This window comes from Gordonia sp. N1V (assembly GCF_029269935.1).
Classification (GTDB): domain Bacteria; phylum Actinomycetota; class Actinomycetes; order Mycobacteriales; family Mycobacteriaceae; genus Gordonia; species Gordonia polyisoprenivorans.
The window spans coordinates 1-57,671 of sequence record NZ_JARJDD010000021.1; the positions used below are offsets into that span (position 1 = coordinate 1).

50 protein-coding genes, 1 tRNA gene, 1 pseudogene and 1 riboswitch (1 of these 53 running past the window's edge) are annotated in these 57,671 nt (G+C 67.5%); of the genes and pseudogenes, 36 read left to right on the top strand and 16 right to left on the bottom strand.

Going from position 1 to position 57,671, the window contains the following annotated elements:
* On the top strand, window positions 1–632 hold a 632-nt coding region (locus tag P3L18_RS22000), incomplete at its 5' end, for an HNH endonuclease signature motif containing protein (RefSeq protein ID WP_276115225.1).
* Between the two features lie 116 nt (window positions 633–748).
* Here P3L18_RS22000 and P3L18_RS22005 read toward each other — a convergent pair.
* The 3 genes from P3L18_RS22005 to P3L18_RS22015 all read right to left on the bottom strand — a co-directional run bounded on the left by P3L18_RS22005 (window position 749) and on the right by P3L18_RS22015 (window position 5,946).
* Window positions 749–2,383 carry a PucR family transcriptional regulator gene (locus tag P3L18_RS22005; protein WP_276115226.1) on the bottom strand — a complete coding sequence of 545 codons (1,635 nt, stop codon included), beginning with the start codon at window positions 2,381–2,383 and terminating at the stop codon, window positions 749–751.
* Window positions 2,384–2,500: 117 nt separating this feature from the next.
* Entirely contained in the window at window positions 2,501–4,672 is a 2,172-nt protein-coding gene (locus P3L18_RS22010; protein ID WP_006368289.1) for a glutamine synthetase III, read from the bottom strand.
* Between the two features lie 137 nt (window positions 4,673–4,809).
* Entirely contained in the window at window positions 4,810–5,946 is a 1,137-nt protein-coding gene (locus tag P3L18_RS22015; RefSeq protein ID WP_006368290.1) for an FUSC family protein, read from the bottom strand.
* A gap of 50 nt (window positions 5,947–5,996) precedes the next feature.
* Here P3L18_RS22015 and P3L18_RS22020 point away from each other — a divergent pair, with 50 nt between their 5' ends.
* Together P3L18_RS22020 and P3L18_RS22025 are read left to right on the top strand one after the other, a co-directional pair.
* The gene (locus P3L18_RS22020) at window positions 5,997–6,524 is read left to right on the top strand and encodes a MarR family transcriptional regulator (protein ID WP_006368291.1); all 528 of its coding nucleotides are present in this window, start codon (window positions 5,997–5,999) and stop codon (window positions 6,522–6,524) included.
* An 89-nt stretch (window positions 6,525–6,613) separates the two neighbouring features.
* Window positions 6,614–8,209: a GMC oxidoreductase gene (locus tag P3L18_RS22025; protein ID WP_276115227.1), complete on the top strand. Its 1,596-nt coding sequence runs from the start codon at window positions 6,614–6,616 to the stop codon at window positions 8,207–8,209.
* On the opposite strand, the gene P3L18_RS22030 is transcribed toward P3L18_RS22025, so the two are convergent.
* On the bottom strand, window positions 8,198–8,776 hold the full coding sequence (locus tag P3L18_RS22030; protein WP_276115228.1) for a TetR family transcriptional regulator: 579 nt from the start codon (window positions 8,774–8,776) through the stop codon (window positions 8,198–8,200). The two genes, P3L18_RS22025 and P3L18_RS22030, sit on opposite strands and share 12 nt — an antisense overlap.
* Window positions 8,777–8,933: 157 nt before the next feature.
* Here P3L18_RS22030 and P3L18_RS22035 point away from each other — a divergent pair, with 157 nt between their 5' ends.
* The 3 genes from P3L18_RS22035 (at window position 8,934) to P3L18_RS22045 (ending at window position 11,776) form a co-directional block, all read left to right on the top strand.
* Window positions 8,934–9,371 carry an SRPBCC family protein gene (locus P3L18_RS22035; RefSeq protein WP_006368294.1) on the top strand — a complete coding sequence of 146 codons (438 nt, stop codon included), beginning with the start codon at window positions 8,934–8,936 and terminating at the stop codon, window positions 9,369–9,371.
* Window positions 9,372–9,380: 9 nt separating this feature from the next.
* Window positions 9,381–10,214 carry an SDR family NAD(P)-dependent oxidoreductase gene (locus P3L18_RS22040; protein WP_026919908.1) on the top strand — a complete coding sequence of 278 codons (834 nt, stop codon included), beginning with the start codon at window positions 9,381–9,383 and terminating at the stop codon, window positions 10,212–10,214.
* 155 nt (window positions 10,215–10,369) lie between these two features.
* Window positions 10,370–11,776 (top strand): NAD(P)/FAD-dependent oxidoreductase, encoded by a 1,407-nt coding sequence (locus tag P3L18_RS22045; RefSeq protein WP_079929147.1) that lies wholly within the window; start codon window positions 10,370–10,372, stop codon window positions 11,774–11,776.
* Window positions 11,777–11,809: 33 nt separating this feature from the next.
* Here the strand turns inward: P3L18_RS22045 and P3L18_RS22050 are convergent, their stop codons facing one another.
* Window positions 11,810–12,769: an ABC transporter substrate-binding protein gene (locus P3L18_RS22050; RefSeq protein ID WP_276115229.1), complete on the bottom strand. Its 960-nt coding sequence runs from the start codon at window positions 12,767–12,769 to the stop codon at window positions 11,810–11,812.
* Between the two features lie 207 nt (window positions 12,770–12,976).
* A riboswitch (SAM riboswitch) is annotated at window positions 12,977–13,061 on the top strand.
* Window positions 13,062–13,068: 7 nt separating this feature from the next.
* Here P3L18_RS22050 and P3L18_RS22055 point away from each other — a divergent pair.
* From P3L18_RS22055 to P3L18_RS22085, 7 genes are read left to right on the top strand one after another with little or no spacing between them, the layout of a single operon-like run.
* Entirely contained in the window at window positions 13,069–14,232 is a 1,164-nt protein-coding gene (locus tag P3L18_RS22055) for an LLM class flavin-dependent oxidoreductase (protein ID WP_276115230.1), read from the top strand.
* A complete protein-coding gene (locus P3L18_RS22060; RefSeq protein ID WP_276115231.1) occupies window positions 14,232–15,860 on the top strand; it encodes an ABC transporter substrate-binding protein in 1,629 nt (542 codons plus the stop codon). Before P3L18_RS22055 ends, P3L18_RS22060 begins: the two co-directional genes overlap by 1 nt.
* A 6-nt stretch (window positions 15,861–15,866) precedes the next feature.
* On the top strand, window positions 15,867–16,856 hold the full coding sequence (locus P3L18_RS22065; protein ID WP_006368300.1) for an ABC transporter permease: 990 nt from the start codon (window positions 15,867–15,869) through the stop codon (window positions 16,854–16,856).
* The gene (locus P3L18_RS22070; protein ID WP_079931601.1) at window positions 16,849–17,733 is read left to right on the top strand and encodes an ABC transporter permease; all 885 of its coding nucleotides are present in this window, start codon (window positions 16,849–16,851) and stop codon (window positions 17,731–17,733) included. The genes P3L18_RS22065 and P3L18_RS22070 overlap by 8 nt, the downstream gene beginning before the upstream one ends.
* Window positions 17,730–19,331 (top strand): ABC transporter ATP-binding protein, encoded by a 1,602-nt coding sequence (locus P3L18_RS22075; RefSeq protein ID WP_079931602.1) that lies wholly within the window; start codon window positions 17,730–17,732, stop codon window positions 19,329–19,331. The genes P3L18_RS22070 and P3L18_RS22075 overlap by 4 nt, the downstream gene beginning before the upstream one ends.
* Window positions 19,324–20,517, top strand: a complete 1,194-nt coding sequence (locus P3L18_RS22080; RefSeq protein ID WP_079931603.1) for an LLM class flavin-dependent oxidoreductase — start codon at window positions 19,324–19,326, stop codon at window positions 20,515–20,517. The genes P3L18_RS22075 and P3L18_RS22080 overlap by 8 nt, the downstream gene beginning before the upstream one ends.
* Before the next feature lie 12 nt (window positions 20,518–20,529).
* Window positions 20,530–21,900 (top strand): NtaA/DmoA family FMN-dependent monooxygenase, encoded by a 1,371-nt coding sequence (locus P3L18_RS22085; protein ID WP_276115232.1) that lies wholly within the window; start codon window positions 20,530–20,532, stop codon window positions 21,898–21,900.
* Between the two features lie 6 nt (window positions 21,901–21,906).
* Here the strand turns inward: P3L18_RS22085 and P3L18_RS22090 are convergent, their stop codons facing one another.
* From P3L18_RS22090 to P3L18_RS22100, 3 genes and pseudogenes are all read right to left on the bottom strand, one after another.
* Window positions 21,907–22,632, bottom strand: a complete 726-nt coding sequence (locus P3L18_RS22090) for a M24 family metallopeptidase (RefSeq protein WP_276115233.1) — start codon at window positions 22,630–22,632, stop codon at window positions 21,907–21,909.
* A gap of 498 nt (window positions 22,633–23,130) precedes the next feature.
* Window positions 23,131–24,405: pseudogene (locus P3L18_RS22095) on the bottom strand (DUF222 domain-containing protein).
* A gap of 215 nt (window positions 24,406–24,620) precedes the next feature.
* Entirely contained in the window at window positions 24,621–26,318 is a 1,698-nt protein-coding gene (locus tag P3L18_RS22100; protein WP_276115234.1) for a GMC family oxidoreductase, read from the bottom strand.
* Between the two features lie 263 nt (window positions 26,319–26,581).
* Between P3L18_RS22100 and P3L18_RS22105 the strand changes: the two genes are divergently transcribed.
* The 4 genes from P3L18_RS22105 (at window position 26,582) to cobF (ending at window position 29,712) form a co-directional block, all read left to right on the top strand.
* Window positions 26,582–27,733, top strand: a complete 1,152-nt coding sequence (locus P3L18_RS22105) for a HoxN/HupN/NixA family nickel/cobalt transporter (protein ID WP_276115235.1) — start codon at window positions 26,582–26,584, stop codon at window positions 27,731–27,733.
* Window positions 27,734–27,833: 100 nt separating this feature from the next.
* Window positions 27,834–27,906, top strand: a tRNA-Arg gene (locus P3L18_RS22110).
* A 199-nt stretch (window positions 27,907–28,105) separates the two neighbouring features.
* Window positions 28,106–28,924 (top strand): SDR family oxidoreductase, encoded by an 819-nt coding sequence (locus tag P3L18_RS22115; RefSeq protein ID WP_265076907.1) that lies wholly within the window; start codon window positions 28,106–28,108, stop codon window positions 28,922–28,924.
* A gap of 5 nt (window positions 28,925–28,929) precedes the next feature.
* Window positions 28,930–29,712, top strand: coding sequence for a precorrin-6A synthase (deacetylating) (gene cobF / locus P3L18_RS22120; protein ID WP_276115236.1), 783 nt, complete (start codon window positions 28,930–28,932; stop codon window positions 29,710–29,712).
* A gap of 1 nt (window position 29,713) precedes the next feature.
* On the opposite strand, the gene P3L18_RS22125 is transcribed toward cobF, so the two are convergent.
* Window positions 29,714–30,457 carry a 3'(2'),5'-bisphosphate nucleotidase CysQ gene (locus tag P3L18_RS22125; protein WP_276115237.1) on the bottom strand — a complete coding sequence of 248 codons (744 nt, stop codon included), beginning with the start codon at window positions 30,455–30,457 and terminating at the stop codon, window positions 29,714–29,716.
* A gap of 25 nt (window positions 30,458–30,482) precedes the next feature.
* Here P3L18_RS22125 and P3L18_RS22130 point away from each other — a divergent pair, with 25 nt between their 5' ends.
* The 3 genes from P3L18_RS22130 to P3L18_RS22140 are packed head-to-tail and all read left to right on the top strand — an operon-like array spanning window position 30,483 to window position 32,964.
* Window positions 30,483–31,382 (top strand): DNA-formamidopyrimidine glycosylase family protein, encoded by a 900-nt coding sequence (locus P3L18_RS22130; protein WP_079931613.1) that lies wholly within the window; start codon window positions 30,483–30,485, stop codon window positions 31,380–31,382.
* Window positions 31,379–32,194: an SAM-dependent methyltransferase gene (locus P3L18_RS22135; protein WP_276115238.1), complete on the top strand. Its 816-nt coding sequence runs from the start codon at window positions 31,379–31,381 to the stop codon at window positions 32,192–32,194. The genes P3L18_RS22130 and P3L18_RS22135 overlap by 4 nt, the downstream gene beginning before the upstream one ends.
* Window positions 32,195–32,220: 26 nt before the next feature.
* A complete protein-coding gene (locus P3L18_RS22140) occupies window positions 32,221–32,964 on the top strand; it encodes an SDR family oxidoreductase (protein ID WP_276115239.1) in 744 nt (247 codons plus the stop codon).
* 7 nt (window positions 32,965–32,971) lie between these two features.
* On the opposite strand, the gene P3L18_RS22145 is transcribed toward P3L18_RS22140, so the two are convergent.
* Window positions 32,972–33,625 carry a hypothetical protein gene (locus tag P3L18_RS22145; protein WP_276115240.1) on the bottom strand — a complete coding sequence of 218 codons (654 nt, stop codon included), beginning with the start codon at window positions 33,623–33,625 and terminating at the stop codon, window positions 32,972–32,974.
* A 105-nt stretch (window positions 33,626–33,730) separates the two neighbouring features.
* On the opposite strand from P3L18_RS22145, the gene P3L18_RS22150 reads away from it, so the two are divergent.
* Window positions 33,731–34,264, top strand: coding sequence for a hypothetical protein (locus tag P3L18_RS22150; protein ID WP_014361163.1), 534 nt, complete (start codon window positions 33,731–33,733; stop codon window positions 34,262–34,264).
* 22 nt (window positions 34,265–34,286) lie between these two features.
* Here the strand turns inward: P3L18_RS22150 and pgi are convergent, their stop codons facing one another.
* Window positions 34,287–35,960 (bottom strand): glucose-6-phosphate isomerase, encoded by a 1,674-nt coding sequence (gene pgi, locus P3L18_RS22155; RefSeq protein ID WP_006368317.1) that lies wholly within the window; start codon window positions 35,958–35,960, stop codon window positions 34,287–34,289.
* 66 nt (window positions 35,961–36,026) lie between these two features.
* Window positions 36,027–36,395: a chorismate mutase gene (locus P3L18_RS22160; protein WP_006368318.1), complete on the bottom strand. Its 369-nt coding sequence runs from the start codon at window positions 36,393–36,395 to the stop codon at window positions 36,027–36,029.
* A 47-nt stretch (window positions 36,396–36,442) separates the two neighbouring features.
* On the opposite strand from P3L18_RS22160, the gene P3L18_RS22165 reads away from it, so the two are divergent.
* Window positions 36,443–38,506: a hypothetical protein gene (locus tag P3L18_RS22165; RefSeq protein ID WP_276115241.1), complete on the top strand. Its 2,064-nt coding sequence runs from the start codon at window positions 36,443–36,445 to the stop codon at window positions 38,504–38,506.
* A 22-nt stretch (window positions 38,507–38,528) separates the two neighbouring features.
* Here P3L18_RS22165 and P3L18_RS22170 read toward each other — a convergent pair whose 3' ends face one another.
* Window positions 38,529–40,133: a hypothetical protein gene (locus P3L18_RS22170; protein ID WP_276115242.1), complete on the bottom strand. Its 1,605-nt coding sequence runs from the start codon at window positions 40,131–40,133 to the stop codon at window positions 38,529–38,531.
* Between the two features lie 313 nt (window positions 40,134–40,446).
* Between P3L18_RS22170 and P3L18_RS22175 the strand changes: the two genes are divergently transcribed.
* Window positions 40,447–42,954 (top strand): UvrD-helicase domain-containing protein, encoded by a 2,508-nt coding sequence (locus tag P3L18_RS22175; RefSeq protein ID WP_276115243.1) that lies wholly within the window; start codon window positions 40,447–40,449, stop codon window positions 42,952–42,954.
* Window positions 42,955–42,978: 24 nt separating this feature from the next.
* Here the strand turns inward: P3L18_RS22175 and P3L18_RS22180 are convergent, their stop codons facing one another.
* On the bottom strand, window positions 42,979–44,178 hold the full coding sequence (locus P3L18_RS22180; protein WP_276115244.1) for a M23 family metallopeptidase: 1,200 nt from the start codon (window positions 44,176–44,178) through the stop codon (window positions 42,979–42,981).
* A gap of 406 nt (window positions 44,179–44,584) precedes the next feature.
* Between P3L18_RS22180 and sucC the strand changes: the two genes are divergently transcribed.
* A complete protein-coding gene (gene sucC / locus P3L18_RS22185; RefSeq protein WP_006368323.1) occupies window positions 44,585–45,748 on the top strand; it encodes an ADP-forming succinate--CoA ligase subunit beta in 1,164 nt (387 codons plus the stop codon).
* 14 nt (window positions 45,749–45,762) lie between these two features.
* Window positions 45,763–46,665, top strand: a complete 903-nt coding sequence (sucD, locus tag P3L18_RS22190; RefSeq protein WP_006368324.1) for a succinate--CoA ligase subunit alpha — start codon at window positions 45,763–45,765, stop codon at window positions 46,663–46,665.
* Between the two features lie 97 nt (window positions 46,666–46,762).
* Here sucD and P3L18_RS22195 read toward each other — a convergent pair whose 3' ends face one another.
* Window positions 46,763–47,722, bottom strand: a complete 960-nt coding sequence (locus tag P3L18_RS22195) for a 1-phosphofructokinase family hexose kinase (protein ID WP_276115245.1) — start codon at window positions 47,720–47,722, stop codon at window positions 46,763–46,765.
* Between the two features lie 140 nt (window positions 47,723–47,862).
* Here P3L18_RS22195 and P3L18_RS22200 point away from each other — a divergent pair, with 140 nt between their 5' ends.
* The gene (locus tag P3L18_RS22200; RefSeq protein ID WP_276115246.1) at window positions 47,863–48,744 is read left to right on the top strand and encodes a universal stress protein; all 882 of its coding nucleotides are present in this window, start codon (window positions 47,863–47,865) and stop codon (window positions 48,742–48,744) included.
* 66 nt (window positions 48,745–48,810) lie between these two features.
* Here P3L18_RS22200 and P3L18_RS22205 read toward each other — a convergent pair whose 3' ends face one another.
* Window positions 48,811–49,272: an SRPBCC family protein gene (locus P3L18_RS22205; protein WP_079931624.1), complete on the bottom strand. Its 462-nt coding sequence runs from the start codon at window positions 49,270–49,272 to the stop codon at window positions 48,811–48,813.
* 148 nt (window positions 49,273–49,420) lie between these two features.
* Here P3L18_RS22205 and P3L18_RS22210 point away from each other — a divergent pair, with 148 nt between their 5' ends.
* The 10 genes from P3L18_RS22210 to P3L18_RS22255 form a co-directional block, all read left to right on the top strand.
* A complete protein-coding gene (locus P3L18_RS22210; protein WP_276115247.1) occupies window positions 49,421–50,305 on the top strand; it encodes a hypothetical protein in 885 nt (294 codons plus the stop codon).
* 4 nt (window positions 50,306–50,309) lie between these two features.
* Window positions 50,310–50,786, top strand: a complete 477-nt coding sequence (locus tag P3L18_RS22215) for an RDD family protein (RefSeq protein ID WP_276115248.1) — start codon at window positions 50,310–50,312, stop codon at window positions 50,784–50,786.
* Entirely contained in the window at window positions 50,783–52,702 is a 1,920-nt protein-coding gene (locus P3L18_RS22220) for a carboxyl transferase domain-containing protein (protein WP_276115249.1), read from the top strand. Before P3L18_RS22215 ends, P3L18_RS22220 begins: the two co-directional genes overlap by 4 nt.
* A 97-nt stretch (window positions 52,703–52,799) precedes the next feature.
* On the top strand, window positions 52,800–53,234 hold the full coding sequence (locus P3L18_RS22225) for a hypothetical protein (RefSeq protein ID WP_211544016.1): 435 nt from the start codon (window positions 52,800–52,802) through the stop codon (window positions 53,232–53,234).
* A gap of 204 nt (window positions 53,235–53,438) precedes the next feature.
* Window positions 53,439–54,308, top strand: a complete 870-nt coding sequence (locus P3L18_RS22230) for a MetQ/NlpA family ABC transporter substrate-binding protein (protein WP_014361152.1) — start codon at window positions 53,439–53,441, stop codon at window positions 54,306–54,308.
* Window positions 54,298–55,359: a methionine ABC transporter ATP-binding protein gene (locus P3L18_RS22235; RefSeq protein WP_172398956.1), complete on the top strand. Its 1,062-nt coding sequence runs from the start codon at window positions 54,298–54,300 to the stop codon at window positions 55,357–55,359. The genes P3L18_RS22230 and P3L18_RS22235 overlap by 11 nt, the downstream gene beginning before the upstream one ends.
* Complete coding sequence (locus tag P3L18_RS22240; RefSeq protein WP_006368334.1) at window positions 55,356–56,051, top strand: ABC transporter permease subunit; 696 nt, start codon at window positions 55,356–55,358, stop codon at window positions 56,049–56,051. Before P3L18_RS22235 ends, P3L18_RS22240 begins: the two co-directional genes overlap by 4 nt.
* A gap of 58 nt (window positions 56,052–56,109) precedes the next feature.
* Window positions 56,110–56,730 carry a nitroreductase family protein gene (locus P3L18_RS22245; RefSeq protein WP_276115250.1) on the top strand — a complete coding sequence of 207 codons (621 nt, stop codon included), beginning with the start codon at window positions 56,110–56,112 and terminating at the stop codon, window positions 56,728–56,730.
* Window positions 56,731–56,796: 66 nt separating this feature from the next.
* Window positions 56,797–57,456, top strand: a complete 660-nt coding sequence (locus P3L18_RS22250) for a TetR/AcrR family transcriptional regulator (protein WP_079931631.1) — start codon at window positions 56,797–56,799, stop codon at window positions 57,454–57,456.
* Between the two features lie 138 nt (window positions 57,457–57,594).
* A protein-coding gene (locus P3L18_RS22255; RefSeq protein WP_276115251.1) for a DUF5336 domain-containing protein crosses the window boundary here: on the top strand, window positions 57,595–57,671 show its beginning. The gene runs 571 nt beyond the window's last position; only the first 77 of its 648 coding nucleotides appear in the window; its start codon is at window positions 57,595–57,597; its stop codon lies off the right edge, out of view.

The following is a 57,671-nucleotide window of genomic DNA, read 5'->3' on the forward strand; positions in this document are numbered from 1 at the left end:
TGGAGCCGGTTGTCGAACCCGAGGTCCCCGATCCGATGGATGAGCCGACGCCGGATGAGGTGCCGGTGGCGTTCGGGCGGGCCCTGGTCGTGCCCGGTGCACCTGTATTGACGGTCCTGAAAGATCCCGACGGGATTCTCGTGCCCCGGTTGCAGGGATACGGGCCGATCGACCGCGACTACGCCGCCACCCTCGCGGAGATAGCGAAAACCATCCATTACCCCGAATCCGTACGTGCTGCGGGACCACTCCTCCCGCAGATCTCCGACCGGCCCCAAGCCCCACCGGCGGATCCGACGGGACACGGCGGCCACACCGCGCCACCCCCTGGGGCATTGACGTATGCACCCAGCGCTGCGTTGCGCGCTGAGGTGCTGGCCAACGACGCCTGGTGCCGGTATCCGTACTGCGGGATGCCGTCACACCTGTGCGACCTCGACCATTGGCGGCCGTTCAACCATGCCGATCCCGAGGCCGGTGGGTGGACGGTGCTCGGCGATCTGATCCCGCTGTGTCGGGCCGATCACCAACGCAAGCATCTTGCGGAGTGGGTACCGACGCTCTTTCTGGATCGGAGGGTGGAGTGGCGGAACCGACGGAGCGGGCAGGTGATTGTTACCTATCCGCGGTGACGGGGTTCCACTGTGGGATGGAACCAGCTGTGGCGCACCGGGTCTCGAGGCTCCTCGCTGGCGCTCGTCGCACCTCGACCACCAGGAACAGGGCGCCTCGACCACCACGAAAAGCACTACCGGGCGCGAAGTGACAGCGCCACCACCAGTCGGGTGGCGGGGTCGTCGAGGTCCATGTCGGTGAGGTCGCGAATGCGACGGATGCGGTAGCGCAACGTATTCGGGTGGATGTGGAGTGCCTCGGATGCGGCGCGGACGTCGCCGAAATGATCGAGATAGGCGCGCAGTGACGCGGTGAGGTCGCCGCCGGATTCGGTGTCGCGGTCGGCGAGTTCGACGACGCGCCTGTCGATCAGGTCGGGGTTGGCCGAGAGCAGGGCGACGATCTCGCCGAGCAGCACCCCGGTCTGGGACGCCGACACCGTCGTCACCGGGTCGATGAGATCGGACTCCCGTTGTGCCGCATCGAGAACCCGATCGGCAAGTCGGCGTAGTTCGGGGACCTCGGACAGTCCTGCTGCCGGTCCGGCGACGACGGCGCGCACCGATGTCTGAAATTGCCGGTCGGCGGCCTCGACCGCCGAATGAGCCCACGCCAGGACCGAGTCTACGCCGGGGCCGTTTGCCTCCGACCCGTCGCCCGGCAGCACCACGTAGGCACGTGCCCCGAGGGTGGTGGTCACCGACAGCGGCCGCAAAGCGCTGGCGTGCAATGTCAATGCCGACACGACACCCGCCGGAATGCCCGAACCCGCGACCTCGCCGACGCTCGGACCGCGACCGGCGAAGCCGACAACGATCACCGGTGCGTCGGAGGCGATGCCGAGTTGCGCCCCCAGATATCCCGCGTCGATGCTCTCGCCATGTGCGCCGAGGAGCCGCCGAACGATCTCGTCGTGACCGGTCCCCGCCGCCCGGCGTCGCGAAATCACCCGTGCCGCAACGGCAGCGGCCCCTCGAAGGATGGTCTCGGCGTCGGTGGCGAACTCCGAGTCGCCCTGCTGTAGCCAGACGACTCCCAGGAAGTCCGGACCGGAGCGGATCGGTGCAGCCATCCGCGGCCGTAGACCCAGGTCGGCGCGCGCGGCCACCCGCACGACCCCGTGCGAGGTGCGCAGGGCGTCCATCACCCCCCACTGGCGCAGCCACGCCAACATCTCCGGTGGGCCCTCGCGACCGAGAATCGACAATCGCCGTAGCTCGTCGGCCTCGTCACCGGCGCGACTGTAGGCCAACACGTGTGAACGTTGATCCTCGATGCTGACCAGGCCGTGGGTGCGTCGGGCCACCTCGGCGGCGAGTTCGAACAGGTCGCCGCTGGTGCCCGACGCCCACGCCCCGGACGCCAATGCATCGGGGTCGCCGACACCTGCTGCGGTGTCGAGGACGCGGATCAACAACTGGTAGATCCGCTCCCACCGTGCGTGCGGGTCGACGTCGATGACCGCGATCCCCGCTGCGGCGAGCGCCTCGGTCACTCCCGAACCGGGGGATTTGAGCATCACCGCAATCGGCGGAGCGGCAGCGATCGTCGGAAGCCAGTGCACCACATCGGCTTCCGACGTACCGACCATCAGGAAGACGTCGGCACCGCGCGCGGCGGCGCCCAACGGCAGGCGCAGGTCGTCGGGGTCGAGCAACGCCACCGACCCGACGGTCACGTCGAGGCCCCGTGGTGCCTCCACCAGCGTCACGAGCGTCGCGTCGAGGGCGAGCACCAGCCGCCCCAGCCCGATCCGCGCCTCGTCCATACCCTCGAATCTACGGCCCCGGCCGATGAATACACACGTGCCCGCCGGGGAAGAATCCCGGCGGGCACGTGCGGGGCTGCAGAGTGGATCAGTACGAGGTGGATCGGTACGGGGCGATCACAGGATCGTGAGCATCTCGTTGTAGGTGGGCAGCGGCCACAGATCGTCGGCGACGATGGTCTCGAGCTTGTCCGACGCGGTCCGGACTTCGGCCATCGCCGGGATGAGCGAGGCGAGCGCGTATTCCGACTCCGCCTCGACGGTGTCGCCGTGGAATCCGGCGATGGCCTCCTCGAGGGCGTCCATCTTCTTGTTGAGCGCCTTGACCGAGGTGGTCATCGTCAACAATGCCGGGGTCTCCATGTCGATGCCCGCGGCCTTCAGGCTCGCCGCGGTGGACGCGAGCTCGCCCATGTACCGGGTCGCGGCCGGCAGGATCATCGTCTTGGCGATCTCGAGGGTTTCCTTCGCCTCGACCAGCAGCGCAAGCGCGTACTGCTCGAGTACGACCTCCTTGCGGGCCTTGAGTTCCCGCTCGGACAGGATGCCGTACTTGGCCATCAACTCCTTGATCTCCGGCTCGTCGAGCTGGGCCATCGCGTCGACCGTGGTGCGCAGATTCAGCAGACCACGAGACGCCGCCTCCTCCTGCCAGGCATCGGAGTAGCCGTCGCCGTTGAACACGACCTTGCCGTGATCGGTGACGATCGCCTCGAGCAACTTCTGCACTGCCGCATCGAAGTCGGTGCCCGCGGCGGTCTCCGTCTCCAGGAAGGTGCACACGTAGTCCAGCGAGTCGGCCAGCATCGCGTTGATGGCCACCATCGGGTCGGCGATCGACTGGTTGGAGCCGGGGGCCCGGAACTCGAAACGGTTGCCGGTGAAGGCAAACGGGCTGGTGCGGTTGCGGTCGCCGGCGTCGGCCTTGAGCGGGGGCAGGGTGTCGACGCCGAGTTCGAGGACGCCGGTCTGCTTGCTCTCCTTGGCGCCGCCCTTGGCGATCTGGTCGAAGACGTCGGCCAACTGCTCGCCGAGGAAGATCGAGATGATCGCGGGCGGGGCCTCGTTGGCGCCGAGGCGGTGGTCGTTGGACGCCGAGGCCACCGACGCGCGCAGCAGGCCACCGTACTTGTGCACACCGCGGATGATGGCCGCGCAGAACACCAGGAACTGCTCGTTCTCGTGCGGGGTGTCGCCCGGATTGAGCAGGTTGCCCTGATTGCTGTTACCCAGCGAGAAGTTGACGTGCTTGCCCGAACCGTTGACGCCGGCGAAGGGCTTCTCGTGGATCAGACAGACCATGCCGTAGCGTTCGGCGACCTTCTTCATCGTCGTCATCATCAGCTGCTGATGATCATGGGCGAGATTGGACTTCTCGAACACCGGCGCCAACTCGAACTGGCCGGGAGCGACCTCGTTGTGCCGCGTCTTGGCCGGGATGCCCTGCTTGAACAACTCGCGGTCGAGCTCGATCATGAACGCCAGCACACGATCCGGGATGGACCCGAAGTAGTGGTCGTCGAACTCCTGGCCCTTGGACGGCTTGGCGCCGAACAGGGTGCGGTTGGCGGTCATCAGGTCGGGTCGGGCGAAATAGAAATGACGGTCGATCAGGAAGTACTCCTGCTCGGCTCCGGCATAGGAGACGACGGTGTCGACGTCTTTGTGTCCGAACAACTTCAACAGTCGCATGGCCTGCTTGCTCATGGCCTGCTGGCTGCGCAGCAGCGGTGTCTTCTTGTCCAGGGCCTCACCGGTCCACGAGATGAAGATCGTGGGAATGCACAGCGTGTTGCCGTTGGGGTTCTCGAGGATGTAGGCGGGGCTGGTGACATCCCACCCGGTGTAGCCGCGGGCCTCGAAGGTGCCGCGCAGACCTCCGTTGGGGAACGACGATGCATCCGGCTCGCCCTGCAGCAGCGTCTTGCCCTGGAATTCGGCGAGCGAACCGTCGGAGCCGTCGGGCTCGAGGAACGAGTCGTGCTTCTCGGCGGTGAACCCGGTGAGCGGGTAGAAGACGTGGGCGTAGTGCGAGGCACCCTTCTCGATCGCCCAGTCCTTCATCGCCGAGGCGACGTAGTCGGCGAGAGTCGGGTCCAGCGGCGCGCCCTTGTCGATGGTGGCCGACACGGCCTTGAACACGTGCTTGGGGAGACGCGATTTCATCACCGACAGGGTGAAGACGTTGCGGCCGAAGGTGTCGGCCAACGGCTCGGGGAAGCCGTCGGTCTCCATCTCGTAGGTGGTCACGGCCTCGATGGCCTGACGGCGCGACATGCTGCCACTCATGGGGTACTCCTGGGTTGGGTGCCCCGGATCGTCGACTGGGTGTCGTGGTCGGGCCGGGGCGTTGTGCGAGCGATACGAAGCTATGAGTGACAGGTACCCGCATCGTTGCGCCAATGTGACGTACGTGAAAACTCGGTTCAGTTTCCTGTTGTGTGCAGGTCACGTGAGGTGATGGCGAGTGCGGCAACGACGATGCCCACCACGATGCCGATGCCGGTGTCGAGCACTCGGTCCACCGCCATCTCGGGTGACAGGCCGGCGCCCAACCCGGTGAGCAGCAGTGCCATCGGGGTCACCGCCAGTGAACAAATCGCGTAGTTGACGGTGGAGAAGATCTCCGCGCACGTCTGCAGGACCACGATGGCCGCCACCGCGCCCCAATAGCCGAGCGGCAGCGCGAGCAATGCCGCGGCGATCGCCGCACCGCCGATGTTGCCGAGCAACCGGGCCACCCCGCGACTGACCGTGTGGTGATAGCTCACCCCCTGCATGGCGGCCATCGCTCCCATCGCGGCCCACATCGGGTGCGCGAGCCCCGCCGCCGCGGCGACTCCCGCGGCCGCCGCCGCGGCCACCGTGATGCGGGCCGCCGAGATCAGCAGATGGCGTCGGGTGTGCGAGGAGTGACCTCCGGACAGTTGCGTCCACAGGGATTCCCGCGCAGCCGATCCGGGGATCTCGGTGCGGCCCCGGCCGGTCGACATCGCGATCAGCCAGGGCGCCAACGCGGCGAGCAGGCCGATCACCGAGCCCAGGGCGGTGGCCGCGACAGCCCGGCCGACGTCGGAGAGATCGCCCGCGAAGCCGGCCGCTCCGGTCGCCGCGAAGACGAAGATGATGCCTCCCGGGCCGACGATGTGCAGCGCCGACACCAGATAGGCGGCGGCACCGGCGAGGGCCGAGATGACGCCGATCTCGACCACCAACGATCCGGAGAATGCGCCGAGCGCGGCACCGATACCGACGGCCGTGGTGATCGCGACGGCAAGCACTCCCAGCCGGCCCGCACGTACCGGATAGGGGTCGGGCCGGCAGAACGCCGAAATCAGTGTGCCGAGAGCGGCCAGTCCGGCGATGTCCCGATGACCGGTCAGTCCGCCGATCACCAGGACCACGCCGACGGCCATGCCCACCCGCAGTGGTGCGGCGTAGCCGATCCGGCTGGTGTCCACCGACAACGCCTCCCGCCACGCCCGCACGCTCACCGCGTGGCGCAGTGCGGCCCGACGGGAGGGGCGAGCGGGCAGGGCGAGGTAGGGAGAGGCCGTGGACATGAAATTACTTTATCACTATTTTACTAGTAAAATATGTGATCGCGACTACGATGAGCCGCGTGACCGACGCCGCCGACGCAGCCCGGGATGCGGGCCCCCGCGACCTGGTCGACCGGATCATCGACGAGTGGGCGCAGGCCTTTCCCGATATCGACGTCGCCCCCATCGGCGTACTCGGTCGGGTTCAGCGCATCGCTGCGATCTCCAATGCCCAACTCGACCGCAATCTCGAGGAGCACGGAATCGGTCGATCGGAGTTCGACGTCCTCGGTGCGCTGGTGCGCGCCCGGCGGCCGCTGCGAGCCAGTGAGGTCGTCTCGACGACGACACTCAGTGGTGCATCGATCACCAAGATCAGTGAAAGTCTTTCTCGGCGAGGGCTCTTGGAGCGCAAGAAGTCCGAGCGGGACGGTCGGGTCGTGCTGCTGCGGCCCACCGACGCCGGCCGCAGGCTTGTCGATGCCGAGTTGCCACGCCGCCTGCGTGACGACGAGGACGCACTGGCGGCATTGACCGACCGGGAACGGGCGACGCTCGCGGCGTTGCTGCGCAAGATCTCGCTCGTCGTCGGCGGCTGACCGCCGCTTACACGCAAGTTCTTGACACAATCTGGAAACACTGTCTAGTTTTCTCGCAACACTCGACGTTGCTGTCCGACAGGGGTTTCATGCGCACATTCTCTCGCCGTCAGGTGCTCGCCGGTGCCGCCGGCGCCGGGGTCACCGGGGTGATCGCCTCCACCGCCGGGGTCGGCCGCGGCTTCGCGACGCCGGGCCGAGCCGTTCCGACCACACGCGAGGAACACCGCGTCGTGGTGATCGGCTCCGGATTCGGTGGGGGAGTCACGGCCTTACGGCTGACCCGTGCCGGGGTGCCGGTGGTGCTCCTCGAACGCGGACGACGCTGGCCGACCGGACCGAATTCGACGACCTTCCCGAGTGCCACCCATCCCGACAAGCGCATCCTCTGGCACCAGTCGACACCACAGGTCTTCGGTCGTCCGCTGTCGGTGGAACCCTATGTGGGCCTGTTCGAATCGATTGCCGGACAGAACATGACACCCATGGTCGCCGCCGGCTGGGGTGGGGGCTCACTGGTCTATCAGGGCATGACCCTGCAACCGTCGGAAGAAGTGTTCGGCGCGCATTTCCCCGCCGGTCTCGACTGGCCGTCGATGAACGGCACCTACTATCCGCGGGTCGCACGCATGCTCGGCGCGCAGGTCGCCCCCGACGCGTTGATCCGCACCCCCAACTACCGGGTCGTCCGCGAGTTCGCCGCCCATGTGCGGCGCGCCGGACTGCCGGTGCAGAAGATCCCGATGCCGATCGACTGGAACTATGCCCTGGCCGAGGTGGCCGGGAAGATGCGCCCGTCCTACACCAACGGCGACGGCGCGATCGGCGTCAACAACGGCGGCAAACACAGCGTCGACGTCACCTACCTGGCGCAGGCGGAACAGACCGGACTTCTCGATGCCCGAATCCTGCACGACGTCACCGAGATTCACCGCGAACCGACCGGCCGCTGGCGCGTGACGGCGAACCGGACCGATGAGACCGGCCGGGTCCTCGAGACCGTGATCCTGTCCACCCCGACGTTGTTCCTCGCCGCCGGCTCGATGAACACCAGCCGAATGCTGGTGCGCGCCGGGGCAACCGGAGCGATCACCGATCTCCCGGACGCCGTCGGCACCGGCTGGGGCACCAACGCCGACCGGATCTACATCTGGAATGCCCCCACCGCCGATTTCGTTGCGGCGCAAGGGGTTCCGGTTGTGTACGGCAGCCTCAACTGGTCCGACCCGCAGCACGCGTTCACCGTCATCCAGGCGTCCATCCCGCCGATCCCGGTCAACACCCACTCCACGATGATGGTCGCCTACGGCGTCAGCGCCGGGCGCGGACACTTCATCTACGACGCCGCCACCGACCAAGCGGTCCTGCAATGGCCGCACGAAGGGGACTCGATACTCCAAAACCGTTACATCACCCCGGCGGTGAACCGCATCGCCGGACCGGACTCCACCCTGATCGACACCAACGCAGTGCTCCCGTCGACCTGGCATCCGCTCGGCGGCGCGTCCATGGGCACCGTGTGCGACCTGGAAGGTCGGGTGCACGGCCAACGCGGACTCTACGTCGTCGACGGTGCACTGATGCCCGGCACCTGCGCCGCCTGCAACCCGTCGATGACCATCGCCGCGGTCGCCGAACGCGCGCTGGACCGCATCGTCGCCACCGACGTCGGCTCACTCATCTGAGGGTGTCGACGCCGCCGCGGTGGGCATGGCCTCGAGGGCGGGCCGGAGCCAGCGGTCGAGGAAACCGCGCAATTCGGCGTCGGTGCGGGCGGCGTCGTCGACGACCACCAGCGACAGGCTCAGCAGGGCCGTCATGTCGACGATGTCGTCGACGTGCGGTGCGTACTGCGGCGACGCCACGATGATCGGGTGCAGGATCTGCGTGGCGACCTCGCGGGTCCTCGACATCGCGCCGTCATCGAAGAACGGATGGCTTTCCTGCGAGGTCATGAGCATCGACAGAGCCGGATCGGCCGCGGCCATCGAACGGCCGGCGACGATGAATTCGACGAGGTAGTCGGTCAGATCGGTGATGCCCTCGAGCCGCGCGTGGATGGCGCCCATCGCGGTGATCGCGAGCTCGCCGAGCGCCTGGGAGACGAGATCCTCGCGGGAACCGAAGATCGAATACACCGTCTGCCTCGACACGCCCGCCGACGCGGCGACGGCCGCGATACTCGCCCCGGCAAAACCCTCAGTGGCGATCAGGCTGAGCGTCGCGTCGATGATCTTCCCTCTCGAACGCATGCCCTCGATTATGACGCCGCGTCCGCACCCGCCCTGCCGCGCCACGCTGGGCCGGTGGGTTGTGTGCCGGGCCTGCGCACCGACCGCCTACTGTGGGCTGCACGACCTGCCGCCACCGGCGGGTCTCGGCTCACGTCGACAGGGGAGGTTCAGACCAATGAGTGTGGTGCGCCATTCGTCCACGATCGAGGTGGCACGCGACCGCGTGTTCACCTACATCAACGACTACGAGAACGTTCCGGAGTACATGTTCGGGATTCATCAGTTCACTCCGCGGACAGACCTGACCAGCGGCAAGGGCTCGGTCTTCGACGTCGCGATCAAGGCGGGACCGAAGACTCTCAAGTCCACGGTCGAGACCGTCGAGTGGGTCGAGAACGAACTCATCGTGCTCAGGGCCATCGAGGGCTTCCAGGCCAACACCACCTGGCGCTTCGCCGACCTGGATGCGGGCGGTACCAAGGTCGACGCCGAATTCGAGTACATCCTGCCCGGCGGTTTGGCCGGAAAAGCGCTGGGCGCGATCATGGATCCGTTCGCGGCCCAGGCGATCAAGCACACCGACGCCAAGCTGCGCTCGGCGCTCGCGGAGTAGTCGCGCGTGGTGAATGTGGCCGCGACGTTGTTCGACCTGGCGCAGCGGCGATCGCTGTTGCCGGGCCCGGTGGAGAACGCGGTGACCGGACCCGGTCGTGATGTCTCCGGCCTGACGGTGCTGGTGACCGGTGCCTCGGCAGGTATCGGGCGCGAAGCGGTGCGTGCGCTCGCCGCGCGCGGCGCCCATCTCATCGCCGTCGCCCGCCGCTCCGACGAGCTGCGGTCATTGGCGTCGGAGACCGGATGCGACCACATCGTCGCCGACCTGTCCGCCGAGGCCGGCGTGGCAGCGCTTCTCGACGAACTCGGTGATGGGCGGATCGATGTCCTGGTGAACAACGCGGGACGATCGATCCGCCGGTCGATCCTCGACTCCACCGATCGGCTGCACGACTATCAGCGGACGATGTCACTGAACTACTTTGCCGCGGTCCAACTCTCGCTGGGTCTGCTGCCCGGGATGGTCGAGCGCGGATCCGGCCAGATCGTGAACATCTGCACGTGGGGCCTGATGGCGGGAACGTTCCCACGCTTCTCCGCCTACGCCGCGTCCAAGAACGCCCTCGGGATCTTCGGACGCAGCCTCAACGCCGAACGTCCACACCCCGGCGTCTGCGCCACCAACGTCTACTACCCACTGGTGCGGACCGAGATGATCGCTCCCACAGCGGAATACGACGACGTACATGCGCTCGACGTGGCCGAGGCAGCGAACTGGATCGTCCGCGCGATCACCCACCAGCCCGAGGAGGTCGCACCCGCGGCCCTGCGTGCGGTGCTGCCCGTCCTCGACTACCTCTCACCGGCGGTCGCCGACCGCGCCATGCGCTCCCTGACCTGAGCGCACCGGGACCGAGCACGTAACAAAGCCCTCGCGCCGGGCGTGATCGTGCGCTAACCTCGGCAGTGCGACTGGCGCAGCCGGAATCGACCGGCAAGGAGCACGTTCGGAGACATCGTCCGCCTGGGTGTCGATCCCCGACGAAGGAACGTGCCATGGCCCGATCACAACCCATCACTGCCGCACATCCCAGCGATGCCGCACACCCCGCGCAGACCGGCCGCCACCACGTGGTGATCATCGGCTCGGGTTTCGGCGGGCTCGCCGCGGCTCGCCGGCTCGCCCACGCCGATGTCGACGTCACGGTCATCGCCCGCACCACCCACCACCTGTTCCAGCCGCTGCTGTATCAGGTGGCCACCGGGCTCATCTCGCAAGGCCAGATCGCCCCACCGATGCGGGTGATCCTGCGCAATCAGCGCAACGCGCGGGTCGTCCTCGGCGACGTGGAGAGCATCGACCTCCAGCAGCACAGGGTCACCTCGCGTCTGCTCGACCGCGAACTCACCACCGGTTACGACAGCCTCATCGTCGCCGCGGGTGCCGGCCAATCCTATTTCGGCAACGACCATTTCGCGGAGTTCGCACCCGGTCTCAAGACCATCGACGACGCCCTCGAACTCCGCGGACGTATCCTCGGCGCCTTCGAACAGGCCGAGTTGTCCACCGATCCCGACGAGCGTGCCCGCCTGCTGACGTTCGTGGTGGTCGGCGCAGGTGCGACCGGGGTGGAGATGGCCGGGCAGATCGCGGAGATGGCGGCCAAGACGCTGCGCGGCGCCTTCGACTCCATCGATCCGACGCAGGCGCGGGTCATCCTCCTCGACGCGGCGCCGTCGGTACTTCCGCCGTTCGGGCGCAAGCTCGGAGGACGGGCTGAAAAGCGTTTGCGCTCACTGGGAGTCGATGTCCAACTGGGGTCGATGGTCGTCGACATGGATTACGACGGGCTGGTGGTCAAAGACCCCGACGGCACCACCCGACGCATCGAGAGCCAGTGCAAGGTGTGGTCGGCGGGTGTCGCGGCCAGCCCACTCGGCCGCCATCTCGCCGAGCAGAGTGGGGCCGAGACCGACCGCGCCGGACGGGTCCGGGTGCAGCCAGATCTCAGTCTGCCCGGCCACGCCGAGGTGTTCGTCGTCGGCGACATGATGGCACTCGACGGGGTGCCGGGCCAGGCCCCGGCGGCGAACCAGTCCGCGCGGTACGCCGCCGACACCATCATCGCTCGGCTCAACGGCAGTCTGCGGGCTCGAAAGCCGTTCTCCTACTGGGACAAGGGGTCGATGGCGACGGTCTCGCGGTACTCGGCGGTCGCCAGCGTGCCGATCCCCGGGACGTCGCGGCACATCGAGTTCTCCGGTTATCTCGCCTGGCTCGGATGGCTGTTCCTGCACCTGATCTACCTCGTCGGATTCCGCAACCGCTTCACCACGCTGATCGATTGGCTCTTCGCGTTCACCTCGCGCAGCCGCAACCAACTCGCGGTCACCGAGCAGCAGGTGTTCGCGCGCACCGTGATCGACCGGCTCGAGGAGATCGAGGAACGCGGCGCCGCCTGAGGCGCCGCCTGAGGCGCCGCCGGGGGCGAGCGCCTACAGTTTCGCCAACGCCGGCGTCAGCTTGTCGATCGCCCACGGCACCGAGTAGATCGTGGGTCCGCCGAACGCCGACGCGGTGTCGTTGGTGAGGAACACCGTCGTGCCGCGGCGCACCGCGGGCAGCGAATCCCAGCCGGGTATCGCATCGAACGCCTCGGGCCCGCCGACCAGCGGCCAGAAGATCAGTAGGTCCGAAGCGAAGATGTCGATACGTTCGGCCGACACGATCGTGCGTGCGCCACCGGGCGCGAGCCCTTTGACCGCCGGGTCGAGAACCAGGCCGAGTTCGGCGAGCAGTTTCGCGGAGGGGTCGGTGTCGCTGGTCACCACACCGAACTGATTCTGCGGGGTCAACTGTCCGAAGGTGAACGACTTGCCCTGGCTCGCCGGGTATTTCGCCTTGGTGGCCGCGATCTGCTGCTCGACCTCGGCGACGGCCTCATCGGCCTGCTGTTGCTTGCCGAAGATCCGGCCGGCTGTCGTCATCACGTCCTGCCAGCTGTCGGTGACGGTGTCGGTGGCCATCACCGGGATCGTCGGGGCGATCCGCGTCAGACGGTCGTAGGCCGCGCGATCGGGCAGGTATCCGGCGAGGATCACCTGCGGGGCGAACCGCGCGATCGCGGCGACGTCGGGGGTACCGGCCTCCACGTCATAGGTGACGATCGTCGACGAGTGCTCCGGCGTCCAGGCGAAGCGATTGTTCGGGCCCGAATACCCCTGCGCGAGGAACTCCGCCGTGATCGGGACTCCGAGGCGGATCAGCGAATCCGACCACGCGCCGCCGAAGGTCACGACCTTGGTCGGATCGCTCGGAATCGTCGTCGATCCGTACTGGTGCTCGACGGTCACGGTCTCCCCCGCGGACCCGGCCGGGTCGTCAGGGGAGGAGCACCCGACAAGGGCGACGAACACCAGGGTCAACAGGCCGGCGAGAACTCCACGAACGCGCATCTCGTTAGGCTAGGCTAAATCGCCTGTATCGGACAAGACTGACGCGGGCGTTACGGCGTCACCGCCCGGCACCGATGCCGTCCGGGCGTCCGGGTTAATCCCACGGTGACCGAAAGTCTGTGCCGCGTAGACGCCCGGGCGCCGTCGACGTACTCGAGCAGCTCCTGACTTTCTTGCCGTGTGCCGCGCCGTCGACCTACCGTGAATCGACCATCTGGAGCGACCGAGAGACCCGGCTCGTCGACGTCGCAGCAACCCCAGAGGAGGGTGCTAACGCCGGGATCGATGGGAGTCGGCTCGTGCCATTTCATGACCATGCCCCGTTGTCGGTGCTCGATCTCGCGCCGATCAGCGAGGGCTCCAATCCTGCTGCCGCACTGGCCAACACGATCGACCTCGCGCAGCACGCCGAGCAGTGGGGCTATCGCCGCTACTGGGTCGCCGAACATCACTTCGTCGCGGTGGCCGGCTCGAATCCGGCTGTCCTGATCGGTCAGATCGCCGGCGCCACCACCACCATCCGGGTCGGGTCGGCGGCGGTTCAGGTCGGCCAGACGACCGCGGTCTCGGTCGTCGAGTCCTTCGGTCTGCTCGACGCCTTCCATCCCGGCCGTATCGACCTGGGTCTCGGACGCTCCGGTCAGCGGCGCGCGGAAGCGGTCACGGCGACACCCACGCCTTCGACACCCACGCCGTCGACACCTGCGGCGACCCTGCCGCGGCTTCCCGGCCCGAGTCGTGTCGTCGACGGTGTGGTGCTCCCCGAACCGTTCGATGTGTCGGCGCTGCTGGCGAATTCGCGTCTGGCGCGCAGCTTCGAGGTGCTCACCCAGCCCGGTGCGCAGACCCCCGATTTCGCCGAGCAGGTCGCCGACATCGCCGCATTGCTCGAGGGCACCTATCGCAGCCCGTCCGGTCTCCAACTGCATGCGGTGCCCGGTGAGGGCGCCGACGTCGAGCTCTGGATCTTCGGTAGCAGCAAGGGTCAGAGCGCTCAGGTGGCCGGCGCGCGCGGACTGCCCTTCGTCGCCAACTACCACGTGAGCCCCGGCACGACGCTCGAAGCGGTGCAGGCCTATCGCGCCGCCTTCCGGCCGTCGGCGGTGCTTGCCGAACCGTACGTGGTGGTCTCGGCCGATGTGGTGGTCGCCGAGGACGACGACACCGCACGCCATCTCGCCTCCACCTACGGGCACTGGGTGTACAGCATCCGCAGCGGCCACGGCGCCGTCGAGTACCCGGATCCGGCCACCGCGCCACCACTGGACGACGAGCAGCGCGCACTGGTCGCCGACCGCCTCGAGACCCAGTTCGTGGGCAGCCCCGACACCGTCGTCGAGCGTCTCGCCGCGCTCGGAAAGCTGACCGACGCAGACGAACTCGTCATCACCTCGGTCACCCACGATCACGGTGACCGGCTGCGCTCGCACGAACTCCTCGCCAAGAAATGGGGCCTCATCTGATGCGTGGCATCACCACCACCGTCGCCCGTACCGCGACGGCAACCGTTGCCGCGCTGGCCGTCTTCGGTCTCGCCGCATGCGGCGGGGGCTCCTCGCAGTCCGACGACGCCGGCCCGCCGGTGTCCGGCGGCACGCTGCGCTACGGCCTCTCCGACGCGCCCACCTGCTCCGACCCCGCCCAGAGCGCCACCAACCAGACGATCTACGTGACCCGTCAGATCGTCGACTCACTGACCGACCAGGTACCCGGAAGCGGCGACCTGAAACCGTGGCTGGCGCAGAGCTGGGAGGTCAGCCCCGACGCCAAGACCTTCACCTTCCACCTCAAGCCCGACGTCACCTTCAGCAACGGCACCCCGCTGACCGCCGACTCGGTCAAGAAGAACTTCGACGCCATCGTCACCACCCTCGGCGGCGCCAAGGCGCCCTTGGCCGCAACCTATCTCAGCGGCTACACCGGCACCACCGTCGTCGACCCGTTGACCGCACGGGTCGAGTTCTCCGCACCGAACGCGCAGTTTCTGCAGGCGACCTCCACCCCGCAGCTCGGCATCCAGGCCGACGCGACCGTCGCCGCCACACCCGAACAGCGGTGCCAGGGCACCAACATCGGCTCCGGGCCGTTCGTCTATTCCGCATGGCAACAAGGCCGTTCGGCCGCCCTGCGCAAACGCACCGGATATCAATGGGGCTCGGCGGTGTTCACCCATACCGGCGACGCCTACCTCGACGGGATCGACTTCACCGTCGTCCCCGAGTCGGGTGTGCGCACCGGTTCACTGGGCTCCGGTCAGCTCGACGCCATCAGCGATGCCCTCCCCAACGACAAGGCACAGATCTCCTCGGCCGGTGGCAAGGTACTCACCGCGGTGAACCCCGGCGTGCCATTCGGCCTGCAGCCCAACGTCTCCCGTGGAGTGCTCGCCGACGAGCAGGTCCGCACCGCACTGCTCCCGGCGATCAACCGCACCGAACTCGTCGACACCGTGCTCGACAAGGACTTCCACCCGGCGACCGGGGTGCTGGCCGCCAACACTCCGGGTTTCCACGCCGAGACGGCGGCGCTGACCTTTGACGCCGCCAAGTCCCGGCAGCTACTCGACGCCGCGGGCTGGCGGCCCGGCCCGGATGGCATTCGCGTCAAAGACGGCCGGCGCCTGTCGTTCTCGGTGCTCTACAGTCCGGTGTTCGCCGGCAACCAGGCGATCCTCGAACTCGTCCAGCAGCAGCTGAAGAACGTCGGCGCCGACATGGCGCTCGACGTGGTGCCGGCGGCCGAGGCCACCGTCCGACAGAACGCCGGCGACTACGACGCGATCTACTACAACGTGACCCGTGCCGACGGGGATATCCTGCGCACCCAGTTCGGATTGACCACCCGAAACCTGAACCGGCGCGGTCCGATTCCCGCGTTGGATACGGCACTGGCGCAGCAGCAGAGCACCACCGACACCGCCGCTCGCAACGCGGACCTGGCCACCGCCCAGACCCAGATCATCGAGCACGGACTGTTCCTGCCCACCATCGAACTCTCCCAGGCCATCGGTACCGCGGGCACCGCGCACCAGGTGTCCTTCGACGCCTCGGCACGCCTGCAGTTCCACGACACCTGGCTCTCGGGTCGGTGACCGGCGATGATCCGCTATCTCGCGATCCGCATCGCCTCGGCCATCGGGGTGCTGTGGGCGGCATTCACCGTCGCCTTCATCATCCTGATCCTGCTGCCCTCGGATCCGGTGTCGATCGCAACCTCGGATGCCTCGATCCCCGCCGACCCGGCCGCCGTCGCCGCCCTCAAGGCCCGCTACGGGCTGGATCGTTCGGTGTGGCAACAGTATTGGTCGGCGCTGACCGGCGCGCTGCACGGTGACTTCGGGCTGTCCATCTCCCAGGGGCGTCCGGTCACCGACGTGATCGCCGACGCCCTGCCCGGCACCGTGGCGCTCACGCTCACGGCAGTGGCACTCGCCGCGGTCGGTGGGGTCGGACTCGCGGTGCTGGCGACGTGGACCCGCTCGACGCTGCTGCGTCGGGGGCTGTTGTCCATCCCGCCGCTGGTGGTGGCCCTGCCCACGTTCTGGGTGGGACTGGTCCTGTTGCAGGTCTTCGCCTTTCGTCTGCCGTGGTTCCCGGCATTCGGGGACACCCGGCCCGGGTCCATCGTGCTGCCCGCGGTGACGCTGGCCATTCCGTACGCCGGGGTACTCGGGCAGGTGCTCGTGACCAGCATGACCGCAACCGATGCGGCGCCGTTCGTGCAGACGGCCACCGCCAAGGGGGCGAGCCGCGGGCGCGTCATCACCCGACACATCCTGCGGGTCTCGTCGCTGCCGGCGCTGACGGTGGCCGGCGTCGTCGTCGGCAACCTCCTCGGCGGGGCGGTCGTGGTGGAGACGGTGTTCTCCCGACCGGGTGTCGGCAAGCTCGCCCAATCCGCCGTTCTCGCACAGGATATCCCGGTCGTGCTTGCGCTGGTGACCCTCTCGGCGCTGGTCTTCGTCACCATCAACCTGCTCGTCGACGTCGTCTATCCGTTCCTCGACCCCCGCATCCTCAGCGGTGCGCGCCGACGGGAGCCGACGGCGCGCGACAACGACTCCCGGACGGAGCTGATCAATGTCTGACTCATCCGACACCGGTGTGTCGGTGCCGTCCTGGTCGTGGAGTCCGACGGCGGCGCGGCCCGCGGCGGTGTGGGCGTGGCTGCGGTCAAATGCCGCGGTGACCCTCGCGGTGATCGTCCTGGCACTTGCCGTCGGATTCGCCGTGGCCCCAGGCCTGTTCACCGGACGGGACCCGCTGCTGGCCGTGCCCTCGGAGAAACTCTCACCACCGGGTGCGTCGCACTGGTTCGGCACCGACAACCTCGGCCGCGACGTCTACGCGCGATTCGTCCACGGGGCGGGTCTGTCGCTGACGGCGACCATCGGTGCCGTCGGGGTCGCGTTGCTCGTGGGGGCGATCCTCGGGTTGTTCGCCGGTACCGCAGGGGCCGTCGCCGACGGGGTGATCATGCGGGCCATCGACGTGATGCTCGCCGTCCCACAACTGTTGCTGGCCCTGGCCATCGTCGCGGCCCTGGGTTTCGGCACCACCAAGGTCGCGATCGCGGTGGCGGTGGTGCTGGTCGCGAGCTTTGCGCGGGTCATGCGGGCCGAGGTGCTGCGGGTCCGCCACGCCCCGTTCGTCGAGGCGTCACGTGCCTTCGGGGTCCCGGCCCCGGTCGTGCTCGTGCGGCACGTGTTGCGCAACTCCTACGCCCCGGTGCTCGCCCTGGCGGCCGCCGAATTCGGGATGGCGATCCTGCTGATCTCGTCGCTGTCGTTCCTCGGCTTCGGCGCCACCCCGCCGACTCCCGAATGGGGATCCCTGATCGCCGACGGCCGTGACTATCTGGCCACCGCCTGGTGGATGACCACACTGCCGGGATTGGCGATCGTGGCCGTCGTGCTCGCGGCGCACACCGTCGGCCACCGCATCTCGGCGGGAGATCACCGATGAGCCCGGTATCCGATCTCCCTGTCCTCGACGTGACCGATCTGCGCGTGGCGTACCGAACCAACGGCATCGAGACCGAGGCGGTCCGCGGAGTCGATCTCACGGTGGCGCGGGGCGAGACCGTTGCCGTGGTCGGGGAGTCCGGATCCGGGAAATCATCGGTGGCGCACGCGATCATCGGACTCCTACCGCGCACGGCGCACTCCACCGGCCGCGTGCACCTCGGAGATCTGCGGATCGACGAGCTCGGCTCCCGCGCCATGAACCGGATTCGGGGCGCACGGATCGGCCTGGTTCCGCAAGACCCGGGCACCGCACTCAATCCCGTGCAACGCGTGGGTGATCAGGTCGCCGAAGTCCTGCGCATCCACGGTCGCGCCGCCCGCAAGACGGCCCGCATCCACGCGCTCGAGCACCTCGCCGACGCCGGCATCGACGATCCGGAGGTGCGCTACCACCAACTACCGCACCAACTCTCGGGCGGACAGCGGCAGCGTGTGCTGATCGCGATGGCGATGGCGTGCGAACCCGAGTTGATCATCGCCGACGAACCCACGAGCGCCCTCGACGTCACCGTGCAGCGCCGCATCCTCGATCACCTTGCCGCCCGCGCCGCCGATAGCGGCACCTCGATCCTGTTGATCACCCATGACATCGGGGTGGCCGCCGACCGTGCCGATCGGCTCGTCGTCATGTCCGGCGGGCAGATCGTCGAAAGTGGTTGGACAGCACAGATTCTCACCGAGCCGCGTCATGCCTACACCCGGCGATTGATCGCTGATGCACCCGCACTCACCTCGGGCACCCTAGCCGCACCCCGCGACGACGACGCACCGGTCATCGCACGCGCCGACCACATCTCGAGGTCGTTCCGGGTCGGTCGTGGCAACGGGTTGACCGCCGTCGACGACGTGTCGCTGGCGGTGCGCGCCGGGCAAACCCTGGCGGTGGTGGGGGAGAGCGGGTCGGGCAAGACGACCACCGCCCGCATCCTGGCCGGGCTGGAGACCCACGATTCCGGCGTCGTCGAGGCCGGTGACCGTCGCGGGGATGTCGGCTTCGTCTATCAGAACCCCTTCTCGTCGATGAACCCGAAACTGACTGTCGAACAGATCATCTCCGAACCGCTGCGTGGGGTCCCCCGAGCACAGCGCCGACGTCGCGTGGACGAGCTCCTCGCGGCGGTCGCGCTCGAACCGGGTCATGCGCGCCGACTGCCCACCGCGCTGTCGGGTGGGCAGCGCCAGCGGGTGGCGATCGCGCGTGCCCTGGCCACCACCCCGAAGCTACTCATCCTGGACGAGCCGGTCTCCGCCCTCGACGTCACCATCCAGGCGCAGGTCCTGCGACTGCTCGCCGATCTCCAACGCCACCACGGCATCGCCTATCTGTTCATCTCGCACGACCTGGCCGTCGTCCGGCAGATCAGCCACCGGGTGGCGGTCATGCGCGCCGGCCGGATCGTCGAGGAGGGGCCGGTCGAGGACGTCTTCGACGACCCGCGCCACGACTACACCCGCGCGCTCCTCGACGCAATCCCCGGAGCGGGCCGTACCGCCGGTTCCTCCACCAACCTTCCCAAGGAGTCCGCTCATGCCTGATCAGATCCGCCTGGCCGTCGCGTTGTCCGATGCCGGCTGGCACCCCGGCGCGTGGCGTGAGCCCGGTGCGCGCCCCACCGAACTGCTCACCGGCCGCTACTGGGCAGATCTGGTGCGCGAAGCCGAATCCGGCGCCCTCGACCTCGTCACCCTCGACGACGGTCTCGGACTGCAGCGCGACGATCCGCTACGCCCCGACGACCGGACCGATCGGGTTCGTGGACGGCTCGATGCGGTCCTCGTCGCCAACCGGGTGGCGCCCACCACACGTGCGATCGGCCTGATCCCGGCGGCGATCACGACCCATACCGAACCGTTCCACACCGCCAAGGCGATCGCCACACTCGACTACGTCGCACACGGACGTGCCGGGGTGCAGCTGCGAGTGGACGGATCGGCCGCCGATGCGCAGTTGTTCGGCCGTCGTACGCTGCCCGACCTGGTGCCTGCCGACCCCGACCCGGTGATCCTCGACGCGCTGTTCACCGAGGCCGCCGACTACGCCGAAGTACTGCGCCGATTGTGGGATTCGTGGGAGGACGACGCCGAGATACGCGACGCCGCCACCGGGCGCTTCATCGACCGCGACAAACTGCACTACATCGACTTCGAGGGCGAATACTTCAGTGTGCGTGGACCGTCGATCACCCCGCGTCCCCCACAGGGGCAACCGCCCATCGCCGCACTCGGACACAACAGTTCGGCCTACGACCTGATCGGCCGCGTCGCCGACCTCGGATTCATCACCGCGCGCGATGCGGCCACCGCTACCGCGGCCGTCGCCGAGATCGACGCCGCCCGGGTGTCGGCGGGGCGTGCCGATCCGGTGCGGGTGTTCGACGATCTACTCGTCATCCTCGGCGACACCGACGCCGAGGCCACGGCCCGAGCGGCACGACTCGACGAGCTCGCGGGCGCCGAATTACACAGTGATGCACCGATCTTCGTCGGTACCGCCGCCGGTCTCGCCGACCTCATCGAGGAGCTTGTCCCCGCCGCCGACCCGGGGCACGCGCTCGCCGGGGTGCGGTTGCGCCCCGCGGTGCTGCCCGACGACCTGTTCGCGATCACCGGCCAACTGGTCCCGGAGTTGCGTCGCCGCAAACGTTTTCGCACGGAGTACACCGCAACCACCCTCCGCGGGCACCTCGGACTCACCCGCCCCGCCAACCGCTACGCAGCCTGATCGGAGACCGCCATGACCGCACCCCGCAAGGAAATCCATCTCGCCGCGCACTTTCCCGGCGTCAACAACACCACGGTGTGGAGAGACCCCGCCTCGGGCAGTCACATCGAATTCGAGTCCTTCGAACATTTCGCCCGAACCGCCGAACGCGGCAAATTCGACTTCTTGTTTCTCGCCGAGGGGTTGCGGCTACGGGAGCAGAACGGCCTCATCTACGACCTCGACGTCGTCGGGCGGCCGGACACGTTCTCGATTCTCGCAGCACTCGGCGCCGTCACCGATCGGCTCGGCCTGACCGGCACCATCAACTCCACCTTCAACGAACCCTACGAGGTGGCACGGCAATTCGCGAGCCTCGATCACCTCACCGACGGACGTGCCGCCTGGAACGTGGTCACCTCGTGGGACGAGTTCACCGGGGAGAACTTCCGACGTGGCGGATATTTGCCGAGCTCCCAACGCTATTCGCGGGCCAAGGAGTTCCTCGACACCGCGATCGAGCTGTGGGAGTCCTGGCGTGGCGACGAGATCGTCGCCGACAAGGCATCCGGCCGGTTCCTGCAGGACGGCGCGGTCGGCGAATTCGCGCACCGCGGTGAGCAATTCGACATCGAGGGACGATTCTCGGTGCCACGCAGCCCGCAGGGTCGGCCGGTGATCTTCCAGGCCGGTGACTCCGAGGAGGGCCGTGAGTTCGCCGCTGCGAAGGCGGATGCGATCTTCTCCCGGCACAGTGCCTACGAGGAGGGACGCGAGTTCTACCGTGACGTCAAGTCCCGGCTGGCCAGGTACGGGCGTCGCCGTGAGCAGCTGCTGATCCTGCCGGCGGCCACATTCGTGTTGGGCGACACCGACGCCGAGGCGGCTGACCTCGCTCACGAGGTGCGTCTCGCACAGGTCAGCGGTGCCACCGCGCTGCGCTTCCTGGAGCAGGTGTGGAACCGGGATCTCTCCGACGTCGACCCCGACGGTCCGCTGCCGCAGTTCGATCCGGTCGTCGGCGAGCACACCATCGCCCGCGGACGGGCCAGCGTGCGGTCATACCGTGATCCGCTGCAGACCGCGCGCGAATGGCGCGAACGTGCCGAGGCCAACAACTGGTCGATCCGCGAACTCATCATCGAGGTGACCGGCCGGCAGGCCTTCGTCGGCAGCGCGCAGACCATCGCCGAGCGCCTGGATCACGCCGTGCAGAACGATGTCAGCGATGGCTTCATCCTCGTTCCGCACATCACGCCCGGCGGGCTCGACCGGTTCGTCGACGAAGTGGTGCCCATCCTGCAGGAGCGCGGGAGTTTTCGTGCCGACTACACCGGTACGACGCTGCGCGACCATCTCGGGATCGACCGCGTCGCGCAGGGGTCGGGGCGCGCCGCGTCCTGAAGGAACTCAGGGGAGGTCGAGCAGTTCCTCGCAGAAGCCGCCGAAGCGGCGATCCGGGGTCAGGAGGTGCACCTCGAGAATCCAGTGGCATTGCCGGCCGGCGCGGTCGGTGCGACGCATCGGCCCCTCGGAACCGGGGGCGATGTAGCTCTCGATCTCGGCGGCATCGATGTTCTCGTGCGGGAACTCGCCGACGAGATGCCCGGCGATGTCGCCGCCGAACTCCCAGCCTGCCTCGCGGGACAGTTCGACCACGCGGTCATAAAGCTGCGCTCCGGTGATGTCGGGGTGGGTGCGGAAGTGTTCGCGTCCGGCCTCCCACACCTGGCTCAGCGATGCGCGCAGCGCGTGTTTGGTCGGGTCATCGCCGAGGACGAACGTGCGGCCGAAGTCGGCCTCCCACTCCTCGAAGATCGGACCGAAGTCCAGGAAGAGGATTTCGTCGTCGGCGAGGATTCGGTCCGGCGGATTGGCACGGTAGGTCTGCAGGGTGTTCTCGCCGGCGCGGACGATCCGTTTGTGCCAGTGCCGGGTCACGCCGAACATGTCGGCGGCGAGGTCGCGGATCTCATTGGACAGTTCTCGTTCGCCCACACCCGGTCGGATCATCCCGCGATCGGTGATCTCGGCGAACAGTTGCTCAGCCTTGGCCTGGGCGTCGAGAAGCCGACGAACCCTGGCGTCCTCATCCGGGGAGTCGCCGAGTTCGGGGGAGGTGTCGACTGTCGTCACCCGTCCATGCTCGCACACCCAGGCAACTCTTGGTCGTGAGCTACTCATTCCCGTTCCGCTGCCCATTGCCCCGATGGTCTCGGCACGCGGGTCGCACCTCGACCAGCGATCTATGATGCTCCGCCCTTCCCGCCCGACGGCCGTCTCATCCTGGTGGTCGAGGTGCCGAGGAGCGATAGCGACGAGCCTCGAGACACCTTGTGCCGAAAGCATTCCGGTCCTCGGTGGTCCGAATACAGCGCCGGCGCAGTCGGTCTCGAGGCTCGCCGCACGCGGCTCGCACCTCGACCAGCGGGGGGACCGTTCCCATCCTGGTGGTCGAGGTGCTGAGGAGCGCCAGCGACGAGCCTCGAGACCCCTTGTGCCGAAAGGATTCCGGGCCACGGACGGCACGACACCTCGACCATCGGGTGGGGATTATCTCTATGGAGTTCTCAAACAACAGATGCGGTCCCGGCCGGGCCGGGTGCGGGGAATCAGGTTGTGGGGCAGCGTAGGTCAGGCTGCTACGTCGTCGAGTCGCATGGTCCGTCGGTGATAGGCCGGCACCGGCCGGCGTTTCGGATCGATGCTGGCGGGTGGAACCAGCCACGGGTGCCGGTCGAATCCCATGATGATGTCCCATCCGTGGTGGTGGACGTCGTCGTGGCAGCTGGTGCACAGCAGGCAGCCGTTGTCGAGGTCGGTGGGACCACCATCGGCCCAGTGGTGCACATGGTGTGCTTGGCAGCGTCCGGCGTGTGTTCCGCATTTGATGCATCCACGATCCCGGACGAGTAGTGCTTTGCGTTGTCCTGGGGTGAACAGCCGTTCTTTGAGTCCGACGTCGAGGGGTACGCCGTCGGGGTTGAGGATGATTCTGGTGATGGTGGTGTCACACGACAACAGCTTGGCGGTGGCTTCGGTGATGGCACCCATGTTCTGCAAGTTCCCACCGACCGCGGGGTTGTCCGCTGACCAGGTCCACAGCAGGCCGTTGGTGGGTTTGGCTGAGAACGTGGTGTCGGCCAAACCTTGTGCCGCCAACTCCACGATCGTTTCGAATGCGGCCGCACAGATCTGTTCGGGTGTTCGCGGATCCGGGGATCCGTCGGGTTGAGGTTTGGGCGCCGACAAGGTTTCCATCAACGTCCGTGTTTTCTCGCCGGCAACGATGTCGAGGTTCGCCGAGATCTCCAACCGGCCGTCGTCGGTGATGCGGTCGGTGTAGGAGTTGATCGTCTTGTCTTCGGCGGCCGGTAACCCGCCAGGCGTCTCGGCGGCCAGTTCGTTGCCCAACTGTCGTGCGTAGAGGTTGATCCCGGCGGGGGTGAAACCAGCGAAGTAGTGCGACAAGAGTTTCCGCAGGTATTCACACCGCTGCACCGTGTCGAGGGGTTTGGGGGAGCGGGTGTCGATGTGGCCCAGTCCGCGGACGATGGCGTCGGTGTGTTCGGAGGAGATGGACCCGTCCGCGGCGTGCGCGAGCAGCAGATCCACATCGGTGGTGGCCGAGATCCGCACGTACCGACTTGCGACGGCGGGTGCGAAACCCATGCTGATCAACAGTTCCCGCAGTCGGGTGGTTTTGTGGTCGGCGACGCCCAGCCTATCCATCTCGCGGGTGAGGGTGGTGGCGTGATGATCGATCAGGTTCCGCAACAACAGGACTTGTTTCATCGCACCGAAGGCCTGCGGTCCGGTCATCTACGGATTCCATTGCAGGTCGCTGAGTTGGGTGACAATCCCGGCGAAAACTGCCTCGGCATCAAGAGCTTCAGTGGTGTCGATCATGGGCCCCTCCCCAGTGGCTGATCGGTGTGATGACTCCACATTACTCGAACATAGGGATCAAGGCAAGGGTGTTCGATGGTTGTGGGGAGACAAAGGTGCTTGTGGACAACGGGTTTCGGTGATGGGCTGGCTGATATTTTCTGTCGGTGGGGTGTGGTAGAGGTGCGGCTTCCGTGACCGAGATGCCGTTGTGGTTGGGACGCTTGTGCCTCTCGCTACGCGTACAGCCGAAGCGCGCCTGGCGCGTGGTCGGGAACAGTGGGATGCTGCGGTGCGACGGCGGTGATCCGGCGATACGGTGCGCCGAGCGGCGGTCGCGGGTCGGCCTCTCCGGCGTTGGGCCAGAACGCCATGGCGCGTTCGGCCTGGGCGGTGATGGTGAGCGACGGGTTCACGCCGAGGTTCGCCGAGACCGTGGATCCGTCCACGATGTGCAGTCCCGGATGACCGAACGCCCGGTGATAGGCGTCGACGACGCCGTCGTCGGGACCGTCCCCGATGGCGCAGCCGCCGAGGAAGTGGGCGGTCATCGGGATGTCGACGAGGTCGAGGATCGACCCACCCGGATCGCCGTCGATGCGGCGCGCCGCGGCCCGGACGGCCGTGTGTCCCTCGGGAATCCACCGTGGGGGCGGATCGCCGCCGCCCGGTCGGCTCCGTAGGATCGGGCCGAATCGTCTTATCCGCGCGTGTAATTCGATCGAGTTGTCGACGGTCTGCATCACCAGCGCGATGATGGTCCGCTCCGACCAGCGGTGCACCGACAGCGAGCGGGCGGCGGTGATCGGGTGCGCGAGCATGGTCAGTACCGCGCGCAGCAGCCGTGGCATGCGTCCGCCGCCGTCGACGAGAACGGCCTGCAGGAGCCCGATCAGGTTGCTGCCCTTGCCGTATCGGACTGGCTCGATGTGGGTGTGATCGTTGGGATGAAACGACGACGTGATGGCGACACCCTCGGTGTAGTCGACGTCGGTGGTGTGGGCCGTCGCGGCGAGGACGGCCTCTGAGTTGGTGCGTACCACCGTCCCGAGTCGGGCCGACAGATCCGACAGTCGTCGTGAGCGCGCCATCTTGAGCAGCAGTTTGTTGGTGCCGTAGGTACCGGCGGCCATCACGACCTGGTCGGCATACAGCGTCCGGCGTCCTCGCCACGGTGCGCCGGTGCGGTGGGTGCTGACCTCATAGCCACCGCCGTGCGGGTGGAGGCAGTCGACCATCGTCATCGGGATGATCTGTGCCCCGGCCTGTTCGGCGAGATACAGGTAGTTCTTGACCAGGGTGTTCTTTGCGCCGACGCGACATCCGGTCATGCACGCGCCGCACTGTGTGCATCCGGTGCGTTGTGGTCCGGCTCCGCCGAAGTACGGGTCGGCGACCGTGACGCCGGGCGTCCCGAAGAACACCCCGACCGGGGCCGCGACGACGGTGTCGGCGACTCCCATCTCGTGGGCGACCGATTGCATCACGCGATCGGCGGGGGTGACACCCGGGAAGCTCGTCACGCCGAGCATGCGGGTGGCCTGGTCGTAGAAGGGGTCGAGCTCGGCGGCCCAGTCGGTGATCGCGCTCCAGTGCGGATCGTCGAAGAACGCCGCGGGCGGGCGATACAGCGTGTTCGCGTAGTTGAGCGATCCGCCGCCGACACCTGCGCCGGCCATGACCAGCACGTCGCGGAGCGGATGGATGCGCTGGACGCCGAACAGTCCCAGTGCCGGCGCCCAGACGTAGTCCCGGAGTCGCCAACTGGTCGTGGGCAACTCGTGGTCGGCGAATCGACGTCCGGCCTCGAGGACGCCGACGCGATAGCCCTTCTCGGTGAGTCGGAGTGCGGCGACCGAGCCGCCGAAACCCGAGCCGACGACGAGGACGTCGAAGCGTTCGGGGTCGTGCGCGGGTGCGTCGGGAGGCGTCATGGGATGTGATGCTAACGACAATCATAGAAACAGTCCAGACTGCTTGTAATACTGACTCGGCCCGGACAAGTGCGACATCGAGGCTGTCCGGTCGGGTAGGTGGTGGCCTGATGTGGTGGCCCTACTGTGTCCGAAGTGCACGATTCGCTCTTGCGGCGCAGGGGATCTGTGGAGAACAGTCGGATCTCGCTCGCCCGAAACGCTCGCGTCCGGGCAATTCATCTGTTGAGATGAACAGATCATCTGATGAGGAGTTCAGCTGCATGACAACGCAATTCGCTCAACAAGGACAAAAAGGACGCCCGTCGCTCGGTGGTCGACTCGCTCAGCTCCGCCGGTCGCTGTCCCCGGCCGAATGGGCCAGTATCGGCGGCATGGTCGCCGTCGTGGCGGCCCTGCACATCATCGGATGGGTGACCCTGGTCGTCTTCGTGGCACCGCACGACTTCAGCGTCGGGCAGAAGACCCTGGGCCTCGGCGTCGGGCTGACCGCCTACACCCTGGGCATGCGTCACGCCTTCGACGCCGATCACATCTCGGCGATCGACAACACCACCCGCAAACTCCTCGGCGACGGACAGCGGCCGATGACCGTCGGATTCTGGTTCTCGTTGGGGCACTCCACAATCGTCTTCGGGCTGGCGTTGTTGCTGTCATTCGGTGTGCGGGCACTCGCGGGGCCGGTCGAGGACGACTCGTCGGCGCTGCACCACTACACGGGTCTCATCGGCACCACGGTCTCAGGCGGCTTCCTCTACCTCATCGCCGCGATCAACATCGTGATCCTGTTCGGGATCGTCAAGGTCTTCCGCGCGATGCGTCAGGGCGACTACTCCGAGGACGAACTCGAAAAGCACTTGAACAACCGGGGTTTCATGAACCGCATCCTCGGTCGCTTCATGAAGTCGGTGACCAAGCCGTGGCAGATGTACCCGATCGGGGTCCTGTTCGGGCTGGGCTTCGACACCGCGACCGAGGTCGCCCTGCTCGTCCTCGCCGGCAGTAGCGCCGCCGCCGGACTGCCCTGGTACGCGATCCTGTGCCTGCCGGTCCTGTTCGCCGCGGGTATGAGCCTGTTCGACAGCATCGACGGCACGTTCATGAACTTCGCCTACGGTTGGGCCTTCGCCAACCCCGTGCGCAAGGTCTACTACAACCTCACCATCACCGGACTGTCGGTCGTGGTCGCCTTCGTCATCGGCACCATCGAGATCCTCGGACTGCTGGCCGACGAGTTCGGCTGGAGCGGCCCGTTCTGGGACGACGTCTCCGGGATCGACCTGAACATCGTCGGCTACGCCATCGTCGGTCTGTTCATCGTCACCTGGCTCGTCGCCGTGGTCATCTGGCGCGTCGGGCGAATCGAGCAGCGGTGGGCGCTGGCACCGGCGACCGTGGCCGACCGCGTCGAGTAGTCGCGGTTCAGTGGGTCCGGTGAGGTTCGGTGCGTCGCCCCGCAGCCGCTGACGTAGACTGCCCGTGGCGTCGACCCGCTGCTTCTGGGTGTCGCCGCCCGCCTCAGTAGCTCAGGGGATAGAGCATTCCTCTCCTAAAGGAAGGGTCGCAGGTTCGAATCCTGCCTGGGGCACTGTGACATCCTTGCCGGCCTCCGGCCGGTGTGCGCCTGCTGTGTTTCAAAGAGATCCACGGAGGCGCACCCGCAAAACGAACGCCGACCGAGTATGCCAACGCCCGCGGTGCACCGACCGCGTCGGCACATTCACCCGGCGTTCGCGCCGCGTCGACGGGTGACCTGGTCATCGAGTCGCTGCGCTACGGTGAGCATCGTGGACTCGCGGAAACCTCAGACAGTTCTCGTCACCGGCGCGACCAGCGGAATCGGCGCCGAGGTGGCACGGCAGATGGCGGCGCTCGGGCACCGCGTCTACGGCACCAGCCGTCATCCCGACAAGGTCTCCGACCCGATTCCCGGTGTCACCTACGTGCGCCTGGACAACGCCGACTACGCCTCGGCGGATGCCTGTGCCGCAGAGGTCGGCGACGTCGACATCCTCGTCAACAACGCCGGCGAATCGCAGGCCGGTGCGCTCGAGGACACCCCGATGAGTGCCATCGAGGATCTGTTCCGCGTCAACGTGTTCGGGCCCGTCGCCCTGACCAAGGCGGTCCTGCCGGGTATGCGGCAACGGCGCCACGGCACGGTGATCATGGTCGGGTCGATGCTGTCGAGCTTCCCCGTCGCGTTCCGCTCCAACTATGCGGCGACCAAGTCGGCGCTCAAGGCCTTCGCGCTGGCGACTCGACGAGAGGTGGCGCCCTACGGAATCCGGATGATCAGCGTCGAGCCGGGGACCATCGCCACCGGTATCGGGGGCCGGCGCAGCATCCACATCGATGACGGATCGCCGTATGCGGCCGAGTACGAGACCCTCGCCGCCGCCACCCGACGCAACGAGGACGCAGGGATCGACGCGCCGACGATGGCGCGGGTCATCGTCGAGGCCGCGCTCGCCGAGCATCCGAAACCGTTCTACGCCAAGGGAAACAACGCGGCCATCGTCTTCGCGCTGCGGCGGCTGGTGCCGCGCCAGATCATCCTCGATGTCACCGCGCGCAAACACGGGCTTCCGCGCGTGAAGATCTGAGCGCCGTGCAGGTCACCATCCGCGTCATCGGTATCGGACCGGGAGATCCGCGGCAGATCACGCTGCAGGCCATCGACGCCATGGCCGGCGTCGACGTCTTCCTCGCGCTCGAGAAGGGCGACGCCAAGGACGGTCTGCTGCAGGCTCGCCGCGACATCCTCGAACACCATGTACCGCAAGGTTATTCGCTCGTCGAGATTCCTGATCCGCCCCGCGACAGACGTCCCGCCGACTACGACGCCGAGGTCCGCCGCTGGCACGCCGCCCGTGCGGAACTGCTCGCCCGGGCGATCCTCGCCGACGTCCCCGACGACGGGGTGGCGGCATTCCTCGTCTGGGGCGACCCCGCACTCTACGACTCCACCCTGCGCATCGTCGACGACCTCGCCGCACGCGACGACATGCAAGTGTCGTTGGAGGTGATCCCGGGCGTCACCAGCGCGTCGGCGCTCACCGCCGCACACGGGATCGTCGCCAACCGGGTGGGCGAGCCCATCCACATCACCACCGGGCGTCGCCTCGCCGAGACCCCGCCGGGCGCCGACACCAACCAGATCGTGATGCTCGACGCCGATCTCGGTTTCCGCCACACCGCCGCCGCCGACGACGAGATCTGGTGGGGCGCCTATCTCGGGACGCCCGACGAGATCCTGATCAGCGGCCGCGTCGGCGACGTCACCGACGAGATCGTCGAGACGCGTGCCGCCGCCCGCGCCCGAATCGGCTGGATCATGGACATCTACCTGCTCCGCACGGCGCGACAGGCTCCGGGGGACGCCCCGGGATAGGTCACCACCACACCTCGCCCACCACGTCGAGGATGTCCTCGGCGAGTTCGGGCCGGCAGATCACGAAGTCGGGCATGTACGGCTGCGGCTGGTTGTACACGATCGGCGTGCCGTCGAGCCGGCTGCAGTGCAGCCCCGCGGCGAGCGCCACACCGACCGGTGCCGCGTTGTCCCACTCGTACTGCCCTCCGGAATGGACGTAGGCGTCGGCGTCACCGCGCACCACCGCCATCGCCTTGGCGCCCGCCGAACCGATCGGCACCGGGCGTAGCCCGAGCCGGCGCGCCACCGCGGCCACCTCGTAACTCGTGCCCCACCGTGAGGTCGCGATGCGGCCCGACGCGTCGGCGGGCACGGCGTCGACGGTGTCGGTGCGAAAGACCTCTCCCATCGCCGGCAATGCGACGGCGGCGTCGGTGACCGCACCGTTCTCGGTGAGTGCGACGTGCACCGCCCACTGATCGCTGCCCGCGGCGAACTCGCTGGTGCCGTCGAGCGGATCGATGATCCAGACCCGCTGTGCCACAGCGCGGTCGCCGACGTCGGTGGCCTCCTCGCTCAACACCGCGTCCCGCGGCCGGTGCCTGCGCAGAACGGTGCCGATCCACGCCTGGGCGAGCGCGTCACCGGCATCGCCGAGCAACCGCCCACCCAACAGGTCGCCGGAGCGCACCCCGAGCAGGATCTCCCCGGCCCCGACCGCGATGCGTGTGGCCAGCTCGGCTTCGGAAAGACCGGAACTCATCTGTTCACTAGAGCACACTGGTGTCATGCCCGAACTGCCCGAGGTTGCCGCGATCGCCGATTTCGTGGACGGACGTACCGCCGGACTACCGATCCGGCGGGTGGACATCGCATCGTTGTCGGTGCTCAAGACCGCCGACCCCCCGTACACGGCCCTGACGGGGCGGCTCGTCGAATCCGTCGGCAGAGTCGGCAAATACCTGATCATCCGCACCGTCCCGGGTTCCGAGACCGATCCCGAACCGGTCATCAACCTGGTCATCCACCTGTCCCGGGCGGGCTGGCTGCGATGGAGCGAGGATCTCTCACCCAAACCCCTTCGACCCGGCGGCAAGAGCCCGATCGCGCTGCGGGTGCACTGCGGGATTCCCAGCGCCACCGGTGGCGAGGGTTTTGACGTGACGGAGGCCGGAACGCAGAAGCGGTTGGCGGTGTGGATCGTCCGCGACATCACCGAGGTCGAGCGCATCGCGACATTGGGGCCCGACGTCCTCGCGCTCGATCGCGACGAGTTCGCCGACATCCTCGCCGGCACCGGCGCGCGCATCAAGAACGTGCTCACCGATCAGCGGGTGCTCGCCGGGATCGGTAACGCCTACTCCGACGAGATCCTGCACACCGCGAAGCTCTCTCCGTTCGGCACCGCGAAAACCCTGACCGGCGAACAGATCGACACCCTCTACGAGGCGATGCGCGACGTGCTGACCGACGCGATCGGGCGTCTGGAGGGCCAGGGCGTGGCAAAGCTGAAGTCGGAGAAGCGGACCGGACTCAAGGTGCACGCCCGTACCGGTCTGCCGTGCCCGGTGTGCGGGGACACGATCCGTGAGGTCGCCTTCAGCGACCGATCCTTCCAGTACTGCCCGACCTGCCAGACGGGTGGCAAGGTTCTCGCCGACCGCCGGATGTCGCGACTCCTCAAGTGAGGCAAGAACTGTCCGAAGACGGTGTGGTCGCGCAACTGCGGGCGGCCGGGTGCGTGTTCGCCGAGGAGGAGGCGACGATCCTCCGCGAGGCCGCCGCCGACGACGCGGATCTGACCCGGCTCTTGGCACGCCGGGTGGCCGGTGAACCGATCGAGCATCTCGTCGGCTGGGTGGAGTTCGCGGGCCGGCGCCTGGCGGTCGGGCCCGGGGTCTTCGTGCCGCGTCGACGGTCGGAACTGCTCGCCGCCGTTGCCGTCGGCGCCGCCGCATCCCGGCAGCGCCCGGTGATGGTCGAACCCTATTGCGGTGCAGCACCACTGGCGTCCACCGTCGGCGCCTGGATGCCGACCGCGCGGGTGTACGCCACCGACATCGACGACGTCGCACTGCGATGTGCGCGCCGCAACCTCGGTGCCGACGCCGGGGTGCTGCGCGGCTCGGGTCTGGCCGGGCTGCCCGCAGCGCTGCGCGGACGGGTGGACGTGATCGCGGCCGTCCCGCCGTACGTACCGGACGCGGCGCTCGCGTTGTTGCCGCACGAGGCCGCCGACCACGAACCCCGCCGGGCACTGCTGGCCGGCGCCGATGGACTCGACCACATCGGCACCCTCATCGCGCAGGCGCCCGGATGGCTGGCCGCCGACGGCGTGCTGGCGATCGAGATGAACGAGGAGCAGGCGCAGATGGTCACGGATCCGGACGATCGTTTCCCAACAGCGGCTCTCGCCCGCCGCGTCCTCTTCGCCCGCCCCGTTCTCTATGCCACCGACGACTCCCGCACCGTGGTACTGGCGCTGACGATGCCCGGCTGATCTGACCCTCGGGTAAGTTGGCGGACGTGACGCACCGCGACAAGATCCTGATCACCGGCGCGAGCTCGGGACTCGGCGAGGGCATGGCCCGCGAATTCGCCGGCATGGGCCGCTCACTGGCACTGGCCGCACGACGCCTCGACCGCCTCGATGCCCTCGCCGCCGAACTGCGGCCCCATGCAGGCACGGTCGCGACCGCGGCCCTCGACGTCACCGACGTCGACACCGTTCCCGTCGTGTTCGGGGCTCTGCGCGACGAGCTCGGCGGCCTCGATCGCGTCATTGTCAACGCCGGGCTCGGTAAGGGTGCACCGCTGGGCACCGGCAAGATGCACGCCAACATCGAGACCGTGCAGACCAACCTCATCGGGGCGCTCGCCCAGATCGAGGCGGCACTGGAGATCTTCCGCGCCCAGGATCACGGGCACCTCGTGCTGATCAGTTCGATGAGCGCCGTCCGCGGGCTACCCAAGGCGCAGACCGCGTACTCGGCGTCGAAGGCGGGGCTGACCGCGATCGGGCAGGGCTTGCAGGCCGAGTTCGCGCACTCGCCGATCACGGTGTCGATCGTGCTGCCCGGCTACATCGAGACCGACATCAACCGCGGCCTCAAGACCTCACTCATGACCGACACCGACTCCGGCGTGCGTGCCATGGTGGCGGCCATCGAGGCCGAGAAGGCCTCGGCGCCGGTGCCCGCGTGGCCGTGGGTGCCGATCGCCGCGGCCCTGCGACTACTGCCGGCGTCGATCACGCGTCGACTGATCTGATCCGGTCTCAGCCCGCTGCGGTGGTCGAGGCCGGGGCGGTCGACGAGGCCGGGGTCGGGGTGCCCCACACGACCGGCGAGGTCTTGAAGTCGAAACCGTCGGCCGTGGTCGTCTCGGCCCAATAGATGACGCTGGTGAGTTTCTGCCCGGCGTCGGCGTAGGCCACCAGACAGGTGGCGTAGGAGTCGCCGCGCTTCATCTGCTCCGGGGGCGACGGATTGCCGCACGCCTTGAGGGCCACCGGCGGCGGCAGCGTCAGAGCCGGAGTGCGGCCATCCACGCTGCCCGCCAGCCCCACGACCGTCGGTGCGGCGGACGAGTGTGCGGCCAGCGACGTCACCGTCACATAGACGAAGAATGCCGCGCCGCCCTGTGTCGCCGAATCGGGAACTCCCTCACCGGGTGTGATGCCGGTGACCGTGTACATCGCGGTCGGGCCGGACGGACGGAACGCGTCGGCGGGCAGCACCGCCGAATCGCCGAAGCGCAGGGCGGTGCCCGGTGCCGTCCGCGCCGGGGCGCCGGGCGGGACCGACACCGCGACGGAGGTCGGGAACGACGAGGTGCCGGGCGCCGACGACGGCGTCGACGACGAACAGGCGGTGAGTGCCGAGCCGGCCGCGACAGCTGCGAGAAGCGCACCGGATACGCGCATGGTCATCGAACCGCGGGATCGTCGGGGCCGGATCAGGGGTCGTGGCAGGCGCATGAGGGATCGCGGCGCGCGTGACGACGGTGACGTACTCACCTGCGTAAGGTAACCGATGTGTCGATTCACCACAGTCAAGCGGTCGCCCATGGCGCCTTCCAGGTCCTCGGAACCGGGGACGCCGAACCCGTCGACGAACTGCTCCGCGATGTGTTCGGGCGGAACGACATCGCGACGATCGGCGCCGATTGGCGCGGCATCGTGTACTTCACCCTGGCCGACGACGATGAGGTCGACGCCTCGACCGTCGTGGGCTTCGACGCGTCCAGCGGCAGCTCCGGGCCCCTGGCCACCCTCGAGGAGGTGATGGCCGCCGTGGCCGACGGTGACATCGCCGAGGCGGTCGACGCCGAGAGCTTCGACGCATGGCGCGTGGCGACCGGGGTCGACGGCATCGCCGTCGGCGACTGTGTGCCGCCGTCGCTGCCGGAGTTCATCGGTGGTGACCCCGCCGAACGCGCCGTCGAACCGCTGTCGCTGGTCTCCCACATCGCCAGCTGCGCAGCGCTGATGGGCCGCATCGAGCAACTCGGTCTGGCACCCGGCGATGACATCCCGGACGAGGTGTTCGACGCCACCCGATGGGAGTGAGCGCGCCGCATCCGGGGAATGCTCAGGCCTGCCGGCCGCGCCGCGACCGATACCACCGCACCAACTCGTCGGTCGACGAATCGCCCAGTGCCGCAGGTGGTTGCGAGTCGGTGATCGACCCCAGCAACTCCATCGCCTGGGTCTTGCCGAGCTCGACGCCCCACTGGTCGAAGGGATTGATACCCCAGATGGTGCCCTCGACGAAGACCTGGTGTTCGTAGAGCGCGATCAGCTGGCCGATGACCGATGGGGTGAGTTCGGGCGCGAGGATCGACGTCGACGGCCGGTTGCCGGGCATCACCTTGTGCGGCACCACATGTGGGTCCACGCCCTCGTCGGCGATCTCGTCGGCGGTCTTGCCGAACGCCAGCACCTTGGTCTGCGCGAAGTAGTTGCTCATCAGCAGATCGTGCATCGACCCGGTGCCGTCGGCGGTGGTGAGATCGTCTGTGGGCTCGGCGAATCCGATGAAGTCGGCCGGGATCATCCGCGTGCCCTGATGGAGCAGTTGATAGAACGCGTGCTGTCCGTTGGTGCCCGGCTCACCCCAGAAGACCTCGCCGGTGTCGGTGGTGACGTGATGCCCGTGTGCGGTGACCGACTTGCCGTTGGACTCCATGGTCAACTGCTGCAGATAGGCCGCGAACCGCGCCATGTCGTTGGAATAGGGTAGTACCACCCGTGATTGGGCGTCCCAGAAGTTGGAGTACCACAGCCCGATCAAGCCCAGGATGACCGGTGCGTTGCGCTCGAGCGGCGCGGTGCGGAAGTGTTCGTCGACGAGGTGGAAGCCGTGCAGGAACTCGCCGAAGCGGTCCTTGCCGATGGCCGCCATCACCGACAGGCCGATCGCCGAATCCACCGAGTACCGGCCGCCGACCCAGTCCCAGAAGCCGAACATGTTGACCGTGTCGATGCCGAACGCCGAGACCTTGTCGGCGTTGGTGCTCACGGCCACAAAGTGTTTCGCGACGGCGTCATCGGCAGCGCCAAGGCCGGCGAGCAGCCACCGCTTGGCGGCGGCGGCGTTGGTGAGCGTCTCCAGCGTGCCGAAGGTCTTGGACGCCACGATGAACAGCGTGGTCTCGGCGTCGAGGTCGGCAAGCGTGGCCACCAGGTCGGCGGGATCGACGTTGGAGACGAAATGGCAGCGAATGGGCGAATCGACGTAGTGGCGCAACGCCTGATAGACCATCACCGGTCCCAGATCGGAGCCGCCGATGCCGATGTTGACGACGTCGGTGATCGCTTTGCCGGTGTGCCCCTTCCACTCTCCGCTGCGGAGCTTGTCGGTGAAGGCGCCCATCGCGTCGAGGACCTCGTGGACGTCGGCCACCACGTTCTGGCCATCGACGACCAACTCGGCGTCGGCAGGCAGGCGCAGTGCCGTGTGCAGGACGGCGCGATCCTCGGAGGTGTTGATGTGGACGCCGGCGAACATCGCGTCGCGCTTGTCCTCGAGACCGGCCTCACGGGCCAGGCTGAACAGCAACTCCAACGTCTCGCGCAGCACGCGATGCTTCGAGTAATCGATGTGCAGATCGCCGACGTCGACGGTCAGTTCGCGGCCCCGATCGGGGTCGGCCGCGAAGACCTCCCGCAGATGCATCGAGTGAACGTGATCCTGATGCGCCGAGAGCGCCTGCCACGATTGGGTGCCGGTGATGTCGTGCTCGTTGCCATCGAGGTCACTCATACGACCACCCTATGTGGTGGGTGGGCGGCCCGCATGCACCGGCGCACACCGCACCGGCGCACACCGTCACCGGCCGAGCGGGCCCCGACCCAGACGCAGCAACAGCATCGCGAGCGTATGACCCTCCTGACCGAGTTCGGCGAACCGGTCGAGCACCTTGACCTCGCGGCTGTGCACCAGTCGCGGTCCGCCCGAGGCCATGCGTGCGGCTCCGACCTTCTTCGACACCGCAGACCGGCGCTTCACCGCGGCGAGGATGATCGCGTCGAGGCGGTCGATCTCGTGTCGCAACACCTCGATGTCGTCGGGCAGACCCGACACATCGTGTTCGAGCTCGTAGGAGGAGAGATCGATCGAATCGGCGAAGGAAGCGCCACCCGTGCGGGCGGGTGCGGTGTTGTCGGGGCTGGTCGACGAGTCGCTGGGGTCGGTCACCGTGTCGATTTTGCCACGCAGACACCGTGCCGTGGACACTGGTGGCCATGCCGAGACCCCGGGCAAGCATCGACCCCTCCCGAGATCCCGAAGACACCGGTCCGACGCGGTCCGCCGGAGAGGTGAGCGCCCCGGCGAGCCGGGTGGCGCAGATGGTCGTACCGGCCGTGATCACCCTGATCGTCGCGCAACTGATCGTCCGCGGCTGGCTGGTGGCCACCGGCAACTTCTACTGGGACGACCTCATTCTCGTCGGCCGGGCCTCGACCATGTCGATCTGGTCGTGGGACTACCTCGGCCACAGCCACGACGGCCATTTCATGCCCGCGGCGTTCCTGGTCGCGGGGATCTCGACGGTGCTCGCACCGCTGAACTGGGTGGCGCCGGCGATCACGCTCGTGGTGCTACAGGGACTCGCGTCGGTGTGCGTGTGGCGGATGATCCGGGTCCTGACCGATCCCGGGGAGGGGCGGTCACGCAGCGCTGCCGTCCAGATCGCCTCGGTCGGCGCGCTGGCCTTCTACCTCTTCACCCCGCTGACGGTGTCTTCCTTCGTGTGGTGGGCCGCCGGCCTCAACACGTTGCCGATGCAGGCGGCGATGGCCTGGATCGTCGCCGACGCGGTGCTGCTCGCCCGCGGGGGCGCCGACCGCCGGCGCACGCGGCTGATCGTCCTCCGCTCGTCGGTGATCTTCGTCCTCTCCCTCGCCTTCTTCGAGAAGTCGCTGTTCATCCTGCCGGTGGCATTCGTCGCCGCGGTTCTGGTGAGCCGCACAGGTCTGGTGAACCGCACAGGGTTCCGGTCGGCGGACGTTGCCGATGCCGATGCCGATATCGATGCCGATGAATCTGCCGCGGCCGACACCGCCGCCGTCCAGATGGGCCCGCTGGGAACGGCATTCGTCCACGCCCGCCGGCTGTGGGCACCGCTGTCGGTGATCTTCGTGGCGTGGGCGCTGCTGTTCTTCTCGGTGTCCGACGCCACCGCCGGTCAACATTCGGTGTCGCAGACCGCGCAACTCGTGTGGCGGTCGATCAATCGTGGTGTCATCCCGTCCCTTGTCGGCGGTCCGTGGGACTGGGAACGCTGGGTGCCGAGCCCGCCGATGGGGTTCTCCGCGGTGTGGATGGTCGTGCTGGGGTGGCTGGTGGTGGCCGCCGTGGTGATCTGGGCCGTTCGTACCCGGATCGGTGCGGTGGCGGTACTCGTGTGTGCGGCGCTCTATGTCGTCGTCGCGCAGATCCCGGTGATGTGGAATCGCTCATCGGCCAACACCGCCCTCGAACTGGCCCAAACCCTGCGGTATCTGCCCGATTCGGCGGTCGTACTCACCGCCGCGCTCGCCCTGCTCGTCGCCGCGCCCCGGCGTTCGGTGAACTCGGTCCCACCGTCGGGTGGGCGCCATGCCGCTCCCGAGGCCGACGAGGAGACGGTGGGCCGCGGTCGGACAGTGGGTACGGCAGTCGGCGTCCTCGCCGCAGTGACCGCGGTGTTGGCGTTCGCGTCGTCGTTGATCTCGACCGCGTCGTACCAGTCGTCCTGGACCGACGATCCGACCGGCGCCTATCTGGCCAACGCCAAGCGCGCGCTCGCCGACAACCGGGACCACACGATGTTCGATCAGGCGCTGCCGCTCGAGGTACTGCTGCCGGTGGCGTACCCGTACAACCAGATCAGCGCCACCTTCGGCCGTGTCACCGACCGTTCGCCGTTCGGCGACACCACCGACCGGCTCTTCGTCCTCGACAACGCCGGCAACCTCACACCCGGCGCGGTGACCCCGCGACGGACCGTCGAGGCGGGCCGCGGGACATGCGCGCGACCGGAACTCACCGGACCGACGTCACTGCGGCTCGACGGCCCGTTGATCAACTGGCGGTGGACCATTGCGCTCGGCTACTGCGCCAACGCCGCGGGCGACGTGGAGATGTCCCTCGACGGCGGACCAGCCGTTCGCGTTCCGCTGCAGGCGGGTCTGCATGTGGTCTACGTGCAACTCGACGGTCACGGCACCGAACTCCGAATCCGGCCGCTCACCCGGGGCTTGGCGCTGCACACCGGTGACGGACGGGTCGGTGAGGTGGTCGACGCCCGGCTGCTGGGCCAGTGAGCGTTGCTGCGCCGGTGCCGTCTCAGCCGCTCGTGTCGGACGATTCCGGCGCGTCGTAGTACACCGAGATCTTGCTCGAGTATCCGGCTTGGGCCACCAGCGCGGTGAGCGCGTCACCGGTCGACTGCTCGGCCACGTAGTACGCGATGCGGCCGTCGTCGCCGATGGCCTGCACCTGCTTGCTCATCTGATCGCGCAGGGTGGCCGTGCCCGCCCAACTCGGATCGAAGGTGCCGTTGGTGACATGCGCGGCGTAACCGGGTGCGAAGGTGACCAGGTAGGCACCGGCCGGGCCGTAGCCGTCGAACAGATAGTCGCCGCGCTTGACGGCATAACTGCTCGGCAGGCCGGTGTGTTCGGAGGCGTAGGTCGCCGCAGCGGGCTGCTTGGTCCCGGTGCGCACCATGGTGAACTGACGCTGCGTGGCCTGCGTGTTGTCGTCGAGGTAGTCGCTGAGGGTATCGGCGCCGTAGTCGATGAACGGGAGGTAGGAGAAGGTCACGTTGGGTCGGATCGAACCGCCTCCGGAACCGAGATTGGTTGCGGTGCAACGGGTGGTGGCGGTCTTGTTGAAGTCGACCCGGATCACCGGGGTGCAGGTGCCGCCGAGGGCCCCGGCCGGCTGGCCGTTGACGATGAAGTTGACGGTCAGGCCGTAGTTCACATGCCCGGGCTTGTTGTCGGATCCGCGCCTCGGCGTGCCGTTGACGGTGAGGTCGTAACCGCACGCCACATTCGAGCAGTCACCGGTCTGCTTCCAGCCGACCTGGTCGAGTTGTCCGCCCGGCAGGTCGTCGATCGTCATACCGGGTACCGGCACCGACCCGAGATCGTTGGTGAGGCCCTTCTGCTGGGCGAAGATCGGCGAGATCTGATCGAAGGACAGCGGTGTGACGTCGGTGTCGATGGTGGTGGTGACGTCACCGTCGCGGTACTGCCCCTTGAGATGGCTGATCGCCTTGGTGTCGGAGGCGAAGGTGATCTCCCAGTCCCCGGCCTTGACCTTGTTGTCGGCGAGCGAGGTGATCGCCGGATCCGAGGTGGGCCAGAAGCGGGCGTCGGGGGTGTCCTTGTTGGGAGAGGGCAGCGGGGCGCCCAGCGACGGCGGATTGACGAGGTCGTTGTTGCCCAGGCGCCCGGCCAGCACGATCGGTGACAGCGCATACCCGAGGTTGGGCAGGCTCCACTCCGCGGAGGCCCACTTGTTGTCGACCGGCGACATGTCGACGTTGTCCGGGGTGGTGCCGCCGAATACCGCTTTCCAGAAGGCGACGGGAGCCTTGGTGAAGTAGTAGTTGCCGATCTGGGTGTAGTCGCCCTGCTGGCCGTTGACGGTGATCGAGCCACTGACGTTGCCCGACAGCGCCACCTGCAGGTCGGAGAACTCGACGGTGAGGGTGGTGCCGTCGCCGTACTTGCGCGTCAATGTCCCCTTGTACTTGGCACCCGGGCTGCTGCCGTATTGAAAAGCCGTCTGGTCCAGGCTGTTCTGCGCCCGGAACGCGGCCGTCGGCTCGGCCGATCCGGAGTTGCTCCATGGGATGAACGACAGGATCAGGGCGACGATCACCGCCACCGCCCCGACGCTGGTCAACACCAGTGCAGTGACCTTCGATGTGTTCTTCATCGCTCGCTTCCCGGGGCAAGGGTCATCGGGCGTGAGATCACGGCGATGTCCGTTTTCGGCCGAATGATGACAACACTAGACATCTCCGGCCCGGCTTCGGGAGGCCGCATGGGACGAATGAATGACTCCAGTGCTGCGCACCTTCACCCGTGCCTCCCCTGACCACGTGGGGGGAATCCGCATCGTCTCGCACCGCAGGCCCCCCGGACTCGGTGCGAGGGTCATCGTAACCGGTTCGTCCGACAGCGGAGGCCATCCGGGCGGCTTCGCCCCGCACAATCGTGTCGGTGGGCCGGAGTAGCCTGAGATACCGATGACCACCAGCTCCGCACCCAGTTCCGCACCCGCCACCGCGTCCGCAGCCGCCGCTCCGCCCGCCGCCTCGTCGGCTGCCGACGAGCGCGTCGAACGGCTCCTCGAGGGGCTGAACCCGCAGCAGCGCGCGGCGGTGGTGCACAGCGGTCCGCCGCTGCTGATCGTCGCCGGTGCCGGGTCGGGTAAGACCGCGGTGCTCACCCGTCGCATCGCCTACCTGCTCGCGGCACGCGATGTCACGCCGGGCCAGATCCTGGCGATCACCTTCACCAACAAGGCGGCCGCGGAGATGCGCGAGCGCGTCATCGGTCTCGTCGGCCCGCGCGCGGCCTACATGTGGGTCTCCACCTTCCACTCGACGTGTGTGCGCATCCTGCGCGCCCAGTCGGCGCTGCTGGAAAACCGCAACTCCAACTTCTCGATCTACGATTCCGACGACTCGAAACGTCTGCTGGGCATGATCATTCGCGATCTCGACGTCGACCCGAAGAAGTTCAGTCCGCGCGGTGTCGCGGTGAGCATCTCGAATCTCAAGAACGAACTGTCCGATCCCGACGACGCGCACGTCGCCGCCGGTGAGGAGCCGACCGCGCGCACCATCGCCGAGATCTATGCGGAGTATCAGCGCCGGCTCTCCGCGGCCAACGCCTTCGATTTCGACGATCTGATCGGTGAGACCGTCGCCCTGCTGCAGAGCCACCCCGACGTCGCCGAGTACTACCGTCGTCGTTTCCGCCACGTCATGGTCGACGAGTACCAGGACACCAACCACGCGCAGTACGTGCTCGTGCGCGAACTCGTCGGCCGCGAGGCCACGTCATCGGGGCTGGCGCCGTCGGAACTGTGCGTGGTCGGTGACGCCGACCAGTCGATCTATGCCTTCCGCGGGGCGACGATCCGCAACATCGAGGAGTTCGAGCGCGACTTCCCGAACGCCGAAACCATTCTGCTGGAACAGAATTACCGCTCGACGCAGACGATCCTCTCGGCGGCCAACGCGGTCATCGCGCGCAATCCGAATCGTCGGGACAAGCGGTTGTGGACCGACTCCGGCGACGGCGAGCTCATCGTCGGATACGTCGCCGACTCCGATCGGGAGGAGGCGACGTTCATCGCCACCGAGATCGAGCGGCTCACCGACCACACCATCGGCGGCGCACAGTCCAACAGCTATTCCGACATCGCCGTGTTCTACCGGACCAACACCGGATCGCGCGCGCTGGAAGAAGTGTTCGTCCGTCACGGCATCCCGTACAAGGTGGTCGGCGGTACCCGTTTCTACGAGCGCAAAGAGGTGCGCGACGTCGTCGCGTATCTGCGGGTGGTCGCCAACCCCGAGGATTCGGTCAGTCTGCGGCGCATCCTGAACACGCCGCGTCGGGGCATCGGGGACCGGGCAGAGGCGTGCGTCGCCGTGCACTCGGAGAACCGCGGGATCTCGTTCTACCAGGCGCTGATCGAGGGGGCGCAGGGTCAGGTCGGGTTGCTGAACACGCGCGCGGTCAAGCAGATCGGCGGCTTCGTCGACCTGATCGAGGGCTTGCGCAACGACTTCCTGACCACCTTCGGTGAGGGTGGTACGGAGGGCTCCGACGTCGCCGTCGCCGACGCCACCGAAGAGGGTGCCGACATCGGCGAACTCGTCGACGCCATCGTCGACCGCAGCGGATACCGCGCCGAGCTCGAGGGATCCCACGATCCGCAGGACGGCGCCCGGCTGGACAACCTCAACGAATTGATCTCGGTGGCAAAGGAATTCAGCCGCGATGCGGCCGAAGCCGCGCAAGCCGAGGTGGACAACGGCACCGACGAGGAGGCGGCGCAACTGCGCGAGGGTGAGCCCGAACCCGGTTCGCTGGCCGCCTTCCTGGAACGGGTGTCGTTGGTCGCCGATGCCGATCAGCTCCCCGACGAGGGTGAGGGCGTGGTCACGCTCATGACCCTGCACACCGCCAAGGGGCTCGAGTTCCCGGTGGTCTTCGTGACCGGTTGGGAGGACGGGCATTTCCCCCATCTGCGGGCCCTCGGCGATCCGGCGGAGCTCAGCGAGGAACGACGCCTCGCCTACGTCGGTATCACCCGCGCCAAGCAGCGGTTGTATCTGACCCGTGCGGTCACCCGCGCATCCTGGGGTCAGCCGGTGTCGAACCCCGAATCCCGCTTCCTACAAGAGATTCCGCAGCATCTGCTCGATTGGCGGCAGACCGAACGGCGGCGTCCCGGACGCGGCTTCGGATCCTCGGGTGGGGTGTTCGGCCGTGGCGACGATCGTGGTTCCAGCGGTGCGCTGGGGCGTTCGTCGTTCTCCGCGGACCCGAATCGAGGGCGCAACAAGCAGATTCAGCTCGACGTGGGCGATCGGCACAATCATCCCAAGTACGGGATGGGCAAGGTCGTCGGCAAGGAGGGCAGCGGGGCGACCGAGCGGGTCGTCATCGATTACGGTGGCAACACCGGCCGCATCACGCTGCTGACGATCGGCGGGATTCCCGGCGAGAAGCTGTGACGGACGCCGAGCGGTGAGGGTGGGTCAGCCGACGTAGTTCGACAGCCGCACACCGTGCTCGGCGAGCCACGGTGCCGGGTCGATCTTGGTCTTGCCGTCCAGCCACACCTCGAAATGGCAGTGCGGGCCGGTGGATTGGCCGTCGCTGCCGACCAGACCGATGACCTGCCCGGCCTTGACGGTCTGGCCCTTCTGGACGAGGACGCCATTGGAATACATGTGCCCGTACACGGTGACGGTGCCGTCGGGGGCCTTGACCTGAATCCAGTTGCCGAAGCCCGACGCCGGACCGGCCTCGAGGACCACACCGTCGGTGGCGGCGTGGATCGGGGTGCCCAGCGGCGCCGCGAAATCCAGACCGGCATGCATGACGCCCCAGCGCATCGCATACAGCGAGGTCAGCTGATACTGCCCCAGCGGCACGGGTGACTCGTACAAGGGCGGCAACGAGGCGTTGATTCGTGCGGCCTCGGCATCGGCGAGTTGCTTGCCGACCTGCAACTGCTGGCCGTACATGCTCGTGTCGGGGGTGTTCGCCGACGCGGGCGCGATCCCGGGCCCGGTGTCGGCGGCTGCGGCGCCACCGACGTCGGCGGTGGGTACCGGCGTGGCCGACCCGGCGTCGTCGTCGGAGTTGATCTGCACCGCGGCGGCGGCCAGCGCGGCACCGGCGGCGACGGCCACCAGGGCGACGCGTCCGCTGCGCAGCGCGGTCGGGGGAGCGGCGATGCGGTGCTTGCCGCGCGATCGCCGTGTCGCACCCGCCGGGACGCGACGGAACGTCGGCTCCGCAGTGACCGTCCCTACCCGCTCGTCGGTCTCGTACTCATCGACCGTGTATTCGTCGCCTGCGTATTCGTCGACTGTGGCGCCGAGAACGTCGAAGGGCTCGTCATGGCGGTACTCGTCGAACTCACCCTCGGGGATGAGGATGTCCTGGGTGATCTCTGAGGTGGTGGTGCGGCGTGTGGAGCGTCGGCGACCGACCGAGGCCGAGCCGTCTTCGATGGGGGCCCAGTCATCGACGTCCCACTCGTAGTCGGCGGTGTCGCCGTACGTGGTCTCGTCGCTGTAGTAGATGTCGCTGCGGTCGACGGGGATGATCGTGGTCATCTCCTCGGCGGTCAGATCATTGATCCGCTCGTCGCGGCGTCGACGTCCGCCGACGACCGCGGTACCGGATACCGACCCGCCTGGGAAACCACGTTCCGCCAAGTCGTCCACCTCACCTCACGTTTGCGATACACCCAGGTGCCCGCGTTCTTTCGGCGTTACGGATGTGGCGCGATGGACCACTACGACCTGAGACTGCTTGCCGACGGTAACGAAATGATTGCGACAAGTCCAACCCTGGGGAGTGAAAACCCGGGATAAAGTGAGCTGGGTCACAGGCCGATGACGAGGTTCACACTGTGCTGAATTTGCGGTATTGGCTGGCGGATTCGCCGCAATGCGCCCGGCCGGATGGCTGACGGCGCCGGGTCGGCACCCGCGCGTGTCCCGACCGAGCGAGTGATCTGTCGCACAAGGTGAGGAGGTGTACCCAAACCGGATATGCGGCAGGTTTAAAGTCCCGTATGGCCCGCGTTACACCCAGACGAGCGGGCAAATCTACGAAATGGTGAGCTGAATGGATCTCTTCGAATACCAGGCGAAGGAACTGTTCGCCAAGCACGGAGTTCCGACCACACCCGGTCGTGTAACCGACTCTGCCGCCGACGCGCGCACGATTGCCGAGGAAATCGGCAAGCCCGTCATGATCAAGGCGCAGGTGAAGGTCGGTGGACGTGGCAAGGCCGGCGGCGTGAAGTACTCCAAGGACGCCGACGAGGCGCAGGCGAACGCCGAGAACATCCTCGGTCTCGACATCAAGGGCCATGTCGTCAAGAAACTCCTCGTCGCCGAGGCCAGCGACATCGCCGAGGAGTACTACATCTCCTTCCTCCTCGATCGCGCCAACCGCACCTACCTGGCCATGTGCTCGGTCGAGGGCGGCGTGGAGATCGAGGTGACCGCCGAGCAGAACCCCGACGCGCTCGCCCGCGTCCCGGTCGACGCCGTCAAGGGTGTCGACCTCGCATTCGCTCGCGAGATCGCGGAGAAGGGCAAGCTGCCCGCCGAGGTGCTCGACGCCGCCGCCAACACCATCCAAAAGCTCTGGGAGGTGTTCATCGCCGAGGACGCCACCCTCGTGGAGGTCAATCCTCTGGTCCGTACCCCCGACGACCAGATCCTGGCCCTCGACGGCAAGGTCACCCTCGATGAGAACGCCGACTTCCGGCATCCCGACCACGAGGCCTTCGCCGACCGCGACGCCACCGATCCGCTGGAGCTCAAGGCCAAGGAGAACGACCTCAACTACGTCAAGCTCGACGGACAGGTCGGCATCATCGGCAACGGCGCCGGGCTGGTCATGAGCACCCTCGACGTGGTCGCCTACGCCGGTGAGAAGCACAAGGGTGTCAAGCCCGCGAACTTCCTCGACATCGGTGGCGGCGCCTCGGCCGAGGTGATGGCCGCCGGTCTCGACGTCATCCTCGGAGACGAGCAGGTCAAGAGTGTCTTCGTCAACGTCTTCGGCGGCATCACCGCCTGCGACGCTGTCGCCAACGGCATCGTCGGCGCGCTGAACAAGCTCGGCGACGAGGCCAACAAGCCGCTCGTCGTCCGCCTCGACGGCAACAAGGTCGACGAAGGCCGCAAGATCCTGGCCGATGCGAATCACCCCTTGGTGACGCTCGCCGAAACGATGGACTCCGGCGCCGACAAGGCCGCCGAACTGGCGAGCAAGTGAGGGGCTAGAGAAACATGTCGATCTTCCTGAACAAAGACAACAAGATCATCGTCCAGGGCATCACCGGCGGTGAGGGCACCAAGCACACCGCACTGATGCTCAAGGCCGGTTCGAACATCGTCGGCGGCGTCAACGCCCGCAAGGCCGGCACCACCGTCGCCCACACCGCCAAGGACGGCTCCGACGTGGAGCTGCCCGTCTTCGGCAGTGTCGCCGAGGCGATCAAGGAGACCGGGGCCGACACCTCGATCGCCTTCGTCCCGCCGAAGTTCGCCAAGGACGCCATCATCGAGGCGATCGACGCGGAGATCCCGCTGCTGGTCGTCATCACCGAGGGAATCCCGGTGCAGGACAGCGCCTATGCGTGGGCCTACAACGTCGAAAAGGGGAACAAGACCCGCATCATCGGGCCGAACTGCCCCGGCATCATCACCCCGGGCGAATCGCTGGTGGGCATCACCCCGGCCAACATCACCGGCAAGGGTCCGATCGGCCTGGTCTCCAAGTCCGGCACCCTGACCTACCAGATGATGTACGAGCTGCGCGATCTCGGTTTCTCCACCGCCATCGGCATCGGCGGCGACCCGGTCATCGGGACCACCCACATCGACGCCATCGAGGCGTTCGAGAAGGATCCGGAGACCAAGGTCATCGTGATGATCGGTGAGATCGGTGGCGACGCCGAGGAGCGTGCGGCCGACTACATCAAGGCCAACGTCTCCAAGCCGGTCGTCGGCTACGTCGCGGGATTCACTGCGCCCGAGGGCAAAACGATGGGCCACGCCGGCGCGATCGTGTCCGGCAGCTCCGGCACCGCCCAGGCCAAGAAGGAAGCCCTCGAGGCTGCGGGCGTCAAGGTCGGCAAGACGCCGAGCGAGACCGCCACGCTGGCCCGGGAGCTCTACGAGGCTCTCTGACCCACGGTCGGAGATCATCCCGAAACCCGCCTGCACGCGAGAACTCGTGTGCAGGCGGGTTTTTCATTTGTGCGACACCGGTGAATGGTTGCGGTGGTCATTTCTGCGCTCCGGAGTCGGGTGCGGGTCGGTAGAGACGTTCGACGTCGTGTCGACGGCACGGTTCGGTTCCCGGGGTGAGTGTCGCCGCGGCACCGGCGGCGGCACCGTATCGGACGGCGTCGGGTAGTGGCCGGCCGCGGGCCAGGGCGACGGTGATCCCGGCGACCATGTTGTCGCCCGCCCCGACACCACTGCCGAACCCGGACCCGACCGGGACTCCGGCGACGTCGGTCACCTGATCGGTGGTCACCACCAGTGCGCCCGCCGCCCCGCGTGACACGACGACGGCGTCGGCGATGCCCCGCGTGATCAGGATTCGTGCGGCCTCGACCTGTGAGTCGGTCTCCGGCAGAGGCAGATCCAATGCTTCACGGAGTTCGCGAAGGCTCGGCTTGATCACTGCGGCGCCGCGCACCCGCAGCAGAGCCGGGCCGTGGGTGTCGACGATCAGTGTGCACCCGTGCCGGTCCGCGATGGCCGACACGGCCGGGAAGAAGACGTCCGAGCATCCCGGTGGGAAACTGCCACTCACCACGAGATGCGTTGCGGTGCTCGCATACTCGTCCATGGCGGCGAGGCAGTGTTGCTCCTCGGTGGCGGTGAGGTCGGGGCCGGGCAACACGAAGCGGTACTCCTCGCCGGTCCGGACCTCGCGGACGGTCAACGATTCCCGGCTTCCACCGGTGATGCCGAGGGGGGCCGTTGCGATGCCCTCGGCGGCGAGAAGTGCCTCGATGCGTGCTCCGGTGGGGCCGCCGCTGGTGAAGACCGCGGTGGCCGGCACGCCGAGCCGAATCGCTGCCCGGGCGACGTTGATCCCGCCGCCACCCGGATCGTATCGGGGGCGCGAGCATCGCATCTTCTCCGTCGCCTGCAGGATCGGCACCGAGCTGTGGATGTCGAGCGCAGGATTCATCGTGACGGTCACGATGTGTGGTGTGGCTGGTGACTTCATCTCCTGTCCATGGTGCCCCGCGAATATGTCGGGCGGCAGATGCTTTTGGCCCTTTTGTCACCGCCGTGCGGTGGTGTCCAATGGAGGTGACGGACTCGGTTGGCGAGTCGGTCGACGAAGCGATCGGCAAGGAGCGGGTCATGGCAGTGAATGCCCCGACAGTGGTGGCGGTCGACGGGTCGGACACGGCGCTCGAGGCGCTCCGGTGGGGTGCTCTGGCCGCGGTGCGGGAGAACCGATCCCTGCGCGTGGTCGGCGTCGTCGAGACCGTCGCGGCGGGATATGCGCCGGGTGTGTTGATGACCCCGGCGGTGGCCGAGGCACTGCACGCCGATGCCCGCCGGGCGGTGGACGAGGCGATCGCCGCGGCCACCAAGGTGTCGGCGGACGTCGACGCCGAGGGCGAGGTCCGCGAGGGCAGACCGGCCCTCGTCCTGCGTGAGATATCCAGTGGTGCAAACCTTCTCGTCGTCGGTCGTCGTGGCCGCGGGGGTGTGGCCGGGTTGTTGCTCGGTTCGGTCAGCTCCGACGTCGCCGCACACGCCGATTGTCCGGTGGTGGTGGTCTCGGGTCCCGTACCTCAGACCGGTCCGGTGGTGGTCGGCGTCGACGGATCGGCGATCTCGCAGGCAGCCCTGGGCGCCGCCTTCACCCAGGCCGCCGAACTCAGCACGTCGTTGGTGGTCGTCAGCACCTATCCGGGATTCTCCGGCGAAGGGTTCTACGACCAGGATGAGGTGCTGGCTCAATTCCGGGACGGGACCACCGAATCCGTTGAACGTCAGGTCGCCGAGCACCGTCGCGACCATCCCGCCGCCGACACCGTGTCCGTCGAGACCGCGGTTGTCGCCGGCGATCCCGCGCCGCGCATCATCGAGGCCGCAGGTGATGCCCAACTGATCGTGCTCGGGAGCAGGGGGCGTGGCGGCTTCCGGGGGTTACTGCTCGGATCGACCAGTCAAGCCGTCCTGCACACCGCATCGTGCCCGGTGATGATCGTGCACTCCGAACGCAGCCGGTGAAAGACGTTGTCACACCGCGGTTGATGCGACAGCGCCTCGACGGCAGCGCGTGTGCAGCCGGTGCGGTCACGATTCGCTGACGGCCTTGAGCCGCGCGAGTCCTTTCTCGAAGTCCTTGCCGAGCAGTTTGTCGAAGAAGCCCAGTGGGGCGGCCACGCGGCTGAAGAGCGAATGCTTGCCGGTCATCGTCCACGTGACGTCGCTGACGCCGTCGTTCTCGGTGATGTCGAAGGCGCTGCGGCTCGTGGATTTCATCGGCTTCTCGAACACGACCCGGATCGCCACGTGGGTCGGCGCGGTGTCCTCGAGGATCTCCATGGTGCCCTTGCCCGCTTTCCGATTTCCTGACCACGCGTAGCGCGCACCCACGCCGAGCTCGGCTCCGGAATAGGTTCTCGACAGATCGGGGTCGAGGCCCTCCCACGGCGACCAATCGACCCATCGATGCAGATCATGGATGTGAGCGTGGATATCGGCGGCAGGCGCGGCGATCGTGGTGCGGCGCACCACGGTGTAGTTCTCGGCCATCGGACTTCCTGTTCTGTGGATCGGGGGCGTCCCGGGTGGACCCTGCGTGTTCTGGGTGGTGTGGGGATGCAAGTATGACCCTCCGTCCCGCCGAAAGTCATCGCGGCAATCCCCCGGGTGCGACCGCGGTGCGTGCGATAATCCGGCGGTGAGCGACACGGGATCCCGGCCGGGCGGGTTGGCGGCGATGCTGCAGATGCCCTGGCACGTGGCTTCCGCCGCGGCCGACGCCGCGGAGCGAGTACCGGTCGCCGGCGACGTCGTGCGCGTCGCGCGGCGCACCACACACGAGGTCCTCGACGGCGTCGGCACCCTCGCCACGGCGGCGGCCGACACGTCGATCGGGGCGGTGATCCACGCCGTCGTCGACGAGCTCAGTTCGATGGACCTCACGCCGCTCGTCGGTGCCATCGATCTGAATCGGGTCGTCGACGCGGTGGATCTCGACGCGGTGCTCCGCGACATCGACATCAACGCCTTGATCGCGCGACTCGATCTCGACGCCGTGATCGGCCGGGTGGACATCGCGGCGCTGCTCGGCGGCCTCGATCTTCCCGGAATCCTGGGGGGACTCGACCTTCCGGCGGTCATCGCGGCAGTCGACCTCGCAGCGGTGATCGCCGCGGTCGACGTCGCGGCGATCGTCGACCACCTCGACATCGACGCCATTCTGGACAAGATCGACATCGATGCCATCGTCACCCGCGTGGATCTCGACGGCGCCGTGGAGCGGGTCGACATCGACGCCATCATCGCCCGCATCGATCTGATCGGCCTCGCCGACGAGATCATCGACGGCGTCGACCTGCCCGACATCATCCGCGAGGCGAGTACGTCGGTGACGACCGAGGTGATGACCGACGTGCGCAGCAGCAGCGAACGCGCCGACGACGCGGTGGCCGATCTCGTGAACCGGTTGCTTCGACGCAAGGTGGCCGCCCGGGTCGCCGACGCCGGGCTTGCCGAAGATTCCCCGAGCGGTGACAACACGAGCGGTGGGGCCCAGAGCGATGGGACGCAGAACGGTGCATGATCCAGTGTCACAACATGATTCGGCCGGGCATCCGATCACGCGTCCGCACGTCGTCCTCGACACCGATCGCTCGGCCGGGATCGTCAGCCGCGCGATCGCGGCCGTCCTCGACCTGCTGCTGGTGCTCGCGGTGATGGGCGGGCTGTACGTCGGGTGGCTGATGGCCCGTCTGATCTACGACGTGCACCAGTTCTCGCTGCCGAGCGCGAACCCGTTCTTCACCGCGACGACCTTCGTCGCGGTGTCGGTGATCTACCTGACCGGGTGCTGGTGCGTCTCCGGCCGCACGCTGGGGTCGGTGGTGATGGGATTGCGGCTGGTCAGTCGGAAAGGCAAACCGCGCGTTCGGCTTCCGGTGGCGCTGATCCGCGCACTGATCTGTGTGTTCTTCTCGGTCGGGCTATTGTGGGTCATCGTCGATCCGCGTCGTCGCTCGGTCGCCGACCTGGTGGTGCGCACGCGCGTGGTGTATTCGCGGTGAGCGAAAATGCGGAACATCCCTCGGCGGCACAGCTGATCGACACGCTCGCCGACCCGGATTCGTGGGAGACGTGGGACGATTCACCGCCGGCGACCGTCGTCGCCGATGCCTACGACGGCCAATTGCGCCGTGCCGCTGAGAAATCCGGGGTCGACGAGTCGGTGCGGACCGGGCTGATCCGGATCGGCGGGACGCCGGTGGTGGTGATCGTCAGCGAGTTCGGATTCCTCGGTGGATCGATCGGACATGTTGCCGGACACCGCATCACCACGGCGATCCGACGCGCCACCGAGCACGGATTCGCCGTCGTCGGTCTGCCGTGCTCCGGCGGCACCCGCATGCAGGAGGGTACGCCGGCGTTTCTGCAGATGGCGGCGATCACCGGGGCGGTGACCCGGCATCGTGCGGCTGGTCTGGCCTACCTCATCTACCTGCGTCATCCCACCACCGGTGGTGTGTTCGCGTCGTGGGGTTCGCTCGGCGGGATCACCTGGGCGCAACCCGGAGCGCTCATCGGCTTCCTGGGTCCGCGGGTCGTTGCCGGACTCGTCGGCACGCCGATCCCCGACGACGTCCAGCGCGCCGAGAATCTCGCCCGTCGCGGCATCGTCGACGACGTCGTCGCACCGGAAGACCTCCGCGATCGGTTGCGCGGCGTCCTCGACGCGCTCGCTCCAGAGATCGCCCCCGACGCCGTTGCCGAGTCGGAAGTTGTTGTTCCACAAGATGCCCCGATGGAGCATGCGGCGCCCGGTGCCGAATCGGTGTGGTCGGCGGTGACCGCGACCCGGCGTCCCGGACGCGTCGGGGTCCGGGATCTGATCGCCGTGCCCGGGTCTGCCCTGGTGGGAGCCGGCGGGCCGATCGTGGTGGCGTTGAGCCGATTCGGTGGCCGATCCGCTGTGGTGATCGGACAGGACGCCGACCGGCAACGTGCCGGCGAGCTGATCGGGCCGCACCACCTGCGTATGGTGCGTCGCGCACTGACCTTCGCCGCCGAACTCGGGCTACCGGTGGTGACCGTCATCGACACCCCGGGCGCAGAGTTGTCGGTCGCCGCAGAGGAGGACGGACTTGCCGGTGAGATCGCCCGGTGTACAGCCGAACTGATGGGTGTGCCGACGGTGACCGTCTCGGTGTTGCTCGGGCAGGGATCGGGTGGGGCGGCGCTCGCGCTGTTCCCGACCGATCGACGGGTCGCGCTGTCGGATGCGTGGCTGTCCCCGCTGCCGCCCGAAGGCGCCAGTCTGATCGTCCATCGGGACGTCAGTCATGCCGCCGGTATCGCTGCGGGACAGCAGATCCTGGCGATCGAGCTGGCCGGGCTCGGGGTGTTCGACCGCATCGTTGCGGCCGGCCAGATAGAGGACGGGGAGATGGAGGACGGGGAGGCGGGAGACGGTATGGCCGCATCGGCGACCCGGATACGAGAAGTGATCGCCGACGAACTGCACTCGCTGTCCGCGCCGGACCCTGCTGCACGGTCCCGGGTTCCCGCCGCCCCGTCGCCGCCCGGGGCGATGACGCGCATCCCGGCGGTCGGCGCCATCGTGCGTGATGCGGCCGGCCGATTTCTGCTGGTCCAGCGTGGGCATGAGCCGCAGGCGGGTATGTGGACCGTGCCGGGCGGCAAGGTCGAGTCCGGAGAGACGTTGGAGCAGGCCGTGATCCGCGAGATCGCCGAGGAGACGGGCATCGCCATCGAGGTCGTCCGGGAGGCCTGGGTGGTCGACATCCCCGATCGGCGTGCCGGCGTGGTCTACGAGGTCCACGACTTCGTGGCCACCCCGTTGACCACGGACGTCGTCGCCGCTGACGATGCCGCGGACGCGGGGTGGTTCGACCGCGAACAGATGCGTGCGCTGCCACTGACGCCAGGACTGCTCGACCATCTCGACCGGTACGGGCTGCTGTGACGCCGGTGACGGACAGACCTCGCGTATTGGTAAGCTGCGGTGCGCTATTGGACAGAGCGGCCCGCATGTGTGGCCGGGGTCGACCGGGGAGGGCAGCATGTCGGTGAGCCGACGCATCATGGCACCGCTGATCGCGGTGGTGGCGTTGTCGACGGGCCTGAGTGCCTGCGGTGACGATTCGACGAGCACCACGGGAACGGCTCCGACCTCAAGTGCCGGAGCGATGGATTCGCCGACGTCGAGCGCGCTGTCGGGGGCATGGACGGGGACGTGGACGTCGGTGGGGGAGACCAAGACCGCGCAACTCGGCGTGGTCACCGACAAGCCGTTCCTCGCGACCATCGACATCCCGGGCCGTTGTGGCGCCACGTGGAAGGAGACCTCGCGCGACGCCACTCACGTCGTGGTCGCGGCGACGGTCACCTACGGCCAGTGCGCCGACAACGAGTGGCAGCTCACCGTCTCCGACCAGTCGATCTCCGCGGTCGATACCAGCGATCCGCAGACCCGGGCTCAGTTCCGACGAAGCTGACCGAGCGCATCACCGGCGCCGCGCAGACATTCCGTCCGGTGCCATCGGATTTGACCCACACTGAACGCAATCGCGTGCACGGCCATCGTCGCAGGTGGGTTCGGTGACATCGGGTCGCGCGCGATCGCGACGTCATCAATCGCGCGAATCGGACGCTAGCGTTCCTGAGGTTGTCTCTCGAACCAGTCCAGTGGAGGTACTGCCGTGCGATCGCGGATTCTCGTCCTGTTGCTCTCGTTCATCGCCGCCGCGAGCGTGATCACCGCGTGCGGTGGGGACGATTCGCAGGCGGTGAAGATCGGGGTCGCCGACGCGTCGGAAAGCTACTGGAACGTGTTCAAGCAGAAGGCCTCCGCTGCGGGCATCGACGTCGAGCTGGTGAATTTCACCGACTACAATCAGCCCAATCCCGCACTCGCCGAGGGGGAGTTGGACCTCAACGAGTTCCAGCACCTGCTGTACCTGGCGACCTACAATGCCAAGAACAACAAGGATCTGGTGCCGATCGGCGCGACCGCGGTCTACCCGCTACCGCTGTACTCCACTCAGTACAAGTCCGTCGGTGAGATCCCGCAGGGGGCGCAGGTCGCAATCCCCAATGACCCCACCAATCAGGCACGCGGACTGCTGGTGCTCGCGCAGGCCGGACTCATCACGCTGACGAAGCCGGGCAACGCTTTCTCCACGCCCGCCGACATCGATCAGGCGCGATCCAAGGTGAAGGTCATCGCCGTCGACGCCGGTCAGACCGCCGCGAATCTCGATTCGGTGGCCGCGGCGATCGTCAACAACAACTACGCGACGTCGGCCAAACTGACCGCAGATCAGATCATCGCCTCCGACGATCCGAATGCCGAGGCCTCCAAGCCCTACATCAATGCGTTCGTCGCCCGCGCCGCAGACAAGGACAATGCCACCTACGCGAAGCTGGTGCAGATCTACCACGATCCCGAGGTGATCGCGGCGGTGAAGAAGTCGCTGGGCGACTCCGGGGTCATCAAGACGAACTCGCCTGCCGATCTGCAGGCGACCCTGAAGGGATTGGAAGCCGACGTGCGGGCCAATGGCTCCTGAGCCTGTCCCCGCCGGGGCGGCCCGGCGTCCGGCTGCAGTCGAGTTCGTGGACGTCGCAAAGCGTTTCGGCAAGGATGCGCCTGCGGTCCTCGACGGCATCAGTCTGCGCATCGATGCCGGGGAGATCGTCGGGATCATCGGGCCGTCGGGCGCGGGGAAGTCGACGCTCGCGCGTCTGATCAACGGACTCGAACGGCCCACCAGCGGTCACGTGCTGGTCGACGGACGGGACCACGGTGGGGCGCGTGAGCGCGAACTCAACGCCTTCCGAACCCAGATCGGGATGATCTTCCAGCAGTTCAATCTGTTCAACTCGCGCACCGTCGCCGGCAATGTCGGATTCGCGCTGCAGGTGGCGGGCGTGCCGAAATCAGCTCGACAACAACGCATCAACGAGCTCCTCGAGTTCGTCGGAATCGCCGACAAGGCGAAGGCGTGGCCATCGGCATTGTCCGGCGGGCAGAAGCAGCGGGTGGGTATCGCGCGGGCGCTCGCCTCCTCGCCGTCGATCCTCATCGCCGACGAGGCCACCAGCGCCTTGGACCCCCAGACCACGGACGACACGCTCAAATTGTTGCGTCGCATCAACTCCGATCTGGGTACCACCATCGTGGTGATCACCCACGAGATGGATGTGGTGCGCGAGGTGTGCGGCAAGGTCGCCGTTCTCGCCGACGGCCGACTCGTCGATCACGGCGAACTCTATGAGGTGTTCGCCCACCCGCGGTCGGAGGTCACCCGCAGCTTGCTGCGTCATGCCGTTTCCGGCGTCCCCGACGCGGACACGTTGACCGCGTTGCGATCTCGGCACTCGGGCCGACTGGTCACCGTCGAGGTCCGCGACGATGTCGCCCGTGTCGATCTCACCGGTGCAGTGGCGCGGGCCGGTGGGACCGCGTCGGTGATCCACGGTGGAATCGCCGATCTCGGCGGCCGCCCGTTCGGGGCACTGACCTATGAGGTACACGCCCCTGATTCGGCGCTTGACGAAATCGTCGGCGAAAGTCGCACCGCCACCGGCATTGTCGTACACGAGGAGGTGAGCCGATGAGCCACAGCGCACTGGCCGCCGACGGCTTCACCCGGGTGTTCGGTGACGAACTGCGCCCGTTGCTGTTCCAGGCGATCGGGGAGACCTTCCGGCTCGTCGGCTTCACGCTGCTGATCGGTGGCGCACTGGGACTGCTGATCGGCGTGGTGCTGTATGCAACCAGTCCCGGGAACCTGTGGTCGAACGTATGGATCTTCAACGGACTCAACGTGATCGTCAACATCATTCGGCCGATACCGTTCATCATCTTCATCACTGCCATCGCGCCGTTGACCAAGACGGTGATGGGAACCCGAATCGGCACCGAGGCGGCGATCTTCCCGATGACGTTGATGGCGATGGTGGTGATCGCCCGAGTGGTCGAGCAGAGTCTCGTCTCCGTGGACCCGGGAGTGGTGGAAGCCGCCCGCGCGTGCGGCGCCGGCCGCGTGCGTACCCTGCTGACGGTGGTGGTGCCCGAGGGATTCGCGCCCCTGGTATTGGGTTATACCTTCATCTTCGTCGCGATCGTGGACATGTCGGCGATGGCCGGCTATGTCGGCGGCGGGGGACTCGGAGATTTCGCGTTCCAATACGGCTACCAGCAGTTCGACTGGAAACTGACTGTTGTCGTCATCGCGTTGCTGGTGATTCTGGTACAGGTGGGACAGTACTTCGGCAACTGGCTGGCCCGCCGCGCGCGACATCGCTGAGCCCGTCGCCACGCAGCTCCACACGCACGCAGACCAGACGCGAACAAAGAGGTGACCGATGACTGAGCTACTCCCGCTCGACCCCGACCAACTGTTGACCACCACGCGGTCGGTGCGTAAACGGCTCGATCTCGACCGGCCGGTCCCGCTGGAGGTGATCACCGAGGCGCTGGAGGTTGCGCTGCAGGCGCCCACCGGATCCAACAGCCAGACCTGGCATTGGATCGTGCTGACCGATCCCGAGGTCAAGGAGAAGGTCGGCGCCTACTACGCACGTTCCTTCGCGGCGTACTCCGCCGAGCGCACACTCGCCGACGACACCGCTCGACGCGTCGCGTCGAGCGCGCAATATCTCGCCGACATCATGGGCAAGGTGCCCGCCCTGGTGATCGGGGCCATCTACACCGGCGGCGATCTGCCTGCCGGGAACCAAGCCGGCGTCTGGGGCTCGTTGCTGCCCGGCGCATGGAGTCTCAGTCTGGCCCTGCGCGCCCGCGGACTGGGGTCGGCCTGGACGACTTTGCACCTGACCTACGAGAAGGAGGTCGCGGACCTGCTGGGTATCCCGCCCACCGTTCACCAGGGGGTTCTGCTGCCCGTGGCCTACACGAAGGGCACCGACTTCAAGCCGGCCGGGCGCAGGCCCCTCGACGAGGTGCTCCACATCAACAAGTGGTGAGCGCGCTGGCCAGGGCAGCGGAGTCGCCGACGCGGCCGTGGTGAGCCGGTAGAGTTCGGAATCACCATGTCGTCCGCCGAGTCTGCCCACACCACCCCGGATTCGGGCTCCGGGGTGGCCTCGGGCGGTCCGCGTCCGTCGAATCGTCGTAGCGCTGCCAAGGCCGCCCGCCGCGCCGAGCTGCTCACGGCCGCAGCCAGGCAGATGGCCGACCGCGGATTCGCCGGGGTGCGACTCGAGGACATCGGGGGAGCGGTCGGCGTGAGTGGGCCGGCGATGTACCGACACTTCTCGTCGAAAACCGAACTGCTCGACGAGATGCTCCTCGACATCAGTCGTCGCCTCTACACCGGCGGACGAGAGGTCGTGCAGCGCGGCGGCTCGCCGGCCGAGACCCTCGATGCGCTGATCGCCTTCCACATCGACGTCCTGGTCACCAAGCCGGATCTGATCGCGGTCCAGGATCGTGACCTCTCCTCGTTGACGCCGGAGGCCAACCATGAGGTGCGTCGGTTGCAGCGCCGCTACGTCGAGGACTGGGTCGACGTCCTCATGTCCGACGACGAGGGCCACGCACTCGAACGTCAGGAGGCCCGTGTTCGCGTGCACGCCATGTTCGGGTTGCTCAATTCCTCGCCACGCCTACCGGATTTCGATCCCGACAGGTTGCGGTCGCTGCTCCGCACGATGGCACTCGCGGCGTTGCGAGTGCCCGTCACGTCCTGACGGCGAGTGACTCCTCCGGCGGTGCCGGTCCGACGAATGAATCTGCGCTGACGTTGGCCCCCAGTTCGGGGTCTGCCTCTACGCTGACACGCACATGATGTCGTGTATGAGCGTTTCGCCGACCGAAAGGGACGAGCAGTGAATCCTGGTGACCCGAACAATCCCCAGCAGAATTGGGCGGCCGGGTATCCCGCGCAGCCGGGGCAGCAAGCCGG

Excerpts from the sequence above, each read along its gene's own strand:
- P3L18_RS22065 (WP_006368300.1), top strand. The coding sequence starts at position 15,867 with ATGATCCGCTATCTCGCGATCCGCATCGCCTCGGCCATCGGGGTGCTG.
- sucC (WP_006368323.1), top strand. The coding sequence starts at position 44,585 with ATGGATCTCTTCGAATACCAGGCGAAGGAACTGTTCGCCAAGCACGGA.
- P3L18_RS22175 (WP_276115243.1), top strand. The coding sequence starts at position 40,447 with ATGACCACCAGCTCCGCACCCAGTTCCGCACCCGCCACCGCGTCCGCA.
- P3L18_RS22145 (WP_276115240.1), bottom strand. The coding sequence starts at position 33,625 with ATGACCATGCGCGTATCCGGTGCGCTTCTCGCAGCTGTCGCGGCCGGC.
- P3L18_RS22170 (WP_276115242.1), bottom strand. The coding sequence starts at position 40,133 with ATGAAGAACACATCGAAGGTCACTGCACTGGTGTTGACCAGCGTCGGG.
- P3L18_RS22245 (WP_276115250.1), top strand. The coding sequence starts at position 56,110 with ATGACTGAGCTACTCCCGCTCGACCCCGACCAACTGTTGACCACCACG.
- P3L18_RS22015 (WP_006368290.1), bottom strand. The coding sequence starts at position 5,946 with ATGTCCACGGCCTCTCCCTACCTCGCCCTGCCCGCTCGCCCCTCCCGT.
- P3L18_RS22020 (WP_006368291.1), top strand. The coding sequence starts at position 5,997 with ATGAGCCGCGTGACCGACGCCGCCGACGCAGCCCGGGATGCGGGCCCC.
- P3L18_RS22010 (WP_006368289.1), bottom strand. The coding sequence starts at position 4,672 with ATGAGTGGCAGCATGTCGCGCCGTCAGGCCATCGAGGCCGTGACCACC.
- pgi (WP_006368317.1), bottom strand. The coding sequence starts at position 35,960 with ATGAGTGACCTCGATGGCAACGAGCACGACATCACCGGCACCCAATCG.
- P3L18_RS22195 (WP_276115245.1), bottom strand. The coding sequence starts at position 47,722 with ATGAAGTCACCAGCCACACCACACATCGTGACCGTCACGATGAATCCT.
- P3L18_RS22085 (WP_276115232.1), top strand. The coding sequence starts at position 20,530 with ATGACCGCACCCCGCAAGGAAATCCATCTCGCCGCGCACTTTCCCGGC.
- P3L18_RS22080 (WP_079931603.1), top strand. The coding sequence starts at position 19,324 with ATGCCTGATCAGATCCGCCTGGCCGTCGCGTTGTCCGATGCCGGCTGG.
- P3L18_RS22105 (WP_276115235.1), top strand. The coding sequence starts at position 26,582 with ATGACAACGCAATTCGCTCAACAAGGACAAAAAGGACGCCCGTCGCTC.
- P3L18_RS22050 (WP_276115229.1), bottom strand. The coding sequence starts at position 12,769 with ATGCGCGTTCGTGGAGTTCTCGCCGGCCTGTTGACCCTGGTGTTCGTC.
- P3L18_RS22200 (WP_276115246.1), top strand. The coding sequence starts at position 47,863 with ATGGCAGTGAATGCCCCGACAGTGGTGGCGGTCGACGGGTCGGACACG.
- P3L18_RS22125 (WP_276115237.1), bottom strand. The coding sequence starts at position 30,457 with ATGAGTTCCGGTCTTTCCGAAGCCGAGCTGGCCACACGCATCGCGGTC.
- P3L18_RS22060 (WP_276115231.1), top strand. The coding sequence starts at position 14,232 with ATGCGTGGCATCACCACCACCGTCGCCCGTACCGCGACGGCAACCGTT.
- P3L18_RS22100 (WP_276115234.1), bottom strand. The coding sequence starts at position 26,318 with ATGACGCCTCCCGACGCACCCGCGCACGACCCCGAACGCTTCGACGTC.
- P3L18_RS22070 (WP_079931601.1), top strand. The coding sequence starts at position 16,849 with ATGTCTGACTCATCCGACACCGGTGTGTCGGTGCCGTCCTGGTCGTGG.
- P3L18_RS22130 (WP_079931613.1), top strand. The coding sequence starts at position 30,483 with ATGCCCGAACTGCCCGAGGTTGCCGCGATCGCCGATTTCGTGGACGGA.
- P3L18_RS22225 (WP_211544016.1), top strand. The coding sequence starts at position 52,800 with ATGTCGGTGAGCCGACGCATCATGGCACCGCTGATCGCGGTGGTGGCG.
- P3L18_RS22045 (WP_079929147.1), top strand. The coding sequence starts at position 10,370 with ATGGCCCGATCACAACCCATCACTGCCGCACATCCCAGCGATGCCGCA.
- P3L18_RS22005 (WP_276115226.1), bottom strand. The coding sequence starts at position 2,383 with ATGGACGAGGCGCGGATCGGGCTGGGGCGGCTGGTGCTCGCCCTCGAC.
- P3L18_RS22075 (WP_079931602.1), top strand. The coding sequence starts at position 17,730 with ATGAGCCCGGTATCCGATCTCCCTGTCCTCGACGTGACCGATCTGCGC.
- P3L18_RS22025 (WP_276115227.1), top strand. The coding sequence starts at position 6,614 with ATGCGCACATTCTCTCGCCGTCAGGTGCTCGCCGGTGCCGCCGGCGCC.
- P3L18_RS22205 (WP_079931624.1), bottom strand. The coding sequence starts at position 49,272 with ATGGCCGAGAACTACACCGTGGTGCGCCGCACCACGATCGCCGCGCCT.
- P3L18_RS22030 (WP_276115228.1), bottom strand. The coding sequence starts at position 8,776 with ATGCGTTCGAGAGGGAAGATCATCGACGCGACGCTCAGCCTGATCGCC.
- P3L18_RS22035 (WP_006368294.1), top strand. The coding sequence starts at position 8,934 with ATGAGTGTGGTGCGCCATTCGTCCACGATCGAGGTGGCACGCGACCGC.
- P3L18_RS22250 (WP_079931631.1), top strand. The coding sequence starts at position 56,797 with ATGTCGTCCGCCGAGTCTGCCCACACCACCCCGGATTCGGGCTCCGGG.
- P3L18_RS22165 (WP_276115241.1), top strand. The coding sequence starts at position 36,443 with ATGCCGAGACCCCGGGCAAGCATCGACCCCTCCCGAGATCCCGAAGAC.
- P3L18_RS22235 (WP_172398956.1), top strand. The coding sequence starts at position 54,298 with ATGGCTCCTGAGCCTGTCCCCGCCGGGGCGGCCCGGCGTCCGGCTGCA.
- sucD (WP_006368324.1), top strand. The coding sequence starts at position 45,763 with ATGTCGATCTTCCTGAACAAAGACAACAAGATCATCGTCCAGGGCATC.
- P3L18_RS22240 (WP_006368334.1), top strand. The coding sequence starts at position 55,356 with ATGAGCCACAGCGCACTGGCCGCCGACGGCTTCACCCGGGTGTTCGGT.